Origin of the sequence: Streptomyces sp. NPDC052079, from assembly GCF_040680275.1 — a bacterium.
In the GTDB taxonomy this organism is placed as follows: Bacteria; Actinomycetota; Actinomycetes; order Streptomycetales; family Streptomycetaceae; genus Streptomyces.
The window spans coordinates 225209-280432 of sequence record NZ_JBFAWL010000005.1 but is presented as its reverse complement, the minus strand read 5'-3'; the positions used below and the strand labels follow the sequence as shown (position 1 = coordinate 280432).

Here is a 55224-nt window from a genome sequence, read left to right as displayed (position 1 = left end):
GACACAGCGCGAGATCGCCCTGCGCGCCTTCGACCTGGGCATCACCCACCACGACCTGGCCAACAACTACGGCCCGCCCTACGGTGCGGCGGAGATCAACTTCGGCCGGCTGATGAAGCAGGACCTCGCACCGTACCGGGACGAACTGGTGATCTCCACCAAGGCCGGCTGGGACATGTGGCCCGGTCCCTACGGCCAGGGCGGCGGCTCCCGCAAGTACATGCTGGCCTCGCTCGACCAGTCCCTGACGCGCATGGGACTGGAGTACGTCGACATCTTCTACTCGCACCGGCTGGACACCACCACGCCGCTCGAGGAGACCATGGGCGCCCTGGACACCGCCGTCCGCCAGGGCAAGGCGCTCTACGTCGGCATCTCCTCCTACGACGCCGAGCGCACCCGTCAGGCCGTGGCCATCCTGCGTGACCTCGGCACTCCGCTGCTGATCCACCAGCCCTCGTACAACATGCTGAACCGCTGGATCGAGACGGACGGCCTGCTGGACGTGGCCCAGGAGGAGGGCTTCGGGATCATCGGGTTCACGGCCCTCGCGCAGGGGCTGCTGACCGGGCGCTATCTGAACGGCGTACCGCAGGACTCGCGCGCGGCGGCGGGGAAGTCGTTCGACCCGGCCTGGCTCACCGACGAGATGCGGGAGCGGCTGCGGGCCCTGAACGACATCGCGGCACGGCGCGGGCAGAGCCTCGCGCAGATGGCGCTCGCCTGGGCCCTGCGGGACCCGCGGGTCACCTCGCTGGTCATCGGCGCCTCGCGCACCGAGCAGCTGGAGCAGAATGTGGCGGCGCTGGAGAACCTCGACTTCACCGCCGAGGAGCTGGCCGAGATCGACAAGTACGCCACGGAGGGCGGCGTCGACCTGTGGCGCGAGGCGCGGACGGGGATGATGGGCTGAGCCCGGGGCCGCCGCCGCGAGGTGTGGGCGGCCGTGGAAGGGGAACTGCGGTGCGGTGAGCCGCGCCGCGAGGCGCGGAGGTCCCCGGTCCTTCGGACGGTCGTATGCAGACCTTTATGCCGTACCCCGACTTCCGCGAGTCGGCGCTCGTGCTCGATCGGCGCCGGCTCGGGAAGCAGCGGGTGGAGGCGCTTCAGGTGCTGCGCGGGCTGATCGTGCCGGGCTATGGATGGCGCCGCCATCCGGCGGTGCGGATGTGGACGGGCTATGAGGAGGCGCTGGTGCGGTACGGCCTCGAGGTCTGCCGGGTCTGGCGCGACCGGGGCCATCCGGACAGTTGTGCGGCCTCGCTCGTCTCCGACCTTGCCGGCGTCCGGCCCGGTGCGCCGGTGCGCGAGCAGGGGGCGCTGGCCGAGGCGGGGGAGCTGCCGCCCTGGCTGGGGGATGAGGCGCTGCATCGCAGTCACCGCTCGGCGCTCGTCCGTAAGGAGCCGGGTGTCTACGCGGAGCTCTTTCCCGGGGAGCCGGACGATCTGCCGTACGTGTGGCCGTCGTCCGATCGGGATCCGGAGGCCGTCGCCGGGTGACGGCCGGCGCGGTGCTCACGATGCTGAGCAGCGCCGCGAGCGCCGGTGCTGCCCGCAGCTGCGGGTGGGACGGTTGCGGACGCGGCTGCGCGCGGGTGGGGCTGGGCGGGGGTGGGTGCGCTTTCCGGCGCCGGCAGGGTGCCGCTGCGCCCACCCGTGCCGCCCTGGGGGTACCTCCCAGGCCTTTAAGGCACTGGGGGAGGCACGACTGCCCGCAGCTACGGGTGCGGCGCGGCGCATGGTGGAGGGGAGTGGGGGTACACGGGTAGGGACGGTCACCGTCGGAGTCGGCGCCGACGGTGGCCGGCGGGAACGTCAGGCCGCGTCGTAGATGTGGGCCCGGCCGCCTACCCACTTCACCCAGGCGGGATCGTCCAGGAGGTGTTCGCCCTCCGGGAGCCCCGCGCGCCGCAGGAACTCCACCACGTCACGGTCCGAGTAGGCGAGGCCGACGATCTCGCCGCGCACGGTCACCCGGCGTCCGCCCGAGCCGAGCGGCGGGTGTACCACGATCGGCGCCTTCCTCATCCTTCCAGCATCCGGCCGCCGCCGCAGATATGCATCCCGGCACCGCATGTCACCCGACTGGCCCGCCGGACGAGCCGTCCGGGGGTGTGCCGTGCTCGTATGGAAGCGGCCTCCACGCCTACCCGGAGGGAGCTGGGAATGCACGAGATGTGGTGCGGTGCAGACACTTCGGGGGAGCCGGTGTGGCATGTCCTCACCCCGGACAAGACAGCGACGCTGTGCGGAGTGGAGAAGGAGGAGGACTCACCGCGGCGTCACACGACGGACCGGCACTGCTTCTCCTGCATGCAGGCGTTCCAGGCCGTTGTGGCGTCCCGCTGACGGTCGCGAGGGCCGCGCAGTCCGGTCCCGCTTCGTTCCGCGCCGGCCGCCCCTGTCGCCGGGCTCAGTGACAGGGGTGGCCGGTGCCTGAGTGCTCCGGGTGGTGCGTCTCCAGGCGGCAGAAGCAGGACGCGTCGATCGGGACGTCGGCCAGCGCGGCCGCCAGCTGGAGCTGCCGGGCGATGATCGCGGCCTCGCCCGTCTTCCCGGTGCGCAGCAGGCACTCGTGGAACCCGTGCAGCGCCCAGACGTTGTTGGGGTGCTGCTGGGGCCTCGGCAGGGTGTCGTCCAGGCCCAGGTCCGCGCGGTAGACGGCTTCGGCCTCGGCGACGCGGCCCTGTTCCAGGAGCAGCGCCCCGTAGGCGTGCCGGGTGGGCTGCATCCAGCCCCAGGGCTCGTCGTAGGGCAGGTTGTCGTCGAGCTCGATGGACCGTTCCAGCGCGGCGAAGGCGGTGTCGTACTCGCCCTTGCGGTAGGCGAGCTCGCCGTCCAGCATCGCGGAGGCGATGGCGAGGATGTCCTGGCAGGTGTTGTTGAACAGCATCCGGCTCGCGGGGACGCGGTCGACCGCCGCGCGGAAGCTGCGCCGTTCCGCCTCCGCGGCGTCGGTGGCGCCGGTCGCGGACAGGGCGACACCGCGGGCGTAGTGGAGCAGGGCGGTGGTCACGCAGTACAGGTCCTGGTCGTCGGGGAACGGCAGCGCGAGGATGTCGTCCCAGCGGCCGAAGCGGATGAGGACGTGGACGCGCATCCCGAGGAACCCCTCGAGCCAGTCGGCCATGGGTGGGCTCTGCACCCGGATCAGCTTCTCGGGGACGGTGGCCTCGAGCTGTGCGGCGGCGTCCAGGGCGATCTTCGACTGTCCGGCGAACATGGCGCCGTAGATCTTGAAGTGGATGTTGTGGACGCGGTACAGCGTGTAGAAGTTCATCGCGCCGGCGCGCTGGAGGTACTTCTCGTCGGCCGCGATGGCGGCGGTGTTGTCCGAGACGACCCGCCGGTAGTCGCCGCACAGCACCTCCAGGTGCGAGGGCATGTGGTGCAGGTGCCCGGCGTCGGGCACGGCGCCGCGCAGCCGGTCGGCGACCGTGAGGGCGGCTTCCGGGGTGGGGGACATCTCCATCAGGTGGATGTACAGGTGGAGGATGCCGGGGTGCCGGGCGCCGGCCTCGGTGGCGAGCGCGCCGTCGAGGACCGCCTTGGCCTCGAGGGTGCGGGCGCCGTCGGCGGGGCGGCCGGTCCTGAGGTCCCACAGTTGCCAGGGGGTGACGTTCATCAGGGCGTCGGCACAGAGCGTGGCCACGTCGAGGTCCCCGGGGGCACTCTCGTACACGGCGAGCATCCGGTCCGCGTACGGCTCGTTCCAGACGGAGCAGTCCTCCGCTGCCCGCGCCTGCGGGTAGCGGGCGCGCAGTGCCTCGATGAGGGCCTGCTCGACGGGAGTGGCGTGCGCTGCCTTCTCGTGGGCCCGCTCCACGGCCCGGTGGGCGCGCTCGACGGTGCTGACCAGTTCGTCGTCGTCGAAGGCTTCCCAGGGTTTGTTGTAGTTGGGGCCGAGGGCGTAGGCGATACCCCAGTGGGCCATGGCGCAGTCCGGGTCGGCTTCGGCGGCCTTCTCGAAGCAGAGGACCGCTTCCTCGTGGTTGAAGGCGTACGTCCACACCAGCCCGCGGTCGAACCAGAGTTGGGCCTCGGCGGAGGACGTCGTCACGGGCCGGCCGTGGGTGCCGAGGTCGTAGTAGTCGTCGTAGTCGTCCATCACTGCCTGCCTCCCCAGGGAGCGGACGGGCCGGCCGCCGCCGTGCCGGTGACGGCCGTCCCGTGGGGACGAAACCGACGATAGCGGGGCATGGGCGCTCGTGCAGGCGTGGGCGCGGGTCCGGCGCGCTGAGGGGGAGCCGCTTACGCGCTGACGAGGAGCTGCGGGGACAGCACCTTGATCATCGTGTTGGTCCAGCGCATCTGGCGGAGGGTCTGCGGATGGCAGGCGGAGACAAGGTCCAGCAGGTCCCGGTCCCGGGTGGCCTGCGCCGCCTGGCCGAGCATCTCCCAGTGGACCGAGTTCCGGGCGGCGGCCAGGTGCAGGTCGCGCAGGTCGTGCAGGAGGGACAGGCCGGTGTCCGGGCGGCCCCCGAGGGCCTCCGAGGCCTTCTCCCGGAGTGCGGCGAGCGCGCCGGGCGAGGGGTGGTCGCGGGGGCCGGGCAGATCGAGGCCGTGGTCGCGGCCGAGGGCGGCGAGCCGCGTGGCGTGCTCCCGGGACCAGCGGGCGACGTCGGTCGCGACGTGGTGGAACTCGTGCTCGGCGCGATGGCGTTCGGCGGCGGCGAGCAGGTCCTGTTCCAGGTCCCGTTCGTCGTTGTGCAGGGTGCGCAGGGTGCTGTCGATGCCGCTCATGCCGTGCTCCCCGCCGGGTCGGTGCCGTCCGCTCCCCCGCCCTGCCCCGTGTCGCGCCGGGCGACCAGGGTCATGCGCGCCGCGGCCGTCTTGAACAGGGGCTGTTTGGAGAGGGGATCCCAGTCGGTGATGACGCTCTCGTTGGCGGCGCGGCCGGGGGTGCCGTCGGGCGGCTTGTGGCCCTCCGGGGTGTCCCAGTAGCCGTAGTGGAACGGCACGAACACCACGCCGTCGCGGATCACGGTCGTCCGCAGCCGGGCCCGCAGGGCCCCGCGCGGGGTCGTGACCTGGACCAGGTCGCCGTCGGACAGTCCCTGCGCGGCGGCCTCCGCGGGTGAGATCTCCGCCCATACGTCCGGCGCGGCGGCGTTGAGCTCGGGTGCGCGGCCGGTCTTGGTGCGGGTGTGGAAGTGGTACACCGTACGGCCGGTGATCAGCTGGAGGGGGTACTCGGGTGAGGTCTCCTCGTGGGGCGGGAGGTACTCGGCGGCCCTGATCACCGCCTTGCCGTCCGGGTTGAGGGCGCGGTACTCGACCGGGGTGACGGTCGCGCCGGTCACCATGTCCTTGCCGTAGCTCTCGCACGCGTCGGGGTGGGCGTGGGTGATGCCGTCGGTGTAGCGGCGCGCGGTGCCGTCGGGGGCGTCCTCGGTGCAGGGCCACTGGATGCCGCCGTGCCGCAGCTTGTCGTAGCTGAGTCCGGTGTAGTCGCAGGGGCGCCCGGCACTGCACCGCTGCCAGGCCGCGAACGCGCCCTGCGGGTCGCGCCAGCCGATCAGCGGTCCGCCGTCCTTGTCGCGGAAGTCCATGCGGGCGGCGAAGTCGAGGAAGATGTCGAGGTCGGCGCGGGCCTCGCCGGGCGGTTCGACGGCCTTCTCCGACAGGTGCACGGTGCGGTCGGCGTTGGTGAAGGTGCCGGTCTTCTCGCCCCAGGTCGCGGCCGGCAGGACGACGTCGGCGAGCTGGGCGGTCTCGGTGAGGAAGAGGTCCTGCACCACCACGAACAGCCCTTCCTGGGCGAGGATCGAGCGGATCCTGGCGAGTTCGGGCAGGGAGACGGCCGGGTTGGTGCCGGTGATCCACAGCATGCCCAGGGAGCCCTGTTCGGCGTAGCGGAAGATCTGCATCGCGTGGGTGGGCGGGCCGTAGTGCGGGATGTCGTCCGGTTCGACGTTCCAGATCTCGGCGAGCTCCGCCACATGCCGGTCGTTCTGCCAGTTGCGGAAGCCGGGGAGGTCGCCGTTGGCGCCGCACTCGCGGGTGTTCTGGGCGGTGGGCTGGCCGTTCATCTGGAGCAGTCCGCAGCCGGGACGGCCCAGCATGCCCCGGATCAGGTGCAGGTTGTTGACCTGCACGGCGGCGGCGGAGGCCTGGTGGGACTGGTAGACGCCCTGCAGGACGGTGGAGAGCAGCCGTCGGGCGTCGCCGAGGAGTTCGGCGGCACGTTCGATCTGCGCGGCGGAGACGTCGCAGATCTCCGCGGCCCGTTTCGGGGTGTACTCCTCGACGCGGGAGGCAAGGTCGTCGAAGCCGACGGTGTAGGCGTCGAGGAAGGCCCGGTCGATCCGGCCGGTGCGGATGATCTCGTGCAGCAGGGCGTTGAGCAGGGCGACGTTGGTGCCCGGGCGGGGTGCCAGATGCAGTCGGCGCGCCGGGCGACGGGGGTGTACCGGGGGTCGACGCACAGCAGCCGGGGCGGCTCGGGGCCCTCCAGGCGGTCCAGGATCCGCATCCACAGCACCGTCTGGGTTTCGGCCACGTTGTGTCCGAACAGGGCGATGGTGTCGGCGTGGTCGACGTCCTCGTACGAGCCGGGCTGGCCGTCGGAGCCGAAGCTCTCCTTGAGGGCCTCGGCGGCCGTGGCGGTGCACAGCCGGGTGTTGCCGTCGAGGTGGTTGGTGCGGATGCCGACGTGGGCGAGGACCGCGAGGGTGTAGGACTCCTCCAGGAAGAGCTGCCCGGTGGTGTAGAAGCCGACGGATGAGGGGCCCCGTTCGTCCAGCAGGGTCCTGGTGCGGGAGGCGATCCGGTCCATGGCGGTGTCCCAGTCCGTCCGCACCAGCCGTCCGTTCTCCCGGACGAGGGGCCGGGTGAGGCGGTCCGGCGCGTGGTTGGCCTGCCAGCCGTAGAGGTCCTTGGGGCCGAGCCGGCCGCGGTTGACCCGGTCGGCGGCGCGGCCCCGGACGCCCACGATGCGTCCGTCGCGCACGGCGATGTCCATCGCGTCGCCGTTGGAGTGCAGGAGGGAGGCGGAGCCCACCCATCGCTCCACGTCCTCCTCCCGGACGCCCTCCGCCAGATGCATGTCGGTGCGGGCCGGCCACGGGGTGCCGGGCGCATACGGTGTGCGCGCGCCCCAGGGGTTGGCGATCGGGTTCGTCGAGCTGTCCAACGTTCGGCCTCCCATGGGAAATGGGCGTTGCGCGCCAAGTACCCCGCCCCCGACCTGCCATTCACTCACGCACCGCGCCAGCACGGGCACCCCCCGTGACCACAGGGAGATCGAACACCATTCCTTCGAGGCCTCCTTCGCCAACGGGCTGGCAGGGGCCGTATGGCGCTCCCTAGGATGTATTTCCCGTCCAGCCAGTCCAGTTGGCGCGGCATTCCGCAGGGGGAACGATGCACACCGGCAAGCAGCTGTCCACCGAGATCGACGCAACCGTGCCAACGGCCGCACGTATGTACGACTACTACCTGGGCGGCAAGGACAACTACGCGGCGGACCGCGCCGCGACGGAGGAACTCGACAAGGTGGTGCCCAGCACCCGTCGTCTGGCCCTGAACAACCGGCGCTTCCTCCAGCGCGTGGTCCGCACCCTGACCCAGGAGTACGGGATCCGGCAGTACCTGGACCACGGTTCCGGCCTGCCCACGCAGGACAACGTCCACCAGGTCGCGCAGCGCATCGACCCGAGCACCCACGTGGTGTACGTCGACAACGACCCGATGGTACTGGTCCACGGCCGGGCCCTGCTGGAGCAGGACGAGCGCACGGTGGTGATCCAGGCCGACATGCGCGAGACGGACGAGATCTTCGGCCACCCCGAGACCCAGCGGCTGATCGACTTCTCCGAGCCGGTCTGTGTGCTGTTCAACTCGGTCTTCCACTGCATCCCCGACAGCGACACCGACGGTCCGCTCGCGGTGGCCCGCCGGGTCCGCGAACGGCTCGCGCCGGGCAGCTTCATGGTGATGTGCCAGCTGGTCAGCGACGATCCCGAAGTCCGCGAGTTCGTCACCAACTTCATGGACCAGGCGACTCAGGGGCACTGGGGCCGAGTGCGTGAACCGAAGGACGTGGAGGGCTACTTCGAGGGGCTGGAGGTCCTGGAGCCGGGCCTGGTCGAGGTGTCCACCTGGCGTCCGGACACCGAGGTGGCGCCCCGTCAGCTCACGCACGAGTGGATCGAGTTCGGCGGGGTGGGCCGGCTCCCGCAGTAGGCCCCGGCCCGAAGCGATGCCGAGGCGGGCGCTGCGTCACCGGGAGGTGGCGTAGCGCTCCTTGATCGTGCTGCGCAGCATTTCGACGGAGTCGCGGGGCTTGAGGGCCTCGTCGGCGAGGCGGTCAAGGGCGATGCGGTACTCCTCCGTCTCGTCCCGGTCCTCCAGGAAGTTGGCGCTCCTGATGTGCTCCAGATAGACCACATCGGGCAGATCGAGGCCGCCGAAGCGCAGATAGGTCACCGGGATCGCGGGAGCCGATGCGTTGGTGACGTCGAGCGGCACGATCTGCACCGTCACATTGCTGTGCTCGGCCATCGTCACCAGGTGCTCGAGCTGTTCGCGCATCACCGCGCGGCTGCCCAGGACGCGCAGCAGCACCGACTCGTCGATGACGGCCCACAGTTGCGGCGGGGCCTCGCGCTGCAGCAGCTCGGCACGGCGCATCCGCAGTTCCACCCGGCGCTGCACCTCGCTCGCCGGGGCGTTGGGCAGCCCCCGTTCGACCACCGCGCGGGTGTAGGCGGCGGTCTGCAGCAGTCCGGGTACGTACTGGATCTCGAAGGTGCGGATGGTGGCGGCGGCCTCCTGGAGCCCGACCAGGCGGTCGAACCACTCGGGCATCAGCCGCTTGTCGTACCGCTGCCACCAGCCGGGCTCCCCGGCCCGCCGGAGGAGTTTGAGCAGCACCGAGGCCTCGTAGTCTTCGGTGCCGTACAGATTCAGCAGCGCGCGGACGTCGCTCTCGGTCGGCGGGCGCCGGCCCTTGCCGGACTCGATACGGGACAGCTTCGCCCCGCTGAAGCCGACGGAGCGGGCCGCCTGGTCCTGGGACAGCCCGGCATCCTCACGGAAGCCCGCCAACTGCACGCCGACCAGCATCTTCAGCAGGGTCGGCGCGGGCTCGGACCTGTCCAGATAGGGTTCCAGACGGGAGATGCGATGCGACGACGCGGCGGACATCCTGACTCCCAGCAGACCGGCACAAGGGCGATTAACACTATCGCATCTGACAGTGCCTGACCGCATCCGACCCGGAGAAGCCCCGCAGAAGTGAGTGGTTGAACTCCGTTTCGCCGGCGCCGCCCCGGGACGGGCGGCGCCGGCTGCCCGGGCGCTCAGAGGAGATGGTCGAACTCGCCGTCCTTCGCGCCGGCCAGGAAGGCGGCCAGCTCCGCGGACGTGTAGACGAGGGCGGGGCCGTCGGGATCACGGGAGTTGCGCATCGCTATCTCCCCGCCGGTCAGCGGCGCCACCTCGACACAGTTGCCCTCGGCATTGCTGTGCCGGCTCTTGATCCAGCGGGCGTCCAACTGACTGGCCCGCACTCCGTTCCGCACTCCTGGCACCGCTGTCTCCTTGCTGTTCTCGTTCCCCACCCGGCGCGGCTTCCGTCGCGCATGGCGAAAAATCTCGCGCAATTTCTCGTGCAATTGCACGCGAGCGCTGTCAGCGTGGATAATAGCTGCGGCGTCAACCCCCGTGTAGGCGCCCCGTCCTGACGTCGCATCGAGGAGATGCCGTGTCTTCACCTGCGTATCCGGAGCCGCGGCCGCCTGCCGTCGCCGTGATCCCGGCGGGTGGCCCCGGCACGGCCCCGGCTTCCCCCCACGCCCCGCTGCCCGCGGTGCCGTACGAGGAACCACATCCGGCGCCTGAGACGGCCGGCACCGCGTCCGCCTCGGTGGCGCTGCGCATCACCCGCAGCCGGGAGGGCCTCGCCCGTGCGCGGTCCTTCACCCGGGACACCTTGGACGTCTGGTCGCTCGGCCACCGCTGCGACGACGCCACCCTCGTGATGACCGAGCTCGCCGCCAACGCCGTGACCCACGCGGCACCGCGGTGCGCGGGTGTGCCGGACGTCCGGCTCGAGTTCCACCGGATACCGGCGCATCTGCTGCTCGCCGTCTCCGACCCCGACGACCACCCGCCCGTTCGCACTCCCGGCGCCGGCCTGGAGGAGCACGGCCGGGGGCTGCACATCGTCGACGCCCTGTCCGAGGCGTGGGGCTGGACCCCCGCGGCCCCGGCCGGCAAGACGGTGTGGGCCCGGTTGTCCACCCGACCGCCCATCTGACACGACTGCCGCGGAAAGGCACCCACGCCATGCGCAGCGCTTCGACGCAACAGCCGAGCAGCGAGCGCCCTGTGCGCCACACGCCCCCCACCGGAGTGGCACGGACCACGCCCCTCACGGCACTGTCCCGTGTGCCGTGGGCCGATATGCAGGACTCCACCGGATCGGCGGCGGCCATCCCCCTGCTGCTCAACGGCATCGCCTGGGGGGACTCCGACACGGCCCTCGCCGCCCTGGAGGATCTGCGGAAACGCATCTGCCAGTACGGGTTCGTCACGGAGCAGGCCACCGCCGCCACGGTCCCCTTCCTCTGGGAGCTGGCCCAGCTGCCACATGTCACCTGCCGGGCCCGCATCATCCAGCTGCTCAAGGCCATCGCGGACGCCCGGCAGTGGGAGAGCACCGCCGCCGCGTATCCCAAGCTGCTCAACCGCCGCGAGAACCCGGTGGTGTGGGAGCGGGCCGCCCGGCAGGCGGTGCGCGCCCGGCGCGGCGAGCTGAACCGGCTGCTCTCCGAGCCGGACTCCGAGATCTCCCGCGCCACCACGGAACTGGCCCGGGCCCTGGCCGACTGAGGCCGGGACGGACACGTCCGGGGGTGGCCCGGGCACCGGACGCGCGCGACCTTCGGGGGACGAGTCGCGCGCAGGGGGAGGGGCGCGCGCGGCCGAGGGGGGAAGGCCGCGCGCGCCCCGCGGCACCGTAAGCGGGACGGGTGGGAACCCGCCGGTCAGGTGGGTGCCCGTCCCTCGCCTCGCGTGGCGCGGCGGTGTAGACAGGGCACATGGTCCGACTCATGGGTCGATCCAAGACCCGGTCGCCCCTGCGGCCCGGTGCCGCGGCGTCCGCGCGGCGCCGACAGGAGGGGGGCGGCCCCTCCCGCTGGCATCCCCTGACGGCACTGCGGTCGGCACTGCGCGGGCGCAGCGTCGCCGGACAGGTGTTCGTACTGCATCTGGTGATCGTGCTGCTGCTGGTCGTGGCCGCCGTCGTCGCCCTGGTGCTCCAGGTCCGGCGGGACAGCACCCAGGAGGCCCGCAACCGTTCGCTCGCCGTGGCGGAGACCTTCGCCAACGCGCCCGGCACCGTGGCGGCCCTCGACTCCCCCGATCCCACGGCCGTACTGCAGCCGCGTGCCGAGGCGGCGCGCCGGGACTCGGACGTCGACTTCATCGTCGTCATGAACACCGACGGCATCCGCTACACCCACCCCCGGCCGGACCGCATCGGGAAGCAGTTCGTCGGCACCATCGAGCCCGCGCTGGCCGGGGAGCCGGTCGTGGAGGAGATCGACGGGACCATAGGAGAGCTGGTCCAGGCCGTGGCGCCGGTCGAGGACGGCGACGGCACGGTGGTGGGCCTGGTGTCGGCGGGCATCACCATCGAGAACGTCGGCGGAGCCACGGAGGCCCAGCTGCCGCTGGTGCTGAGCGCCGCGCTCGCCGCGCTGGCGCTGGCCACCGGGGGCGCGGCCCTGGTCAGCAGACGACTGCTGCGCCAGACCCACGGCCTGGGCCCGCACGAGATGACACGAATGTATGAACACCACAACGCCGTGCTCCACGCGGTGCGCGAAGGGGTGCTCATCGTCGACGGCGACGGCACCCTCATGCTCGCCAACGACGAGGCGCGCCGGCTGTTCGGCCTGCCCCCGGACGCCGAGGGAAAGCATGTGCGGGACATCGGCCTGGATCCCGGCACCGCCGAGCTGCTGGCCTCGGGGCGGGTGGCCACGGACGAGGTGCACCGGGTGGGCGACCGGCTGCTGGCGGTCAACCAGCGGCCCACGGACCGCTCGGGCGGCCCGCCCGGCAGTGTCGTCACGGTCCGCGACTCCACCGAGCTGAGTGCCCTGTCCGGCCGTGCCGAGGCGTCACGGGAGCGGCTCAACATGCTCTACGACGCCGGGGTGGCCATCGGCACGAGTCTGGACGTCACCCGCACCGCCGAGGAGCTCACCGAGCTGGCCGTGCCCCGGTTCGCCGACTTCGCCGCGGTGGACCTGTTCGAGTATGTGCTGGCCGGCGGGCATCCGGACCCCGCGGGCGCTCTGCGCCGCACCGCGATCACGGGAATCGCCGACGACCCTCCGCTCTATCCCAAGGGCGAGAAGATCCGTTTCGTGGCGTCGTCCCCGCAGGGCCGGAGCCTCACCAGCGGCCGGCCGGTCCTGGAGCCCCGGCTCGCCGAGGCCCCGGGCTGGCAGGCACAGGACGTCGAGCGCTCCGCACAGGTCATGGAGTACGGGATCCACTCGCTGATCACCGTGCCGCTGCGGGCCGGTGCCCTGGTGCTGGGCGTGGTCAGCTTCTGGCGTTCCCGGAAGTCGGCGCCCTTCGACACCGAAGAGCTGGCCCTGGCGGAGGAGCTGGTGGCCCGGGCCGCGGTCGCCATCGACAACGCCCGCCGCTACACGCGCGAGCACAACATGGCGGTGACGCTCCAGCAGAGTCTGCTGCCGCGCAGCCTGCCCGAGCAGAGCGCCCTGGAGATCGCCTACCGTTACCTTCCGGCGCAGGCCGGGGTGGGCGGGGACTGGTTCGACGTCCTGCCGCTGTCCGGCGCGCGGGTGGCCCTGGTGGTCGGCGACGTCGTCGGGCACGGTCTGCACGCGGCGGCCACGATGGGGCGGCTGCGCACCGCGGTGCACAACTTCTCGGCGCTGGACCTCCCGCCCGACGAGCTCCTCGGTCTGCTCGACGAGTTGGTCGCCCGCATCGACCAGGACGAGGCACAGGACGAGCACAGTGCCCTGGTGACCGGTGCGACCTGTCTGTACGCCGTGTACGACCCCGTCTCGGGGCACTGCACCGTGGCCCGTGCGGGCCATCTCCCGCCGGCCCTGGTGTGGCCGGACGGCAGTGCCGAGTTCCCGGACGTGCCCGCCGGTCCCCCGCTGGGACTCGGCGGTCTGCCGTACGAGTCGGCCGATCTGGAGCTGCCCGAGGGCAGCCGACTGGTCCTCTACACCGACGGTCTGGTCGAGGAACGGGGGCGCGACATCGACGTAGGCCTGGAGCGGCTGCGCGAGGCGCTGTCCCGGGCCGGGGACTCCCCCGAGGACACCTGCAGGGCCGTACTGGACTCCCGGCGGCCGGTGCGGGCCGGGGACGACATCGCCCTCATCGTGGCGCGGACCCGGGTGCTGCCCGCCGACCGGATCGCCGAGTGGCCGGTGCCGTCGGATCCGGCGGCCGTGGGCGAGGTGCGGGCCGCGGTCACCCGCAAGCTGGCCGAGTGGGGGCTGGAGGAGCTGACCTTCCCCACGGAGCTGATCCTGAGCGAGCTGGTCACCAACGCGCTCCGCTACGGCGGCAGCCCGATCCAGGTGCGCCTGCTGCGCGACCGCAGTCTGATCTGCGAGGTCTACGACGCCAGCAGCACCTCGCCGCATCTGCGGTACGCGACCATGACGGACGAGGGCGGGCGCGGGCTGTTCCTGGTCGCCCAGCTCGCCGAACGCTGGGGCACCCGCTATCTGCCCACCGGCAAGGTCATCTGGGCGGAGCTGCCCCTCCCTGAGTCATAAGCCGGGCCTGGGACCGCTCATAAGGGCTGCTTATGAGGTCATAGAACAGACCCCTGTACCAGGTAAGGCATGCCTTAGTTTAGGCTTCCCCATGAGTCGTCCGTCATCGCTCGAAGGGAACCGCACATGCCCCGCCCCCTGCGGGTAGCCATCGTCGGATCCGGCCCCGCCGGGATCTACGCCGCCGACGCCCTGCTCAAGTCCGACGTCGCCGCCGAACCGGGCGTGTCCATCGACATCTTCGAGCGCATGCCGGCGCCGTTCGGACTGATCCGTTACGGCGTCGCCCCCGACCACCCGCGGATCAAGGGCATCATCACCGCCCTGCACCAGGTGCTCGACAAGCCGCAGATCCGTCTGTTCGGCAACGTCGACTACGGCACGGACCTCCACCTCGACGATCTGCGCATGTTCTACGACGGCGTGATTTTCGCCACCGGCGCCATGGCCGACCGCGCCCTGGACGTCCCCGGCATCGGCCTCGACGGTTCCTACGGCGCCGCGGACTTCGTCTCCTGGTACGACGGCCACCCGGACGTGCCGCGCACCTGGCCCCTCGAGGCCGAGAAGGTCGCCGTGCTGGGCGTCGGTAACGTCGCCCTCGACGTCGCCCGCATCCTCGCCAAGACGGCCGACGAACTGCTGCCGACGGAGATCCCGCCGAACGTGTACGAGGGCCTGAAGGCCAACAAGGCCATCGAGGTGCACGTGTTCGGGCGCCGTGGCCCGGCACAGGCGAAGTTCAGCCCGATGGAGCTGCGCGAGCTCGACCACTCCCCCAACATCGAGGTCATCGTCGACCCCGAGGACATCGACTACGACGAGGGCTCGATCGCCACCCGGCGCGGCAACAAGCAGGCCGACATGGTCGCCAAGACCCTGGAGAACTGGGCGATCCGCGACACCGGCGACCGCCCGCACAAGCTGTTCCTGCACTTCTTCGAATCGCCCGTGGAGATCCTCGGCGAGGACGGCAGGGTCACCGGGCTGCGCACCGAGCGCACCGCGCTCGACGGCACCGGCAACGTCAAGGGCACCGGCGAGTTCAAGGACTGGGAGGTCGGCGCGGTCTACCGGGCCGTGGGCTACCTGTCCGACAAGCTGCCCAAGCTGCCCTGGGACCTCGGCTCCGGCACCGTCCCGGACCGGGGCGGCCGGGTCGTCCAGGAGACCGGCGAGCACCTGCCGTCCACGTACGTCACCGGCTGGATCCGGCGCGGCCCGGTGGGCCTGATCGGCCACACCAAGGGCGACGCCAACGAGACCGTGGCGAACCTGCTGGAGGACTACGCGGGCGGGCGGCTGCTGACGCCCGAGTCGCCCGCACCCGAGGCGGTGGACGCGTTCCTGGCCGAGCGCGGCATCCGCTTCACCACCTGGGACGGCTGGTACCGGCTGGACGCCGCGGAGAAGGCGCTGGGCGAGCCGCAGGGCCGCGAGCGCGTGAAGATCGTCGAGCGTGAGGACATGCTGCGGGAGAGCGGCGCGTAGGACGGCGAAACCCGCTCCCGGGCGCCCCGTCCGGTCCGTTCGCGGACCGGACGGGCGCTCGGCGCGTTCAGTCCGGGAGGGCCAGCCGGCCCGTCTCGCCCGGCTCGATGCGGACCGAGCGGTGGTGCGGGAGGTGCACGTCGATCGGGGAGTGGCCGGACTCGGGCACGGTGATCTCCAGCAGGCCTCGTTCCAGCCGCAGCCGCACCCCCCAGTGGCCGTGGTAGCGCAGGGTGAAGCCGTAGGAGGACAGCTCCGGCAGGGGCACGGGATCGAGCCAGAGGGCACCCCCGCGGGTCTCGAGGCCGGTCAGTCCGCGCTGGACCAGATCCAGGGTGCCGCCCATGGCGCCGAGGTGGATGCCCTCACCGGTGGTGCCGCCCTGAATATCGGCGATGTCCGCCTGAAGGGCCTCCTGGCAGAACTGCCAGGCGTCCGCGCGGCGGGCCCGGGCCAGGACCCAGCCGTGGACCAGTCCGCTGAGGGTGGAGCCGTGGCTGGTGCGGTGCAGATAGTGGTCCACCGTGCGCCGCCAGGTCCGCTCGTCGAGGCTCAGCCCCAGCCGGTGGAAGACACCCTGGAGTTCGGCGGGCGAGAAGAGGTAACCCAGCATCAGGACGTCCGCCTGCTTGGAGGCCTGGTAGCGGTTGACGCTGTCGCCCTCGGCCTCCAGGATCCGGTCCAGGCGCCGGATGTCGCCGTACCGGCGCCGGTAGCCCCGCCAGTCGAGTTCGGCGAGTTCCCCGTAGCCCTCGAACTGGCTGATGACACCGTCGTGGAAAGGAACATGGAGCATGCGGGAGATCTCCTCCCACTCCTCCAGTTCACCCGCGTCCAGTCCGGTCCGCTCGGTGAGTTCACGGTGCCGGGGCTCGGGGAGACCGTCCAGCACCTCCACGGTGCGGGCGAGGACCCAGGCAGCCGTGACATTGGTGTACGCGTTGTCGTCGAGGCCCGGTTCGGCGGCGTCCGGGTAGGCGTCGTGGTACTCGTCGGGGCCGACGACACCCTTGATGCGGTAGCGGCCGAGACGTTCGTCGAAGCCGGCCGAGTCCGCCCAGAAGCGGGAGATCTGCAGCAGCAACTCGGCGCCCTTGGTGTGCAGGAACTCCTCGTCGCCGCTGGCCTCGCAGTACTGCCACACGTTGTACGCGATGGCCGAGCCCACATGGTGCTGCAGGTGGGACTGGTCGGGCAGCCAGCGGCCGGAGCGGGGATTGAGGTGCAGCTGCTGGGTCTCCTCCCGTCCGTCGCTGCCGCTCTGCCACGGGAACATCGCGCCACGGCGCCCCGCGTCCTGCGCGGCGAGGCGGGCCCGTTCCAGGCGCCGGTACCGGTAGTGCAGCAGTGCGCGCGACACTTCCGGGAAGTGCAGGTCGAGGTACGGCAGGACGAACAGCTCGTCCCAGAAGACATGGCCCCGGTAGGCCTCGCCGTGAAGTCCCCTGGCCGGAACCCCGACGTCCAGGTCCGCGGTGTGCGGGGAGAGGGTCTGCAGGACGTGGAAGAGATGCAGCCGCAGGATGGTCCCCGCCTCGCCGGGCACGTCCAGCTCGGCCCGGCGCCACATCTGCTTCCACACCGTCACATGGGGCGCCAGCAGTGCGTCGAAGTCGCCCGCCCGGCTCACCCGGTCGACGGCGGCGTGCAGCGGGTCGCTGATCGCGGCGTCGCGGGAGGTGTGCAGGGCGACGATCTTGTCGACGGTAGCGGTGCGCCCGGCGTGAAGTTCCAGCCGGGTCGTCTGGAGGGCACGCGGCCGGTCGTGCCGGATCGTGACGGACGCGGGGGACGTCAGCCGGGCGGCGAGGGCGATCCGCACGTCCGAGGTGCGGGTGCGGCAGCGCAGCCACACCGTGTCCGCCGAGGTCGTACCGGTGAGCACATGGGTCAGATGGCGGCCGTCCAGATCCCGGTAGCGCGGCACCCCGGAGTTGGTGACGCCGCCGTCGAGCGCCGCCTCCGTCTCCAGGGTGCCGGAGAAGCCCTCGGCGGTGAACTCGGTGCGCAGGCCCGCCAGATGAGGGTCGGCCATGTGCACGAACCGGAGCTGGTGCACTTCAAGCGCCCGCTGTGCGCCGAGGCCGTACCGTGTCCTGCGCTCCAGCAGCCCGGAGGACAGGTGCAGCGTCACGGCGTGGTCCAGCACGGTCGCCGTGTCGGGGGTGAGCCAGGGCTCTCCGGGCAGGCGGAAGCGCAGCGGGAGCCAGTTGGGCAGGTTGACCATGTCCTCGTTCTCGACCTGCCGCCCGGCGACCTGGGAGGTGAGCCGGTTGTAGAGGCCGGCCGCGTAGGTGCCCGGGTAGTGCACCTCGTCCGCCGAACACTCCGCGAAGGCACCCCGGGTGGCGAAGTATCCGTTCCCCAGGGTGCACAGCGACTCGCGGACGCGCGCGTCGGCGGGGTCGTACCCGTCGTACTCCCAGGTCCAGCCCGTCATCGACGCTCCTCCCGCCGAGGCGCACCCGTGCCGGCCGTGCACCTCGCGGCTGCTGGGGCCGCAGCCCGCCCACGGGTACCCGCGCCGGGTGACGGCCACACCCGGGCCGACGGGCGCGCCTACCGCTCGCCCAGCGGGACCCGCCACACGAGCGTGGTGCCCCCGCCGGGGGAGCCGGTGATGTCGAAGGTGCCGCCGAGCTGCCCGGCGCGCTCGGCCATGTTGCGCAGCCCGCTGCGGCGGCCCCCGGCCGGGATGCCCACGCCGTTGTCCGCCACCGTCAGCCGGACGTCGCGCCCGTCGGTCTCCAGGACCACGTCGGCGCGGTCGGCGTGGGCGTGCCGGGCGATGTTGGTCAGCGCCTCGGAGAGCACCGCCACCAGGTGGTCCGCGGTCTCCTTGGGCACCTCGGTGTCGATCAGGCCCTCCATGCGCACGCTGGGGGCGAAGCCCAGCACGGGGGCGGCCTCGCCGACCACCCGTACGGCGCGGGCGCGCAGGCCGGGGCCGCCGGCGCCCGCGGCGGAGCGGGAGCGCAGGCCGAAGATGGTCGAGCGGATGATCTTGATGGTTTCGTCGAGGTCGTCCACGGCCCGCAGCACCCGCTCCGAGGCCTCCTTGTGCTCGATGAACCGGCCGGCGCTCTGCAGGGTCATGCCGGTCGCGAACAGCCGCTGGATGGCCAGATCGTGGAGATCGCGGGCGATGCGGTCGCGGTCCTCCAGGACGGCGATCTGCTCGGCGTCCTGACGGCGTTCCGCCAGCTCCATCGCGACGGCCGCCTGGGCCGCGAAGCCCTGGAGCGGTTCGGTCTCCTTGTCCGAGAACGGCGTGTGGCCGGCGGCCCGCACCAGCAGGACGATGCCGCGCACGCTGTCGCCCGATCCCATCGGCACGGCCACGGCCGGGCCGAGGTCCTCGAGCCGCTGAGGGCCCGGGAAGACCCGCTCGTCGCTGGTGATGTCCGGGCTGGTGACGGGGGCTGCCGTGGTGAACGCCTCGCCCAGCAGACTGCCGTGGACGGGCACGACCAGCCCGCGGTGGCTTTCGGCGCCCTGGCCGACGGCCAGTTCCAGGGTCAGCGAGTCGGTCCCGGCCACGGGCACCGCGACGACGGCCAGGGCGGCGCCGGTGATCTCGCGGGCGCGCTCCGCGATGAGCATCAGGGCCGTGCCGCGTTCGCTGCCGGACATCAGTTCGTGGGTGATCTCGGCGTTCGCCTGCAGCCAGCGTTCCCGCTGCCGGGACTCCTCGTACAGGCGCGCGTTGTCGATGGCGACGCCGGCGGCGACCGCGAGGGTGGACAGGACCGACTCGTCCTCCTCGTCGAACTGCGCCCCGCCCCGCTTCTCGGTCAGATACAGATTGCCGAAGACCTGGTCGCGGACCCGGATGGGGACACCGAGGAAGGTGTTCATCGGCGGGTGGTGGGGCGGGAATCCGTAGGAGGCGGGGTGGTCGGAGAGCTTCGCGACCCGCAGCGGCTCGGGGTGACGGATCAGTTCGCCCAGGATGCCGTGGCCCTCGGGGTAGTGGCCGATGCGGGCGATCTCCTCCTCGCTGACACCGACGGTGTGGAACGCGGACAGCCGCCTGCCGTCCGGGCCGATCACGCCCAGTGCCGCGTACCGGGCCTCCACCACGGCGGCGGCGGCCTCGACGATGCTGTGCAGCACCTGCTCCAGCTCCAGTTCCCGGCCGACCGAGAGCACGGCCTCCAGCAGGCTGCGCACCCGGTCACGGGTACCGCGGGCCGCGTCGATACGGGCCTGGAGCTCCTCCAGCAACTCGTCGAGGCGCAGCTGCGGCAGCCGTACGCGGGCATCCCCGTCCCGCTCGGAGCCTTCCACCCGTGTGCCTCCTGTCCCCTCGCCTCCACACCGCCCCCGGCAGTCTCCCGACCCTGCGTCCGGTAACGGTCCAGTAAAGGCGACGGTACGGCATCGGCGGGACGACAGTTCCGGCGGGGAGCCCGACCGGTCCCACCGGGGCCGCTGGGGTCTGTCCGGCGGAACAAGTCGGGGGAAAGGGGCGGCGCCGTGCAATCCAGGTGAGCCGGGTCTGGTGCGTCCACCCAGGGCGGGCAGGCCGTGTCGGCGCAGGATGCGGTGGGCGGTGGAGGCGGCGATGTTGGTGCGGGCGGCCGGCCGCAGTGGGCCGATGCGGTGCTCGCGCCGCAGCCGCAGAACGTGTGCCTCCACCTCGGCCGGTGTGCGGTGGGGCTGGCGATACGGGCGGCTGGGGCGGTCCTGCATCCCGGCCTCGCCCTGCTGCCTGCAGCGGCCGGCCCAGCGTGCGGCGGTCGTATGGCTGACCTGGAAACGTTCCGCGGCCCGCGGCAGCAGCCATCCGTCGTCCACGACACACCGGGCCAGACGCAGCCTGCCGGTCGGAGTCAGCGGGGCGGCATTACGGGTGGGACAGGAAGGCCTCCTGCGGTCGGGTGTAGATGTCGCAATCCACACCGAACCCAGAAGGCCCTCACCTGTTCAAGCACCCAGCACGCGTGTCACCAAGTGCCGGGACAGCACACCTGGGCCGGTCGGCCCTCTGCGGCGGCCGTCCGGCTGGGCCGGTGGTCCCGTTCGCGCGGGACGACGGTCCCGCGTCGCCGGTGGGGACGGTGTTACCCGCGGATACCGGCATTGCTGATTGCTATACAGGTTCTGCCGCCGGTCCGGACCCGCGGTCCAACCCCCTTGTTCGGTCCCGTCCTTGGGAGACCTCATGCTGTCCGAAGAATCCGCCGCAGTGCTGCGGGCCACCCTGCCCGCCGTGGCCGGGGCGCTCGACGAGATCACGACGCGTTTCTACGGCTCGATGTTCCGCGACCGGCCGGAGCTTCTGGACGGCCTGTTCAACCGGGGCAACCAGGCCAGCGGCGCCCAGCGGCGGGCGCTCGCCGGGTCCATAGCCGGTTTCGCCCAGGCGCTGCTCGACGACCCGGACAGCCGGCCGGACGCCCTGCTGGCCCGGATCGCCCACAAGCACGTCGCGGTCGGGATCACCGACGACCAGTACACGATCGTCCACAAGTACCTGTTCGGCGCGATCGCCGACGTACTGGGAGACGCGGTGACCCCGGAGGTCGCGGCCGCCTGGGACGAGGTGTACTGGCTGATGGCGGGTGCCCTCATCGCGCGGGAGGCGCGTCTGTACCACGACGCCGGTGTCGATCCCGGCGACATCTGGCGCCCGTGGACGGTCGTGGAGCGGCATGAGGAGACGGACGACGTGGTGTCGTTCGTGCTGCGCCCCGCCGACGGCAGGCCCGCGCCGCGGGCCCGGGCCGGTCAGTACGTCAGCGTGAAGCTGCCCATGCCCGACGGGGTGCGGCAGGTGCGCCAGTACAGCCTGTCCTCCGACCCCGGCGAGGAGCTGCGCCGTATCACCGTCAAACGGGTCGCGGGCGATGAGGGCGCCCCGGACGGTGAGGTGTCCAACCTGCTGTTCGAACGGATCGGCACCGGGGACGAGCTCACCCTGTCCGTGCCCGCCGGCGATGTCGCGCTGGACGAGGCCGGCACCCCGCTGGTCCTGGTCTCGGCCGGGATCGGTTGCACCCCGATGCTGGGCATGCTCGCCCGGCTGGTCGCCACGGGTTCCACCCGGCGGGTGCTCGTGCTGCACGCCGACGGCTCCCCCGCCGGGCACGCTTTGCGAGCGGAGACCCGCGAGGCGGTGAACGGGCTGCCCGACGCGGAGGCGGTGTTCTGGTACGAGCGCCCCGGTCCCGAGGAGCCCGGCGCCCGCACGGGGCTGATGGATCTGGAGGGGGTCGACGTCCCGGCGGACGCGACGGTGTACCTCTGCGGCCCGCTGCCGTTCATGCGCGCCGTGCGCGGCGCACTGCTCGGCCGCGGGGTCCCCGCCCGGTCCATCCATTACGAGGTCTTCGGCCCCGACCTCTGGCTGCCCGAGGCGGCCTGACGCGCGGCGGCCGGGGCCGTGCGCGCCCGAACGGCGCGCGCGGCCCCGGGGCCCGGCTCAGACCTCCAGCTCGGCCTCGATCCGGCGCAACTGGTGGCGCGCCATGGCGAGGTTGGCCCGGCCCGCCTCGAGCACCAGGTAGAGGAAGAGACCGTTCCCGCCGCGTCCCTTGAGCAGGCGGATCATGTGGTACTGGCTGCTCAGGGTGATCAGGATGTCCTCGATCTCGTCGTTGAGCCCCAGGTGTTCCATGGTCCGCAGCTTGGAGCGGACGACATCGGTGTTGCCGGCGGCGGCGACCTCCAGGTTGAAGTCCTTTCCGCCGCCCATGGTGCCGAGGGCCATGCCGCTGGTGTAGTCGACAAGTGCGGCGGCCGTGGCGCCGTCGATGGAGCTGAGGCATTCCTTGAGCGAGGTCTCGGTGTTGGCCATGAGTGGTGTCCTTTCCGTCGGGATGGGTGGTTCGGGCCGGCCGCCGGGTCGTGCGGAGGCGTCCGGCCGGGACGAAAGCCTGTGTTCAGCCGCCGGGCTGGGTCCGGGGGCGGTGTGCGGGCAGTTGCGGGGTCCGCACCGGGAGGGTGCCGATGGGCCGGGCCGGATCGGTGTCCTGGGCCCGCGCGGGGAGCGCGCGGGGGGCGAGCCGGTCGGCGTGCCGGCCCCCGCCCGGGCCGACGTGGGTGTCCACCAGTTCCGCGATCCGGGCGCCGCTGCGCCGGCCCTCCAGGTGCAGCCGGCCCACGTTGACCCGGTCGTCGGCGAGCAGGGTCAGGACGGCGGTGGGACCGGCCGCGTAGGTGGCGATGTAGCCCCGGCTGCCGCGCACGAGGAGTTCGCGGAACTCGCCGCGGGCGGCCGCGTCGGTCAGGCGGTAGGCGACGCCGAGTGCGGCGGCGGTGAGCGCGGCCAGCCCTTCCGGTTCGGTGTCGGGGACGTCGTGGGCCAGGACCAGTCCGTCGACGGTGGCCGCGAGGGCTCCCGCCAGCCGGGGTATGCGGGTGCGGAGCCGACGCAGTTCGTCCAGCACGTCGGTCTCGACGGCCATGAGCAGTCTCCTTTCGGCACGCTGCCGGCGCGCGCGGATCACAGTGCCTCCAAGGCGTCCAGGAGCCGTCGCAGCAGCGCTGTGTCGGGCTCGTCCCACGCCGTGCCGCCCGCGTCGGGGACGGGGTGCGGGGGCGTGCCGGGCGGGGGTGGTGGCGCGGGCGTGACCAGCCCGTCGGCGGCCAGACGGCGCAGTTCGACGAGGGTGTGGAAGGTGCGGTGGGCGAGGGCCGAGGCGATCTGCGCGGCGGTGCGGCCGCCGTCGACCAGGGCGAGGGTGCGGCCGCGGCGGGGCGGCAGCCCGGCGGGATCGGCGCCGGCCGCGCGGGTGAGCGGTGCGGTGTCGACGGCCGGGTCGGGCCAGATGCGGTGCAGCAGGTCGCCGCGGCGTCGGGACTCGCGCAGCACCGTGGCCACCGGTACGGGGCGCACCGCGCCGAACCAGTGCGCGACGCCCGGGCGGAAGCGGAGCGCGGCCCCGTCGTGGGCGAGCGCGAAGTACGCGGCGTCGAACAGCGCGCCCAGATGGCACAGTTCCAGGGCGCCGGCGGTCAGGCGCCCGCTGTCCACAAGCCGGCGGCCCACCTGGTGGGCGGCGCCCGCCCGTTCGACCGCCTCCCACCAGCCGGCCGGCGCGACGGCACCGCTGCGGGTGAGCAGGTCGCCGAGGTCGGGGCTGTGGGCGGACTCGACATGGACGACATGTCCCGCCGCGAGGTAGAAGATCCCGGACTCCGTGGAGAGCGCCCCGGTGGCGTGGTCGGCGGCGAGGGTGCCGAGCAGCTCGGGTGCGGATCCGTGCGTGCGTTGCGCCGTGGTCATCCGAGCACCAGCCGGTCCGCCATCTCGGCCAGCCGGATGCGGGCCAGGGCGAGGTTGCCGTCGGCGCGGTCCAGCCAGAGGTACAGGAACACGGTGCTGTCGAAGGTCGTGACGACGAAACGCAGCAGGTGGTACGCGTCCGCGCCGGTGAGGATCAGGTCCTCGACGGGCGGTTCGCGGCCGGCCGTCCCCGTCCGGCCGGTGCCGGCCGAGGCGAGTGTGCCGCTCTCCATGGCCTGGCGGGCGAGCTCGGCGGTCTCCGCGGCCGTGGCCTCCGCGTCGCCGCCGGGTGCGTCACCCACCGCGCCCAGGGCGAGCCCGCTGACCCAGTCGGCCACCAGGGCACCGCGGGCCCCGGGCAGTCGCATGGCTTCCAGCAGACTCTCGTCGATTCCGGGCACGCCGGATCCCCCTCCTCGCACGGCTGTACCGCGAACGTGACGTCGACGCTACTGTGTGTGCTCCATCGAGGTGAGAGCTTTGGTGTTTTCCGGGGGAATATGCGACAGACGTGATCCGCCCCTGATAAGGTCCGGGCTTTTGCCTCGCGACGGCGTCGGCGGTCCGGTGCCGGTGCGGGCAGGGCCGGCCCCGATGCGGATGGTGGGCCGGCCCTGCTCAGGGGACCATTGTGGTGATGTCCGTACTGCCGGGACATGGGTGAACGGACGTCACCAGGTGTGCGCCGCGCACACCCCGCGCGCGACACGCCGCGCGCTCGTCCCACATGAGGGCCGTACAGGGCGGGTAGGGGCAGGGCGGAGCAGCCGTCGCGGCGGGGCCCCCCGTCATTTCACCGGCCGTCGGCGACGATACTGGCAGGAGCACGTGCCCCCGCTCACCCCTGGACCCATGCCGAACTCCCCCACAGCCCGCCCCCCGATCCCTTCCACGGTCTGGCTGGCCCGTGGCCGCCACACCGGCAGCGGGGCCGACGAGGCCCTCCGGCGCGGTCTGCGCCGGCTGAAGGACGGCGGGGACATCGACGACTTCCTGGAACTCCCCGCCGACGGGACCGCACCCGACCTGGTATTCGAATCCCGGATGCGGGTCGCCGGGGAGGTCACCGTGCGCGCCCGGCTGAGCCTCGCGCCCGGCACGGACCGGGGCCGGGACTGGACCCTGGTCGCGGAGGCGGAGCGGCCCTGGGAGCAGTCCTGGCCGTCCCCGGCCGGGATGTTCTGGGAGCAGGAGGCGGACGCCGACTGGAACCACGACGCGGCGACGGGACTGCGCATCGGGGAGATCAATCCGCTCCCGTCGGACGACAAGGCCGTACGACGGCTGCTGCGCGACTGCGCACGTGACGCGTGGCACATCCATGTCGTCGTCCATGAGGCGATGACCACGGACGAGCGCGGCCGGGTGCCGCTGGCGCGCTGGCTGCCGCCGGGCCTGCGGCACCGGGTCGTGGAGCACCGGGCCACGCCCCAGCAGTCGCGGGTGGCGAACTGGGCGCTGCGGGAGTTCGGTGTGCGGGTCCCGCGCGGAGGTGCCGTGGTGCTGCCGGGTGCTCCGGTCCCGGAGGGGTACGACGCCGACGCGTTCGCCGTGCGGGCGGTGTTCCTGGACGGTACCGAACCGGCGGGCCTCGTCGGGGCGGTGGCCCGCTTCGACGCCCTGCCGCGAGCGCTGCCGGACGGTGCGCGGGAGGCGCTGAGGGCGCTGCGGGAGGACTGGCACCTGCTGACCCTGGAGGAGGAACTCGCGCGGGAGCGGGCGCTGGTGGCCATGTACGCCGAGGCCCTGAAGGCGATGACGGAGTCCCGGGACCTGTACCGGGAGGCCGCCGAACGGGCCCATGAGGCGCTGGCCGCGTACCAGGAGTCGTCCGGCACCCCGCCCACCGTGCGCCCGCCCGCGCCCAGGACGGCCTCCAGCCCCTTCCAGCACCTGACCCGCACCCTGGAACGCCTGAGGCCCGCCGGCACCAAAACCCGCCCCGCCACGCCCGGGGAGCCCGAGGAACCGGCCCCGGAACGCCGGTCGACGACATCCGACCACTGAGCCAGCCTGCTGCCGGGAAGTAGACACCTCCCGCCGCGCGGCGGAACACCGGGCGAACGGCCGTTACGCCGCCCGGTGCCTCGGTCCCTCCCCCACTTCGGCCATGCGGTGGGCCTCCGGGGGCGGCGAGGGTGCCAGTCCTCCCGCAGCCTGCGGGCAGCCGTGCCTCCCCCAGTGCCTTAAGGGCCTGGGAGGTACCCCCAGGGCGGCACGGGTGGGCGCTGGGGGTACCCCCCTCTGGGGGAGGCACCTCGTAGCGCCGAGGTGCGCAGGCACCCCCGCAGTTGTCGGCGGCCGGGAAGGAGACACGTCCCGCCGCGAACGGCCGTCGCGCCGCCCGGTGTCTGCGCTCACTCCCCCACGTCGGCCACGCGGTGGGCTTCCGGGGGCGGCCAGGGTCTCCAGCGGCCGAAGGGGAAGGCAACGCGGACGACCAGGGCCGTCAGCGCCAGAAGCGCCGCCGCGAAGGCGGCCGACGTGGTGAGCCAGGCGGGCGCGACCGCGAGGGCCACCGCGCGGGGCAGCGCGGCCGACGGGAGGGTGCCGCCGTAGGCGTGGGCCGCGGCCAGGGCGGTCGGCACCACGACAGCCACCGCCAGCATCACCGCACCGGGACGCACCACCAGGATCAGCGCCACCAGCGTGCAGAGGACCGACAGGCCGACGGCAAGGGCGAGCAGCCCCAGGGGGACGCCGTCCTGTCGCAGCGGGAAGTGGGTCGCCCCGCACACGGCGAGGGCCACCGCGACGAGCCAACTGGACCAGATCAGGGGCCGGGCGGCCGTGCCCGGGCGACGGCGCGGGCGCCGCGTCCATCGTGCGCCGTCGCGCCCCGCGGGCCGCCGGCGGAAGACGCGGAATCCGGCGCGCGGGGCGGGAGCGGGTACGCCGTCGGACCGGCGGCCGCCCCGCGGGCTCTCGTCGTTCCCGTCCGCGAGCCGGGGCGCCTCCGTCGCAAGCCGAAGCAGGTGCTCGGGCGGCCGGTGCACGGCCAGCCGGTCGACCAGTTCGACCAGTTCACCGACGGAGCGGCCCGTCGCGGCCGCGCGCAGCGCCTCCTCACGGCAGTGGGGCGCCAGCGGCTCCTTGTGGAGCAGCGCCACCAGCAGGGTGACGTCCTCGACGGAGCGGTGCGCCGCCGCCGCGCGGATCATCTCGTCCGCGCTGCCGACGTCGCGGGGTGCCCGGGTCAGCAGCGCGACCAGCCGGATGACGTCCTCCACGGACCGGTCGATCCCCGCGGCGCGCAGGGCGTCGGCGACCGCCCCCGTGTGCTCGGGCGCCCCTTCCAGCGCGGTGATCAGGTCGACGACCTCCTCGAGGGGCCGATCCGCGACGGCCGCCTGCACGAGGTCGCCCGCCGGGTCGCCGTACGGCCGTGCGGGCGCCGGGGCGTCGGGGCGCGCGGGGCCCGGCGGATCCAAGGGCCCCGTGTGTTCGACGGGGTCCACGAGGCCGACGGTGGCGCCCGGGCCTTCGGTGGGCGGGGCCCCAGCCGCCCCGGAGGGTATGACCGCTCCGTTCGAGCGCGCTGACGAAGGCAAAGTGGTCATGATCGGCTCCCTGAGGAATGCTGATGACCATTACTAGGCTTCACCCCACCTCGCTGCCACTCGACTACTCCACCCGGATGACCTGCGGCGATCCGGCGTTTCACGGGGATACGGCAGGGCATGGGACGCGTGCGTGCATGGCCGGTCCCCGCCGCCATACCGGGGCCGTCAGCGGGAATCCAACCGGAGAGGGCTGTGTCGCGGCCGGCGGGGCCGCGATGCTCCGGTCGTCGGAAGGAGGGCAGCGACGTTGGAGTCGACCACCACGGTGCTGACCGTCGCCGTGATCCTCGCGGCCGCGGTGCTGGCCGGAGCCGTCGCCGTCCTGGTCCGTCTGGTCCGTACGCGGCGGGAGTTGCGACGGGCGGGGCTGCCCACGGGACCGCGCTGGGTCTTCTGGGGTGCCGTCCTGTATCTGGTGCTGCCGGCCGACCTGCTGCCCGATCCGGTCTACCTGGACGACATCGGCGTACTTCTGCTCGCTCTGCGCACCCTGCGTGGCTCCCTCGGCGCGGGACCGCCCGGAGCGCCTTGGCGGCGGTCGGGGCGGCAACCCGCCGATGATTACGCACCGTAAGGAAACCAACCACCCGTTCGATTCGTATAAGTCTCTGGAAGCCGAAAAAAGTCGGCGGACCAAGCGGCGGACCACAGCGGGCCGTTGTCTGGTCGGCGCAGCACCGACGAGGGAGACACGATGCAACCGTTCGCGCTCAACTACGCACGCCCGGCAGTTGAGTTGGCTGTTGCCACTCCGTATGCGTACGACTCCGGACTGCAGTTGAACGTACTCGGGGACGGACGGATCGCCGCCTGCGATCACGCACTGTTGCGTGAGGTGGGGACCACGACGTCCACCGCGGGCTCCAAGACCCACTTCGACGACTGAACGCGGACCGTAGACGATGACGGTGCTGATCCTCACCTGTGAGGAGGACGTGACCGCCGACATGGTGGTCGTCCACCTGAACGGCTCCGGAGTGCCCGTGGTGCGCCTCGACCCCGCCGATCTGACCGACGGCGTCTCGCTGTCCGGGGAATACGTCCACGGCCGGTTCCGGGGCCATCTGTCCGTCGGGGGGCGGCTGGTGAGCATCGGCGGGCTGCGGTCCGTCTGGGTGCGCCGGCCGGGAACCCCGGCCGGGCGCGCGCCGCAGCCGTCCGCGTGGCTGACCGAGGAGGCCTCGCAGGCGCTCTATGGCATGCTGCGCGGCTGCGACGCGCGCTGGATGAACCATCCGGACGCGGCCCGGCGGGCCCGCCACAAGCCGTGGCAGCTGCGTCTGGCCCAGCGCTGCGGCCTGCCGGTGCCGGCCACGCTGATCACCACGTTCCCGCGTGCGGCGCGGGAGTTCGCCGAGCGTTTCCCCGACCTGGTGGTCAAGCCGGTGTCGGGCGCGCATCCGCAGGATCCGCCTCGGGCCGTGCCGACCAGCCGGGTGGCGCCGGACACGGACTTCTCGGCGGTCGCGTTCGGGCCGACGCTGCTTCAGCGGCGGGTCGCCAAGCGGGCCGACATCCGGCTGACCGTGGTGGGCGAGCGGTTGCTGGCGGCCCGTAAGGCGACGGCGCCGGACGCGGATCCGGAGGAGGTGGATGTACGTTTCGCCGCCCCCGGGTCGCCCTGGGAGCCGGTCGAGGTCCCGGCACGCACCGCCGACGCCGTTCGCACCTATCTGAGCCATGCCGAACTGGCGTACGGGGCATTCGACTTCGCCGAGGACGCCGACGGGATGTGGTGGTTCCTGGAGTGCAATCAGTCGGGGCAGTTCGGGTTCGTGGAGGTGGAGACGGAACAGCCGATCGCGCGGACCATCGCGGAGTGGCTGTCCCGTCCCATTCCCGACGAGCCCGCGGAGCTCAACGGCGCGAGCACCACGGTGCGGTGAGCGGCCGTCACACGGGGGTCATTGCGGACGCGGTCCGGGCAGCAGGCCGGCGCGCTGCCAGCCGTTGCCGGGAGACTGCGGCCCGCCGGGGCCCGGAGCGAAGCCGCCGGACCGCAGGGGCCGCATGACCGACTCCAGTTCCCTGCTCACGCGTTCGGCCTCGCTGCGGACCTGTGCGGGCACGTCGCCGCACTCCGCGATGAGTCGGTCGTAGATGGGGGAATCCTGGAACACCCGTCAACGTGCCTTTCTGCTCGGCGGCCCCGGTGCGGGGACGCGACTGCCGAGTGTAGGCGTCCGTCCGGTGCGACGTGGGACTTCCCCGGTACGCAGTGACACGGAACGGTCACACGGGATCTGCCGCGCATTGCGGTGAGGGCGGGCGGATCCGGGCGGTCAGGCGCCCGTCGTCGAGCCGGGGCGGACGATCATCAGGATGGTGACGGTCGCCCAGAGGAGATTGAAGACCCCCGTGAACATCGCCAGTTGAACGGTGCTCCGGCGGTCGACCGGCCCGTCTCCGGTGAGCTGCTCGACGAGTTCGTCCTGACGGGGCAGCACGAAGGCGAGGAGAATCCCTGCCGCCGCCGCGGTCAGGGTGATCGAGGCGATGAGCCAGCCGTCGCCCAGCACGCCCATCGCGAGGGCGGTGGCGAGGCCGAGGACGGGGACGAGGACCCCTATCCGGGCATAGACCCGGCAGATGCGGTGGAGCAGTGCGACGGTCGTGAGCCCTGTGGCGGCGGGCCTGTCGCCCTCTTCGGGAGCGGCACGGCGTACGGCCGGCGGGAACATACTGGCGGCGACGGTCACGGGGCCGACGGCGATGATGGCTGCCAGGACGTGGAGGGACAGCAGGAGCTTGGTCACCGGGACTCTTTCCTTGGTGTGATCAGCGGTGCCGGGCTCACGTTAGGGGCCTCGCGGATGATCACCCAGAGGCTGAAACGACAGCTTCCAACGGGTTCTCGCCAACCACTTACGCCGAAGTTCTGAAACGTCATCACCCGGAGGCCCTGCTCAGGGGCATGGCGGGAATCCGTCTATCGTGGCGGTCATGCACCTCGTGGCGATTCTGGTTCTCGATGGCGTCGTGCCGTTCGACATGGCGGCGCCCATGCAGGTGTTCGACTGGACGCAGCTGCCCGACGGCCGGCAGCCCTACCGGGTCCGGCTGTGCGCCGAGCGGCCCGAGGTGACCGCGGACGGCGGCTTCGGCCTGCGCGTCGACCGAGGCCTGGAGGCGCTGGCCGACGCCGACACGATCATCGTCCCCGGCCGCGCTGAAGGCGCACCGCCGCCCTCCCCCGCCGTGCTCGCCGCGCTGCGGCGGGCGGCCGCGGCCGGCACCCGGATCGCCTCGGTGTGCGTGGGCGCCTTCGTGCTGGCAGAGGCCGGGCTGCTGGACGGCCGGCGTGCCACCACGCACTGGGTGGCCGCCGGGGCGCTCGCCCGGGACTTCCCCCGCGTCGACGTGCAGCCGGACGTGCTCTATGTCGACAACGGGCAGATCCTCACCTCGGCCGGCGCCGCCGCCGCGCTGGACATGTGCCTGCACATGATCCGCCGGGACCTGGGCTCGGCCGTGGCCGCGAACGCCGCCCGGATGTCGGTGATGCCGCTCGAACGGGAGGGCGGCCAGGCCCAGTTCATCGTGCACGAGCACCCGCCCGTGCCCCGCGGGTCCGCTCTGGAGCCGCTGCTGGACTGGATCGAGGACAACCTGGCCCACGAGGTGACGCTGAGCGCGATGGCGGCCCGCGCAGGGATGAGCGAGCGCACCTTCAGCCGGCGGTTCCGCGAGCAGACGGGCACCACGCCGTTGCAGTGGCTGCTGCGGGCCCGGGTGCGGCGCGCCCAGTATCTGCTGGAGAACAGCGACTACACGGTCGAACGGGTCGCGCAGCAGGCCGGTTTCGGATCGCCCACGGCGTTCCGCGAGCGCTTCCGCAAGGTGGTGGGCACGACGCCGTACGCCTACCGCTCGTCGTTCAAGGGGCGGCGCGCGGTCACCGCGAGCTAGACGGCCAGGGACAGGCCGTTCCCGCCGTCCGTCCGCCCGGCAGGGCCGGGCGCGGACCGGGTGCGCACGAGCAGCGCGTCGGCCTGCGCTATGGCGTCGTGGATACCGGACGCCCCCATCATCACGCAGAGCGTGTGGCTGACGTCGTTCAGCTCGCGCGCCGCCGCGGGCGTGTACCGCTCCGCCTGAGCGATCTGCAGCGTCGCGTACCGCGTCAGCAACTGTCTGACGACCTTCGGGTCCGGTCCGAGCACGAATGCGCCCCTCTCTGGTTGTTTTCGCTGCGTATGCCCGAACCAGGCGGAAGCACGCATCCCATGTGCTCAAGTGACCGCAATTGACCGAAAACAGCCGCACCCTCTCCGGGGCGGTCAGGCCACCTGCCCGCTGTGCAGCGCCGGATACGCCCGGCCCCCGGCGCAGTAGTTCCTTGGGCGTCCCGATCTCCTGGATGCGGCCGTCCGCCATCAACACGATCCGGTCGGTGCTGCGCACCGTGGACAGCTTGGCGCGCCGCGACGAACGTGGTGCGCCCGCGCCGAGGCCTCCTGCACCAGTGCCTTCGAGTGCGTGTCCAGCGCCGAGGTCGCCTCGTCCGGCACCAGCACCCTCGGGTCGCGGGTCAGGGCGCGGGCGATGGGCAGGCGCTCCCGCCGACCGCCGGAAAGCCGGGCGCCGCACTCCCCGGCCAGAGCGCCGAGTCCCTGGCGCAGTCGGTCGACGAACTTCAGCGCGTTGGCGTCGCGCAGCGCGGCCCGTACGGTCTCCGTGGGCGCCTCGGGAGCGGGCAAGTCCACTGTGCTCAGCCATCGGCTTCATCCGGCCGACCTCGGGGAGGCTGCTGCTCGACGGCACCGACATGAGCAGAGGGCGATGGTTTCGCCGGGGGGCGACATCCGAGGGGTGAAGTCCTGCACGGCGGGCCGCCCGCCGGTCTCGTAGGCGTGGCCGACGTCCTCGGAGGTGACCCCGCCGCGCAGCGCGCCGAGCCCCGCCTTGCCCTCGTCGCCATCGGTGATGCCCAGACGTCGTCGTACGAGATGAGCGCGGCGCCGGTCGGCACGCCACGCCGACCATCTTGAGGACGACCCACGCCGGCGAGCCGAAGCGGCCGTCGGCCAGGTCGGGGCGCGTCCCGGTGGTCAGCAGCCGGGCGAGGGTGCCGTTCATCCGGCGCAGCGGCTTGCCCTCCAGGCCGTAGGCGTGGGTGACCGGGATGAGCCGGGTCATCTCGCGGCGCTCCCGGCGGCGCCGCCGCGCGGGCGTGGGTGCTCGGCGCTACGCTGCGCGCAGTCGACCCTATGCACCGTTTCGGGAGGTACGTATGGCCTTGCTCCTCAACCCGTACCTGAGTTTCGACGGGAACGCGCGGCAGGCGATGGAGTTCTACAAGGAGGTCTTCGGCGGCGAGCTGCGTCTCAACACCTTCGGCGACGTCGGGCAGCCCGGGGCCGAGGGGTCCGACAAGATCATGCACGGCATGCTGAAGAGCGCCGAGGGCTTCACCCTGATGGGCGCCGACATGCCACCGGGCATGCAGTACAACCCGGGCAACAACTTCGCCGTGAGCCTCAGCGGCGAGGAGGAGGGAACGCTGCGCGGTTACTGGGACAAGCTGTCCGGGAGCGGCTCGGTGTCCGTGCCGCTGGAGAAGCAGATGTGGGGTGACGTGTTCGGGATGTGCACGGACCGCTTCGGCATTCCCTGGATGGTCAACATCAACCAGCCCGGGAACTGAACCCGCCGCCCCGCCTCTCCCGGCAGCTCACTGTTGACATGGCATTTCGGCAGGGATCATCGTTCTGACCCGAGCACGAGCAGCGCTCGGGTCCGGCGGACGCCGGCCCGCGGGAGAGGCGGCGGCATGCGGATCGGACTGCTGGGCACCGGGCCCTGGGCGCGGGTGGCACACGCCCCCGCTCTGAGCGGGCACCCGGACCTCGACTTCATCGGAGTGTGGGGCCGCCGTCCGGACGCCGCCGCGGAGCTGGCCAGGCTGCACGGCACCCGGGCCTACGACGACCTCGACACGCTCCTCGCCGACGTGGACGCTGTCGCCGTAGCGCTGCCGCCGGCGGTGCAGGCGGAGCTGGCCGTGCGCGCGGCGCGGGCGGGATGCCATCTGCTCCTCGACAAGCCGCTCGCACCGACGGTCGCCGAGGGCCGGGCGGTGGTCGAGGCCGCCGAGCGGGCCGGGGTCGCCTCGGTGGTCTTCTTCACCACCCGTTTCCAGCCCGGTCCTGAGGCGTGGATCGGCGAACAGGCCCGCGCCGGTGGCTGGTTCACCGGGCGGGCGCAGTGGCTCGGGGCGGTGTTCACCGCCGCGGACAGTCCCTTCGGCGCCTCGCCGTGGCGGCGGGAGAAGGGCGCCCTGTGGGACGTCGGCCCGCACGCCCTGTCCATACTGCTTCCGGTGCTCGGGGAACCGCGCAGGGTGACGGCGGCGGCATACGGCCCCGGTGACACCATCCATCTGGTCCTCGACCACGAGAGCGGCGCGTCCAGCAGCCTGACCTTGAGCCTGACCGCGCCCCCGGCCGCGGCCGGCGCCACAGTCGAACTGCACGGCGAGGCGGGGGTCACCCTGCTCCCGGAGTCCTCGGACGGAGCCGTCCCCGCCGTCACCCGGGCCGTGGACGCCCTGCTCACCGCTGCCCGGACCGGCATACCGCACCCCTGTGACGCGGCGTTCGCCCTGCGGATCACGCGGATCCTGGCCACGGCCGAGTCACTGCTGGACGGCGGGGCGCCCTGAGCGCGGCCCGCGCGGCCGTGTCCGCCGACTGCGGAACGGAGCGGTCCCGGCGCACTCCGTGTCGCCCGGGCCCGCCCGGCTTAAGAGCCCCTTAAACGCCGGTTAAGCAATCGGGGACGCTTCGTCGTTCGTTCAAGTAACCGCAGGTCAGGGCAGGTTGAGGACAAGTCGGACCGCTGGCGGGGGTCCGCCGGTGTCCCTACCATCGACCCCGCGCGCCCACCCCGACGCACTTCTGAGAGCGCTCTCTTAGATGCCTCCCCATGTCGGCCGGCGCCGTCAGGAACCCGCATGAGCCCTACAGGAGACCCCCCACATGACTCCTCGTCATCAGCGCAACCTCGGCCGCCGCAAGGTCCTCTTCGCTCTGGGCGGAGCCGCCGTGGCCCTCCCCGCGGCGGCGATGATCGCCCCGCACGCGCTGGCGGACCAGTCCGGAAAGCCGAAGGCGGGCACGGCAGCGGCCGGATCCCTGCCGCTGACGATCGTCAACAACAGCGGTTCCTTCGACAACGCCAACGTGCACCTCTACGTCGTCGGCAACGCGGACGGGCGCCAGGTGCGGCTCACCCCCGAGGGCACCGTCGTCCCCGTCGCCGCCTCCGACAACGGCCCCGACGGCTTCACCGACTACGCCATCAGCCTGTCCGGCAGCGGCGAGACCAAGCTCTCCCTGCCGTACATGTCCGGCCGGATCTACGTCTCCCTCGGCGCGAAGCTCAAGTTCAAGGCGGTCACCGACGGCAACGGCAACGCCGCGCTGCAGTACCCGGCCGGCTGGGTCACCTCCGACCCGAACTACGGCGTGCTGCACGACTGTGCGGAGTTCACCTACAACTCCTCGGGCATGTTCTGCAACACGACGATGGTCGACATGCTCAGCGTGCCGCTGAGCATCAGGCTCACCGGCTCCCAGGACCAGACGACCGGCACGATTCGCGAGGGCGGGCGCGCGGCGGCGTTCGCCGCCGTCAAGGAGGTCGAGGCGTTCTCCCCGCTGGTGGTGGACGACACGCGGATCATCGCCCCCGGCCACGGACTGGACGCCGGTCTGTTCGCCAAGGACTACCTCGCCCCGTACATCGACGAGGTATGGAGCACCTACACCGGCCGCGACCTCAAGATCACCACCAACGCGGGCACCTTCACCGGCCGGGTTCGCGGTGACCGGTTCACCTTCGACGGGCCCGCCCAGGTCTCCTTCGGCAAGCCGTCCACGCGCGACGTCCTCTTCTGCGACGGCGCCCTCGCCGCCCCCAACGACGGCACCACCGGTCCGGTCGCCGCGGTGCTCGGCGCCGGCTTCAACCGGTCGACGCTGCTCAGCCACCCCGACCAGCCGACGACCGACGCCTCGGACTTCTACCGGACCGAGATCACCAACCACTACTCCAAGGCCATGCACGCGGCGACGGAGGACGGCCGGGCGTACGGCTTCGCCTTCGACGACGTGGCCGACTTCGCCTCGTACATCCAGGACACCGCGCCGACGGGCCTGCGGCTGACGCTGACGGAGTTCTGAGGCAGTTCCAGGGCCGGAGCCGGGGCAGGTTTCCGGTGGGGCCGGGAAGGTACCCCGGGAGCCAGGAGGCGGCCCTTCACCGCGGTGCCGTGAGCGTTCCGGATGCACGGCGGTCTCCCGCGTTGAATGGTGGAGTATCGGACCCGATGACAGCACCGGGGCCGCAACAGCAGACCCGAGGAGCCAAAGATGTCGACGTCCCAGCCCGACGCGTCCGAGCAGTCCGAGGACCGTGCCACCCCGGACAGCCTGCTCCGCGCCCGCACCGGCACCGATGTGTCGCCGGAGGACCTGGTTCTTGCCTCCGGCAAGGACCTCACCCCCGAGAACCTCGCATGGGCCGAGCGCAAGCTCGCCGAAGAGGGGCCCGTCGCCCTGGAGAAGATGCTTCCCTGAATCCGCGCCCGCCCCTGGGCAGGACGGCGCCGCCGGCTCCCGTGCGTGCACGGACGTCGGCGCGCCGTATCCGGTGCCCGGTCAGGTGGTGTCCCGGTCCTCCGGGAGCGCCGTCTCGTCGACGACGTGCACCGCGGCCTCCTCCGCGCCCGCGGCTCCGCCGTCGATGCCCACGTCGTCGGCGACGGTCTCCTTGGTGGTGTCCGGCAGGACACCCTTGTCGGGGGCGACCAGGCGTCCGGCGCGGCTGGTGCCGGCCTCCGCGTCGACCGTTTCGTCCTCGCCGGTCACGTCGCCCGCCTCGTCCGCGGCGGACGCGGGGTCCGGCACCTCCTGGGCCAGTCGCTCGTCGAGGGTCTCGCGGTCGTGCTGCTCGGCGGCCGTGGTGCCGTGCTTGGTGACGCCGAGCGGCTTCTCCGGCGGGGAGTAGCCCTCCTCGAGGGTGTCGTCGTAGGTACGTTCGTCGACAGCGTCCTGCATGTCGAGCGGCGCGGCGTCTTCCTGCTCTTCGTAGGTGGGCTGGTAGGCGTCGTCGGCCATCGGGTTGGTTCCCATGGCGTCCTCCCTGGTCGCGCTGCGTCGGCTCGTTTCGGCTCGGGTATCCGGTCCGCGTTTCCCCTCACGCGCTCCCTAATCCCATGCGCCATCCCGTGCGCCATCCCGTGCGCCGGACGGCCGGGAGGGCTCCGGTGAGGTCAAAAACCACCCCGGGCCGACGTCACCGGGGCGTGCCGGAACCCGGGGCCGGGGCGATGCGGACGTCGAAGTCGCCGATCCGGTGGGCGGGCCAGGGCCGGGCGTAGCCGGGCGGGGTGCCGCCGGGGGCGGTGAGCGTGGCGACCGGGATGCGGTCGGCGGTGCGCAGGATCTCGGCGGCCGTGGTGTTCTCGTTGTTGCCGGAGGTGGCCCCGGAGGAGCAGCCGGTGTAGTAGCCGACGGGGATGGCCTCGCGGCCGGTGATCAGACAGGGCGGGCGGACTCCCAGCCGGTGCAGTGCGTCGGCCGTACGGGCCCAGTCGCGGCGGCTGTCGATGTTGCGGTCCACGGTGTACACCAGGACGGTCAGCTGGACGGTGAGATGGCCCGCGAGCGCGAGCGCGACCAGGGTCCTCGCGGTCGTCCGCCACCTCCCGCGCGGTGCCGTGACCAGGTGCCACAGGGCGTCGGCGACCGGGATCGCGAGCAGGGCGTAGGCGGGCTGCAGGAAGCGGGGTGCCGCGTACTCGATCATGAAGAGGTACGGGAACGCGGCGGTGGTGGCACAGGCCAGCGGAAGCAGGGTGCGCAGGGTGCGGCGGGCCCGCACGGCGAGGACCAGGCCGAGGATGGCGAGCAGCGGCAGGACGAACCACCACAGGGTGATCACCGGGTGGGGCATCGCCCCGGTGCACGGCCGGCACAGGGCGCGGCCGCCCAGGCTGCGCAGCTGGTCGTCCACGGCGATGTGCCGGCCGAGCCCGCCCTGGATGCGGGAGGCCTCGGCCAGCCGCTCCCCGAGGCCTCCGAAGGCCGTGTACGCCTCGATCACCCAGGGGGCCCCGCCCGCGGCCAGGCCGCCGGCGAGGGCGAGCAGTGACCGCCGGTGCCGGCCGGCGAGGGCGACGACGAGCAGCGGGACGGCCACCCAGAGGGCGTCCGTGGGCCGCATCAACGCCATGAGCGCGGTCCCCGCCGCGACGGCCCACAGCGGGCCGCCGGACGCGGGGGCCTGGGGCGAAGGTCCCGTCGTCCGCCCGGCAGACGGGACTTTCGCCACAGGCCCCAGGTCCGCGCGATGGCGCAGGAAGCCGCCCACGGCGATCAGCGCGCCGACGGCGACCCAGTAGTTGGGCATGGCCTGAGGGCCGTAGAAGAGGGTCACCCACAGGGAGGCGAAGACGGCGCCCGCGGTGACCAGGACCCGGGTCGGGAAGAGACCGCGCCAGGCGTGGAAGGCCAGGTGGAGGCCGACGCCGGAGAGCAGGGCGAGGTAGACGCGCAGCAGCACGGTGGACTCGGACCAGGACGCCACGGGTGCCACCAGAAGGGAGACGCCCCGGGAGCGCGGTGCGCTGAAGAAGGCGGCCGGATGGTGGGAGGTGACCTGGCTGATGTAGACGATCTCGTCCCAGCCGAGGCCCAGCACGGGGCGGACCAGGGCGAGTTGGGTGAGGGTGAAGACGGCGGCGAGCACCGCTAGCGGTCGGCCGGCGCGTGCGTTCCCGGAGGCGTCCCGCCCGGACCGCTGCTCGCGTCGTCGTGCCGCGGCGAGCAGGGCGCCGGCGCCGTCGGTCATCGTCCGTCCTTCGTTCGCGCACGTCAGGGGCGCCGGGTCGCAGAGCCGTGCGGTGTGAGGGCCGCATGACCGGGCGTCCGAAGATCATGGCCAACCTAACCCGCAGGGAACGGGCACGCAGGGCGATATACAGCCAACCGTCTCATCCCACCCGGAAGGCCCCCGCTCGCTCACCGATCACCCAGGAGTTCGGCCACATCCGTGACGACCACGTCGGCGCCGTGCGCGTACAGGGCGTCGGCCCGGCCCGCCCGGTCGACGCCGACGACGTATCCGAAGCCTCCGGCGCGGCCCGCGTCCATGCCGGCGAGCGCGTCCTCGAACACCGCGGCGCGGGACGGTTCCACACCGAGGTCCCGGGCGGCGGCGAGGAAGGTGTCGGGCCGCGGTTTCCCCGGCAGGCCGCGCTCGGCGGCGACCACCCCGTCGATCCGGACGTCGAAGAGGTGCTCGGCGTGGATCGACCGCAGTACCTCACGGCAGTTGGCGCTGGAGGAGACAATCGCCGTGCGCAGTCCCCGGGCGCGGACCGCCTCGATGTAGCGCAGGGTTCCGTCGTAGGCCGTCACGCCGCCGGCGCGGATCCTCTCCAGCAGCAGTTCGTTCTTGCGGTTGCCGAGGCCGTGCACGGTGTCGGCGTCGGGCGGGTCGTCCGGTGCGCCCTCGGGCAGTGTGATGTCACGGGAGGCGAGGAAGGTGCGTACGCCGTCGGCGCGCGGGAGGCCGTCGACGTACGCGTCGTAGTCGGCGTCGGTGAAGGGCCGGAAGGCGTCGCCTTCCCGCGCCCGGAGGAAGTCGTCGAACGTCTGCTTCCAGGCGGCCGCGTGCACATCGGCCGTCCTCGTGACGACGCCGTCGAGATCGAAGAGGCAGGCGAGGATGTCATCGGGCAGACCCAGATCCGTCATACCGGACACGGTTCCCCCTGCGGCGCCGGTCTGCGGGCGGCGCGGGCCACTCGGCGGAGGACCGCCCGCTTCCCAGGTGACACACTCTCCCGTGTGGCGCTGACCTTCGACGACCTCCTCCGCCGTGCCCGTGATCTCCCCCGGGAGGGGCGGCGCGCGATCCTCGGCATCGCCGGCAGCCCGGGCGCGGGCAAATCCACACTCGCCGCGCGGCTGGTGCGGGAGCTGAACGGCACCGGGGAGCCGTGGGTGGCGCATGTGCCGATGGACGGCTTCCACCTCGCCGACGCCGAACTCGACCGTCTCGGCCGCCGTGACCGCAAGGGCGCCCCGGACACCTTCGACGCGGCAGGCTACGCGGCGCTGCTGCGGCGGCTGCGCGAGGAGGAGTACGGCGATGTCGTGTACGCCCCCGGCTTCGAGCGGGTGCTGGAGCAGCCGCTCGCGGGAGCGGTCCCGGTGGAACCGGCCGTCCGGCTGGTGGTGACGGAGGGCAACTACCTGCTGCTGGGCTGCGGTGTCTGGGAGCGGGTGCGGGCGCAGCTGGACGAGGTCTGGTTCTGCGAACTGGACGAGACGGAGCGGCTGCGCCGGCTGGTCGCGCGGCACGAGGAGTTCGGCAAGAGTCACGAGGAGGCGGTGGCCTGGGTGGAGCGCTCGGACCGCCGCAACGCCGAACTGATCGCCCCGACCCGCGAGCGCGCCGACCTCGTGGTGCCGCAGTCCGCGCTGCCGGGCGCGTCCCGCCAGTCAGAACGGATTGGACGTGGTACGGCCCGCTGACGCAGGCTCTGGCCCATGATCAGAGCAGCCACCGTGGCCGACGTCCCCGAGATCCGTTCCATGATCCGCGAACTCGCCGCGTACGAACGGGCCGCGGAGCAGGCCCGCGCCACCGAGGAACAGCTCCGTACCGCCCTGTTCGGTGAGCACCCCGCCGCCCGCGTCCTGATCGCGGAGGACGACGACACCGGCGCGATCGCGGGCTTCGCCCTGTGGTTCCCGCGCTTCTCGACCTGGACCGGTACCCGGGGGATGCACCTGGAGGACCTCTACGTACGCCCGCACACACGGGGTGCCGGTCACGGCAGGGACCTGCTGGCGGCTCTCGCGCAGATCTGCCGGGAGAGCGGTTTCGAACGCTTCGAGTGGGTGGTTTTGGACTGGAACGAGCCGGCGATCGCGTTCTACGAGTCGCTCGGGGCGGAACTCCTGGAGGAGTGGAGGGTGTGCCGGCTGACCGGTGGCCCGCTGGAGGAGCTCGCCGCGCGGGCGCCGGTGGCCGGTAGCCGGGCGTTGTGACCCCGCGCGTACGGGCGGGGGTGCCACAGTAGGGGCCCATGAGGGGTCTGGTGGCGGCGCGCTTACGGAAGCCTGTCCTCGACGAGGGTGCGGGAGGCGCCGCCCCCGGGGGCCGCGGCCGGCGGTGGCCGGTGCTCGTGGTGGTGGTGCTGCTGCTCGGGCAGATGGCCGTGGCGATGGTGACGACCGCGGTGCGCCAGACGCCGACGATCGACGAGCCCGTGTACGTGGGCACGGCCGCCGTGTATCTGGAGGAGCACAGTCTGCGGTTCAACCCCGAGCATCCGCCGCTCGGGAAACTGCTGATCGCCGCCGGGGTGGCGGTCGCCGGTCCGCACCTGGAACCGGGATTCGACGGCGACCAGAGCGCGTTGGGACGGCGGCTGCTGTACGAGTCGGGCAACGACCCGTGGCGGGTCATGTTCTGGGCGCGCCTGCCGGTGATCGTCCTGACGCTGCTGTTCGGGCTGGTCGTCTTCGCCTTCGCGCGGGAACTGGTGGGCATGGCGGGGGCGTTGGTGGCGCTCGCGCTGTACTGCCTCTCCCCCGACGTGATCGCGCACGGTTCGCTGGCCACACTCGATGTGCCGGCCGCCGGGTTCGTGCTGACCTCGGTGTGGCTGTTGTGGCGGGCACGACGGCGACCGCGGGTCCATCTGCCGCTCGCCGCGGCCGCGTTCGGGGCGGCGCTGGCCGTCAAGATGAGCGTGCTGCCCGCCGCGCCGGTGCTGGTGCTGACGGCGGCCGTGGCGGTGTGGTGCGCCTCCACCGGCGACCGGTGGCGCCGGCTGGGGCGGGCTGCCGCGGCCGCCGCGGTGTTCGCCCTGATCGCGGTCGCCGTGGTCTGGGCCGTGTACCTGACCGTGGATCCCCGGCTGCGCTGGGATCCGCAGCAGCCGGTGCCCGTGGTGCGGGGACTGCGGGGGCTGTTCGTGGAACTGCTGCCGTTCCCGGAGGCCTACCGGGACGGCCTGCGCGTCCAGTTCAACCTCGAGTACTGGGCGTGGGAGGGCTTTCTGTTCGGGCGGGTGTACACCGGCTCGCTCTGGTACTACCTGCCGGCCGCGCTGCTGGTGAAGACGCCGCTCGGCATGCTCGTGCTGTGGGCCGCGGGCGCCGTCGTACTGCTGGCGGTGCGGCGGCTGCGGCCCGCGGCGGCGCATCTGCTGCCGGTACCCGCGGTCCTGCTGGCCGCCGCGATGTACGGGTCACGGGACTTCGGCACCCGGTACGCCGTGTTCCTGCCGATGTTCCTGGCGGTGGCGGCGGGGTGCGTGCCGGGGGTGCGGTGGCGGTGGGCTCCCCCGGTGACGGCGCTGCTCGTCGCGTTCGTCGCGGTGAGCTCGCTGCGGGCCTTTCCCTACTATCTCCCGTACTCCAACGAGGCGTTCGGCGGTCCGTCGAAGACCCGGCTGCGGCTGCACGACTCCAACGTGGACTGGGGCCAGGACCTCGGCCGGCTCGCCGACCGGCTGCGGGACCGGTACCGGGGCGAGCGGATCTGGCTGGTCTACAAGGGCAGCGGGGTGCCCTCGTACTACGGCATCGACGCGGACGATCCGCTCCGGGTGCCGCCCGAGGAGGTGCACGGGATCCTGGCGGTGTCGGACTCCGCCGCGGCCAAGGCGGCGGGGCGGCTGGCCGAGCTGATCGGAAGCAGCCGCCCGGTGGACGACGTCGGGCACTCGATCACGGTCTACCGGCGTTGAGCGCGGGGCGTCAGCCCTGCCCCGGCGCCCCGGCCCGCTGGAAGCCGTCCGCGCTGACATGCGGCATCACGCTGCTCGCCACACGGTACCGGCCGTTGGGCACGTCGGCGGACCGGTGGACGTGCACGGCGAGCGGGCCCGCCCATTCGTAGCCCTGACGTGCCGCGTGCCGGGCCAGCCGGTCGGTGAGCACCTGCCCGACGCGGCCGCCCCGGCGCGTCAGTTCCTCGTGCACGGGGCCGGCCAGTTCCACGTCGTAGGCGTTGGGGACCATGACCCGGCCCGCCCGGCACACCACGGCCTTGCTGTCGCACTCGCGGCGCAGGGCGTCGACGAGTTCGACCGGGTCCCGGCCGGACATGCGCGCCCACAGCGCCTGCCATCGGTTTTCCAGTGCCTCTTCCAGCGCGCTCAGGGCGCTCATGGTGTCACCTGCCCAATCGTCGTCGCGTCGAGGTCGGGATGGGATGGGGTGTTCCTGGTCCGGTCAGCGCTCGTCGTAGTCGTCGGGGCTGATCTCGGCCTCCTCCAGTGCTTCGCGCATCGTGCGGCCGGTGGCGCCCTGCGCACGCGTCTCGTTGTCCTCACGCTGCTCGATCGTGTCGTCGGTGTCCCGGGTCTTCGGCCGGTTCTCCTCGGGGACGGTCATGTCCGGTGGCTCCTCGTGCTCCCTGGGGTGTGCTTCGTTGCGCTCTGGGGTTTCATTCGTCGCGCTGTGCCGCGAGTTCCCCGAAGAGGCGTGGGTATCCCCGGGAAAGCGGGCCGGTGCGCTCCGGCGAGCGGGCTGGTCACCACGGTGCGTCGGCTATGTTGAATCCTCGTGGGAGACGAAGGAGGCACACCGGTGCCATCGCCGCAGCAGGCACGCGCACAGGCATCCGCGATCACCTCGGGGAAAGCGGGCCAGGACACGGAGATGTCCCCGACTGCCCAGCTCCACGCGCTGTTCGACCGCCCCCGGCTCTCCCCCGGCCAGCGACGCATCGCCCAGTATCTGATCGAGCACATCGCGGAGGCGGCGTTCCTGTCGATCACGGACCTCGCGGACCGGGTCGGGGTGAGCCAGCCCTCGGTGACCCGGTTCGCCTCGGCGGTCGGCCTCAGCGGCTACCCCGCGCTGCGGGAGAAGCTCCAGTCGATCACCCTCGGCACCCGTACCGGCGCTCCCGCCGAGGAGATCCGGGGGAACGAACTCCAGGCGGCGGTCGACGCCGAGATCGAGAACCTGGAGAACCTGCGGCGGGACTTCGCCGACGCCGACCGGGTCATCGAGGCGGGACGTGCGCTGTCCGCGTCCACGCCGCTCACCGTCCTCGGTCTTCGCATCTCCGTCTCCCTGGCCGAGTACTTCGCCTACGCCGCCCGGCGTATCCACCCGGACGTACGGCTTGTGACGCGGGGCGGCAGTGTCGCCTACGACGCCCTGCTGCAGTCGCGGGAAGCGGGCGGCACCTGGGTGCTGGCCTTCTCCATGCCGCGGCACGCCCAGGAGACCCTGACAGCGGTGCGGGTGGCGCGCAGCGCCGGGCTGAAGGTCGCGCTGATCACCGATCTGGCGCTGGGTCCGCTGGTGGACGAGGCCGACATCACCTTCGCCACCGGCACCGGTTCCCGGCTGGTCTTCGACTCCTATGCGGCTCCGGGCGTGATGTGCGCGGCGCTGCTCCAGGCGATGACGGACGCGGATCCGGAGCGGACGCAGGCCCGGCTCGACGAGTACGAGCACGTGGCCTATGAGCACCAGTTCTTCCTGAAGGACTGATCCGCCGCCTGCCCGCCCGCGGCATCTCCGGATCAAAGCACGCATGAATGTTTTCATGCGTCTTGCCAACCAGGTGGCATATATAAATACTGCTCGCGGATGACACCGGTTCCGACCGGGCTCCTGCGCGAACACCCGAAGCCGCCGGGTCCTACCCGCTCCGGCGGCCAGGGTGTTCGGCCGGGCATCCCCTGCCCGGCCACCCGTGGCGGCCCCGGTCATCCCCTAGGCCGGGGCCGCCCCAGCCCGTCGTCCACGCCGACGACGCCGCACACCCGGAAGCGATGATCATGCCCCTGATGTCCACGCGCCTCGGTCCCGACTGGCCCGGCCAGGTCAAGGCCCCCGGCAGCTACGACTGGGAACGCTCGGCGGCCAAGTGGCTGCGCGAGCTGGTGCCTGCGCGCTACGCGAGCTACCCGGCGTTCATCCGGCACCCCGTCCTGCTGGCCCGGCACGCCCAGCTGCAGATCGAGCACGAGATCCGGGTAGCCCGCACCGCCCTGCAGACCGCCCGGGCCGATCTGCCCCGGCTGGGGCTGCACGAGGGGGTCATCGAGCATTCCATCAAGCTCTACGCGGCCGAGGTCATGCAGCTCCAGCACCTCGCCCGCAGCGTACGGGCGGTCACCCGGGCCCTGGCCGAAAACGGCCGCTGACCGGGCTCCGGCCCCGCCCGGAAGCCCGACGGGCCGGCCCTTCCGGGAATCCGGCGGAACGAGCCGGTCAACGAACCGGGACTGGTGTGCGATGCTCGTCGCGTGAAGCGCGAGCCCATAGTCCCGAAGGAGTCCGGAACCGTACCGGACCTGGTGGAACTGGCCAGGGTCGTCGCCCAGCAGCGCGCCGAACTGGACCGGCTGCGCGAGCAGGCCGCGACCTCGGCGGTCGTGGAGCGCGCCAAGGGTGTCGTGATCGCCCTGACCGGCTGCTCCGCCGAGACCGCGGGCGAGACCCTGCTCCAGCGCGCCAAGGCGGCCCGTCGCACCCTGCTCGAGGAGTGCTGGATCACCCTCGGCGAACTGGCCCCCGCCCGGTTCGGCAACGGCACGGCCCGGAGGCGACCCGGGAACCGGCAGGACGGTATGGCGGACGGTCTCCCCGCCGTCGATCCGCCGGCATCCGCCTCCGCGCCCGACGACGTCGCCGACGCGCTGGGCTGTCTCGGCCGGGCCCTCGTCCACGTGGAGACGCACCAGCACCTGGCCCGCTGTCTGCTCGACCACCTCGGTCCGGACCTGGGCGCCGACTCGGTTCTGATCTACGTCCGCCGAACCGGAGGCGGCGTCGAACTGCTCGGGCACGCGGGTGTCGACGAGCAGCTCGCAGCGCAGTGGCGTCAGGTGCCCCCGTTCAGCGGGGTCGCGGTGCTGGACGCCCTGGACGCCGGGGAACCCCGCTGGCTGGAGGACTTCGCCGAGGACAGCGCGCGCTACCTGCTGATCGGTGAACCGCCCGAGCGGTGGCGGTCCCGGGCCTGGCTGCCGCTGTCCGCCGGGGACGGCTCCGAGATCTGCATCGGTGTGCTGCGTGGCCGCCCCGGCCGCTTCACCCCGCGCGACCGCGCCCATCTGCGGGGAGCCGTACGGCTGTGCGCCGGACGGCTGCGTACCCTCACCTCCGCCGCGGAGCCGACGCCCGCGGCCTCCGCGGACGCCGTCCAGGCGCTGTTCGCCGCGCTGCCGGTGCCGGCGATGCTGCTGACCCCGCTGCGCGACCCCTCCGGCGACCCCCAGGACTTCCGTGTCGACGCCGCCACGCCCCAGGTGGCCGACCTGCTGGGCGGCACGGGCGACGACCCGACCGGGTGCCGGCTGCTGGAGGTCTGGCCCGGACTGGCGGACGCGCCGGTGTGGCAGGGCTGCCTGGACACCATGGCGGGCGGGGAGACGTACGAGAGCGAGCCGTTCGCCCACCAGGAGATGGTGGACGGCGCCGCCGAGCTCACCACCTACTCGGTACGGGTGACCCGGCTGGAGGACGCGCTGGTCGTGACCTGGGTCCGGCACGCCTCCTCCGACCGGCAGGAGCAGCGGCTCGCGGAACTCCAGCGGCTGGGCAATCTCGGCTGGGCGAACTGGAACCTGGCGACGGGCGAGGCGTCCTGGTCGTCGCAGGTCTTCCAGATCCTCGGCCGGGACCCCGCCGAGGGCCCGGTCCCGCTGAACGGCCTGCCCGCACTCGCGCTGCCGGACGACCGGGCCTCGCTGCGCCGTGCCGTCGGGGCCCTGGCCCGTGAGGGGGAGCCGTTCGACGTCCCGTTCCGGGTCCGGGGCCCGCGCGGCGTCCGGCATCTGCGGCTCGTGGTCGAAGTGGTCGCCGACGGGCGCGGCACACCGGTCGAGGCGCACGGCATCGTGCAGGACCTGACCGCGCGGCGGCGGGCCGAGCTCGCCCTGAGGGAGAGCGAGCGGGCGATGCTCACCCAGCACGACGTGCTGCAGTCCGAACGCGTCCTGGTCGCGCGTTTGCAGAACGCGCTGCTGCCTCTGCCCGAGCGGAAGGTGGACCTCGCCGGGCTGCGCGTCGAGGTCGCCTACCTCCCGGCGCAGGCGGACATCCATGTCGGAGGCGACTGGTTCAGCGCCATCGAACTGCCCGACGGCGACGCGCTGTTCGTCGTCGGTGATGTGGCCGGGCACGGGGTGGACGCCGTCGCCACCATGGCCCAACTGCGGTTCACCACCAAGGGCATGGTCATCACCGGCTCCTCGCTGACCGGCGCGCTCACCCGGCTCAACACCCTGCTGCTGCACTCCCGCGACTCCCACGGCACCGCGACCATGGTCCTGGCCCGCTACCGGCCCGCGGAGCGGCGGCTGTCGTGGACCCAGGCGGGGCACACCCCGCCCCTGCTGGTGCGCGGCGGCGAGGTCAGCTATCTGCGCCGGCCCCCGGGCATGCTGCTCGGCGCGACCGCCACGCCGCGTTTCGAGGAGGCCGAGTGCCTGCTCGAACCGGGCGACCGGGTGCTGTTCTACACGGACGGTCTGGTGGAGCGCCCCCCGGAGAACATCGACGTGGGACTCGCACGGCTCGCGGAGGCCGTCACCGCCCACCCGGACGACGAACTCGGGTCCCTGGGCACGCTGCTGGACGCGATGCTGGAGGACGAACGGCGCGACGACGTGTGCGTGCTGGACATCCGTGTGCCAGAGGAACGGTAGCCGTGCGGTAGCCGCCGTCCGGGGTCAGTACGCCGGGTCGCCCGTGCGGGACTCCAGTGCCAGCCGGGTGTCGTCGCCGTAGACGCCGGTCTCGTCGCCCTGGATGCCGTACCAGAGCTGGAAGCGGGCGACGGCGGCCGAGAGGGTGGCGTCGTAGCGGCCGTCGGTGGCTCCCGCCCGGTAGACGTCCGGGATGCGCAGCAGCCGCTGCTGCAGTTCGGTCACCTCGGGGCCGGAGTCGCCCTCACGGAGAAAGCCGGGGTCGGCGGGGGCGGACGGCACCGGGGGCTGGCCGGTGGGAGAGGACGGTGCCGGTGGCGGGCCGGTGGACGGCACGGGGGCCGGTGCCGCGCGGTCCTCGGTGTTCCGGTCGGTGAGCAGCAGGGCGCTGCCGAAGCCGATCAGCGCGGCGGCGGCCACGGCGAGGACCAGCGCGGTGCCGCGCTGGATGGAGGGGTGCCCGACCGTCGGCGGCGGGCCGGCGGGAACGGGCGGCATTTCCTGGGTCCGGTCCTCGGATCCGGCAGGGGGCTGGGGACGCGGCACCGGCTCGTCGCCGCCCCGCTGTTCCCGCTCGAACTCCCGGAACAGCTCCGCGAGCGCGTCGGTGCGGCGCGGGCGCAGGACGCGGACGGGTTCGAGGGGCGGTCCGTCGTGCGGCCGCCCGGGCTCGGACGGTGTCGTCACATCGCTCTCCTTCCGTACCGAGCGGGGAGTTGAGCCGCCTGTGGGGAGAGATACGGGACGCGGAGCCTCCGGGTTCAGCCGCCCGTCCCGGCGGTGTCGCGGAGGAAGCGGCGCAGGGACGTCACCATCGCCGACACGAACGCCTCCCGGCCGGCGTCGTCGAGGGCGTCGAGGGAGAGGTAGGGGTTGAGGTCCTCCAGTTCGACCAGCAACAGGCCGCCGTCCGGCGCGCGGCAGGCGTCGACGCGCTGGATGCCGTGGCCGAGGGTGTTCCACTCGATGAAGCGGCGGGCGAAGTCCAGGTCGCCCGGGGCGGGTTCGTAGCGCTCCAGCTGCCAGCGCCGCTCGGGGTCGGGGGCGTACAGGGCGTACTGGAAGGAGTGGTCGACGTAGTAGAAGGACACCTCGTAGGCGAAGTCGATGTGCGGCTGCACCAGCACGTCGCCGTCGACGAGGCCGGGCAGCTCGTCGGCGGGGACGACGCGCAGTCCGATGGAGTCGGCGCCGAGCCTGGGCTTGACGACGTACCGTTCCGCCTTCGGCAGCCGGTGCAGGTCCCCGGGCCGGTCGACGGTGGGGATCACGGGCAGGCCGGCGGCGGTCAGGTCGATCAGGTACTGCTTGCCGGCCATGTCGCCCCGGCCGGTGAGCGGGTTGTAGACCGGTGTGCCGGTCGCGGTGGCGTGCTCACGGAACGCGTCGTAGGCGTCCCGGTACTCCAGCACCGGACCGCTGTTGCGGACCACGACGGCCTCGAAGCCGTCCATCAGGGCGACGGCGTCCCGCGGGTGGCACAGGGCGAGGTCGAAGTGCTCGCGCAGCCGGGAGGTCAGGAAGATGTCCTCGTCGCAGTAGCGGCGCCCGCGGGCCGGGTAGGCCAGGTCGGTGACATAGAGGACGCGGGGACGGGCGGGCGGCATGCGGGCTCCTGGGGACGACGGTGGCTCGATCATAGGGACGACCTGCGTGGGAGCGTCCGGGGATACTGAGTTCCGTGTGGGGCGGGCACTGAGTGCCATCGCCTGCCTCCCGGTGCTACGTTCCGTGCATGAGCTCCAGCGGTGCGGCTCCCGGCCGCGGTGAGAAGGCCGAGCAGCCGACGATGCGGGACGCCCTGGTGGCGGCGGCCTTCCGGCTGTTCTGGAACGGGGCTACGAAGAGACCACGGTCGACGACATCGTGGCGCTCGCCGGGGTGGGGCGGCGGTCCTTCTTCCGCTACTTCCCCTCCAAGGAGGACGTGGTCTTCCCCGACCACGAGCGGTGTCTGGCCGACATGACGGCGTTCCTGGCCACGGGCCCCGACGACGATCCGGTGCGCAAGGTCTGTGACGCCGCCCGGCTGGTCCTCCTGATGTACGCCGAGAACCCGGCGTTCTCCGTGCAGCGCTACCGTCTCACCCGGCAGGTGCCGGGATTGCGGGCGTATGAGTTGTCCGTGGTCTGGCGCTACGAGCGGGCCCTGGCCGGGTATCTGCGGTCCCGTTACGCGGGTCTGCGCGACGGCATCCTGCGGGCCGATGTGATCGCCGCGGCCGTGGTCGCGGCCCACAACAACGCGCTGCGCTCCTGGCTGCGTTCGGACGGCAAGGGGGACGCCGAGGCGGCGGTGGACCACGCGCTGGAGCATATGCGTGCGGCGTTCGCCGATGGGATGGCCCCTCCGGTCCCTGCGGTGACCGGAGGGCCCGAGGACGTGGTGGTGATCGTCGCGCGGCGCGGGGCGCCGCTCTGGCGGGTGGTGCGGGAACTCGAGTCCGCGCTCGGGCGCGGCTGACCCCCGACCGCGATTGAGGGTACGGAGTGCCTTTACGCGTGGCACTGAGTGCCATACGCTGTGGCCGTGCACGGTGGCGCCGAAGACCGGGCACACGCGTGCCCGGACGGCCGGGCACGCCGGATCACGGCCGGATGCAGGGAGTTGACAGCGTGTACCACCACTCAGGAAGCGTCGCTCAGCAGGCAGCCGGCTCCGCGACGGGCGTCCTCGAGCCCCGGGGCGCCGACCGCGCGGAGGCCATGCTTTACCAGCGCTGCACCTGGTGCGGCACCGCCATGTACCACCGGCTGCTGTGCCCGGTCTGCCAGGGCAGCGAACTGCGTACGGAGCGCAGCGAGGGCGTCGGGACGGTCCGCCATTCCACGGTGCTGCACCGGAACACCCCCGCGGCACGCAATGTGTCCCTGATCGAGATGGCCGAGGGGTTCGTGGTGCGCGGCAGGGTCATGGGCCCGCCCATCGGCATCCACAGCGGTGACCGGGTCCGGCTGTCGACGGCCAAGGACCCGGTGCGGGGCGAACCGGTCTTCCAGCTGGTCGACGAGCCGTTGCGGGCCTGGACCTGACACACCGGCAGCCGTGTCACAGGGTGATGCGGATCCCGACCGTGCCCTTCGTACCCCGGCGCAGGCGGCTGCCCAGCAGGGTGAGCCGGCCCAGGAGGCCGTACTTGCGGGCCAGCAGCTCCCGATAGCGGGCGGTGGTGGCGGGGTCGCAGATCTCCGCGGTAGCCGGGGCCTGCTCCCCGGTCGGATTGCCGCGCATGTCGCAGGGGCCGACGAGGACGTCGCCGTGGGCGCGGATCCGCTTCACCTTCCAGGAGTCGGCGGCGGTCCAGACCCCGAGCGCGTCACCGTCACGCACCACCCACACGGGCGTGGCCACGGGCGTGCCGTTCTTCCGGTAGCTGGTGAGCAACAGATACTTCCCCGCCCCGAGCCGGGCCGCCAACGCGTCGTCCATGGGGGAAGTCTAGGGGGCGTCGTCCGGGCGGCGGGCGACGAAGACAAGCTCGCGGCCCGGGCGGTCGGGTGCGTCCCGTATCTCCTCCAGCTGGAATCCGTGGCCGGCGAGGTCGGCCTCGATCTCCTGCCGTCCCCGGGCCGCAGCGCCGCGCGGGCGCCCCGCAGGGTGCGGTGCCAGAGGTCGGGATCGGCGATCGGCTGGGCAACGCTTGCCGTCATGGTGGCCGAGCGGGGGGTTGCGCAGCCCGGCGTTGGCGGGGTGCCGCTGTGCCCACCCTCCCCCACTCTCGGCTTCGCTCGAGCGGGGGGACCCCCATCGCCCTGGGGGTACCTCCCAGGCCCTCAAGGCACTGGGGGAGGCACGACTGCCCGCAGCTGGGGCGAACAGCAGCCACTGCGATCGGGGTCAAGGGGGTCGTAGAGGGCCGCGAGGCGTGGGTCACCGAAGCACTCGTCAGCCGTGGGCGTCCGCCGCCCGCTCAACGGCGACCGCCATCCGCCGCACCGCCTCCGTCAGCAGCTCGGGGGAGGTGGCGAGGTTCAGGCGGGCGTGGCCCTTGCCGCCCGTGCCGAAGGGGAGGCCCGAGGTGAGGGCCACCCGGCCGTGCTCCAGGAAGACCTGGGCCGGGTCGTCCCCGAGCCCGAGGGCGCGGCAGTCCAGCCAGGCGAGGTAGGTGGCGTCCCCTGGCCGGTGGCGGATCTGCGGCAACCGGTCGGCCAGGAGGTCGCCGAGCAGCCGTCGGTTGGCGTCGAGTCCGGCGAGCAGGGCGTCCAGCCAGGCGGTGCCGTCGCGCAGGGCGGCGGTGTGGGCGAGGACGCCGACATGGCTCGGACCGTGGCCGACCTCTTCAGGCATCCGCGCCAGGTCGCCGGCCGCGCCGGGCCCGGCGACGGCGAGGGCCGCCTTGAGTCCGGCCAGATTCCACGCCTTCGACGCCGACATGAGGGACAGGCCGCGCTCGGCGCCCGGCACGCTCAGATACGGCACGAAGGCCGTGTCGCCGACGACCAGCGGCGCGTGGATCTCGTCGGCGACGACCCGTACACGGTAGCGCTCGGCGAGGGCGGCCACGGTCGTCAGTTCCTCGGCGGTGTGCACGGTGCCGGTGGGGTTGTGCGGGCTGCACAGCAGATAGGCGGCCCGCCCCCGCCCGGCCGTCTCCCGCCGGAAGGTGTCTTCCAGGACGGCGAGGTCGATCCGCCCGTCCGCGCCCAGCGGAGCCTCGACGACCCGGCGGTCCATGTGCCGCACGAAGTCGAAGAAGGGCGGGTACACCGGCGGGTTCACCACGACCGGATCGCCGTGGTCCGTGACCAGTTTGAGCATCTCGACCACGCCCAGCATGACGTCCGGCACGATCGCGGTCCGCTCGACGGCGAGCCCGCCCCAGTTCCACCGCTTCTCGGCGAAGGCGGCCAGCGCCTCGGCGTAGGCGCTGCCGGCGGGGTAGCCCGTGTCGCCGAGTTCCATGGCCTCGGTGACGGTGCGCACGACCGGTTCGGCGACGGGGACGTCCATCTCGGCCACCCACAGGGGCAGCACGTCCTCGGGATAGGTGCGCCACTTCATGCTGGTGCGGAATCGCAGGCGGTCGAGGGTGAGGGCGTGCAGGGGATTCGGTTCACCGGACGTTTCGTGCGGGATCCTGGTCATGTGCACACGATAGGGGCCGCGGTGTGATCGGACATCGGGAGAACGAGGCAGGTGACCGTACCGCCGGCACGCTGCTGGAGATCGCCTGCGACGAGTCGGGGTCGGACGGCGAGAACCTGACCGGCGGAAACACCGACGTGTTCGCGCACGCCGGGGTGTGCGTGTCCGCCGCGGCCGCGGCCGGCGCCGTGCGGGAGATCCGGGACCGTATCCGTTCACCCGCCTCGGAGTACAAGGCGACGCATCTGCTGCGGGAGAAGCACCGGTCGGTGCTGGAGTGGCTGCCGGCCCCCGGCGGGCCGCTGCACGGCCGGGCCCATGTGCATCTGACGGAGAAGGCGTTCTTCGTGGTGGACCGCGTGGTCGACCTGCTCCTCGAGGACCCCGTCGCAGCCGTCGTCCTGTTCCGCGCCGGGCGGCGGGACCTCGGGGTCGACGGTTGGGCGCGGTTCCTGCGGGCGGCCAACGAGCTACTGCGCGTACGCGGCGGGGAACCGGGAGCGTCCGTCGCGGGGTTCTTCGGCACGGTCGACCAACTGCGCGGCGCGCACGCCGGTACGCCGGCCGCGCGGGTGCTGGGGCGGCTGGCGGCGCGGCGGGACCGTGCCGAGGCGTACCGGACGGAACGGCCGGACGGGCCGGACGTGCGGATACCGGTGCTCAATCCCCTGCTCCCGGCGATCGTCTCCACGGCCGCGTACTGGAGCGCGGGCGGACGGCGGCCCGTACGGCTGGTGCACGACCGGCAGAACCTGCTGACGCCCGAACGCATCGCGTGGATCGAGGAGACCGCGCGGCGCGGCGGCATCTGTCTTGAGGAGGTGCGGCTGGTCGTCGCGCGGGAGGATCCCCGGGTGCAGCTCGCGGACTTCCTCGCCGGCATCGCGCGGAAGGTGGCCTCGGACGAGCTGAATGGCTGCGGGGATCCGGCTCTGGCCGTGCTGTTGCGCCCCTACGTGGACCGGGCGTCGGTGTGGGGCGACCCGCGCAGCGCGGTCGCGCTCGGCCTGGACACCGCCAACCCGCCGCTAGACACCGACCGTTGACCAGGTTCGCGCAGACCGGATCGCGTCCGGGGTGAACACGCGGGGTCCGGGGTCCGTATGGGAAGGGGGCACACCACTCAGCGGAGGCCCCGCGGTGTTCGCACCGCACTGCAGAGGTTCGGGAGCCATGCATGAGGCACGCACGACGACGGGTCGTCCGGCGAGTGACACGGCTGGCGGCCGTCGGCGGACTCCTCCTGGGGGCCACGATGGTCACACGCGCCGTGGCCAGTGAACCGCAGGTGCCCGAGGCGGTTCCGTTCTCCGCCGCCGAGGACACGGCGACGGGTCCGGGCGCCGGTCTCGTGTCGAAGCTCGGCACATCCCGTACGGCGGGCAGCTGGATCAACGCCGAGGGGAGGACGGTGGTCGCGGTCACGGACGAGGAGGCGGCCGCCGAGGTGCGCGAGGCGGGCGCCGAGCCGAAGATGGTGCGCCACAGCATGGACGACTTCAAGTCCGCGACGAAGACGCTGAGTTCGGCGCCGCGCGTGCCCGGCACGGCGTGGGTGATGGACTACCGGTCCAACGAGGTGGTCGTCCGGGGCGACAGCACGGTGTCGGCGGACGACTGGTCGGAGCTGACGGACGTGGCGGACGGCATCGGCGGCTTCGTGCGCATGGAGCGGACCGAGGGCACCTTCACCACCCGCCTCAACGGCGCCCAGCCCATTCTGTCCACGGCCGGCCGCTGTTCGGCGGGCTTCAACGTGACGGACGGGGAACGGGAGTTCATCCTGACGGCCGGGCACTGCGGGCCCGACGGGTCGGTGTGGTTCGCCGACGAGCGGGCCAGGCAGAAGGTCGGCACCACGGTCGGCAGCAGCTTTCCCGGGGACGACTACTCGCTCATCGAGTACGACGGCGGGCGGGCCGGCGAGGGCGCGGGCGTGGTAGCCATCGGCGGCGGCAAGGGCATACGGATCACGGGGGTCGCCGATCCGAAGGTCGGGCAGCGGATCTTCCGCAGCGGCAGCACCAGCGGACTGCGCGACGGAGAGGTGACCGCGCTCAATGCGACGGTGAACTATCCCGAGGGGACGGTCAGCGGTCTCATCGAGTCCAATGTGTGCGCGGAGCCCGGTGACAGCGGCGGTCCGATGTTCTCGGAGGGCATCGCGCTCGGCGTCACCTCCGGCGGCAGCGGTGACTGCCGGACCGGCGGTACGACGTACTTCCAGCCGCTGACGAAGGCGCTGGCGCAGCTCGACGTGCGGCTCATCGTGGCGCCCGGCGCCGACGGCGGTGCGGCGGCGCCGTCCCCGGCCCCGTCGGACGCCGGGGGCGCGGCGGCGCCGGACTCCGCCTCTCCGGGATCGTCGGCCCCGGTGCGGGGCATCGTCCCGGACCCCTCGACGCTGCTGTCCCGGCTGGCCGACCCGCAGAACGTCGGGCCCGGTCTGCTGGTGATCGGCGGCAGCCTGGTCGCACTGGTGGCCTCGCGGTGGATCCGCGCGGAGCAGGAGCGCAAGGCGTACCGGCGGCACTACTCGGCGACGTGGGGCTGAGCGGGCCATGGCCCCGGGCCGGTCAGCCGACTGTGAGGAGCACCGTCGCCAGGGCGGCTCCCAGCAGGCCGGCGGTCTGCCGTGGGGAGACGTGTTCGTGCAGCACGACGAGTCCGAGCACGACGGGCAGAGCCGGGTAGAGGGAGGCGAGGACCACCGCGACGGCGAGCATCTGCCGCTGGGCGGCGAGCAGATAGAGGACGAGACCGAGGGCCGCTCCGGCCCCGATCAGCAGTGCCTGGGCGGTCGGCCCCGCCGGCAGCCGCAGCAGCCCGGGGACGAGGACGGCGGCGACGCGGCCCGCGGCGACGGGCCACAGCCCGCTGACGGGATCGGCCTGGCCGAGGGCGACGTACTGCACGGCGACGCCGACGCCGGCCAGGAGCCCGTCCGTCGCCTCTCTGCCCAGACGGGTGCCGCCGCCGGACACCCACCACAGCGCGGGCCCGGTGACGGCGATCCCCGCCCAGGCCAGGGCGCCGGGCCGGTCGCCGAGCAGGAGGACGCCGCACAGGACGGACAGGGCGACGCCCGTGACGGCGCTCACGGGCACCACCACGCTCATCGCACCGTGACTGAGGCCACGGTTGAGGAAGCGCATAGCGGTGGCGCTGCCGACGCCGGACAGGGCGCCCCACAGCAGATCGGTGCCCGCGACGGCGTCGGCGGGCAGGAGGAGGGCGGCCCCTGCGGCGAGCAGCAGCCCGCCGATCTGGCCGAGGAGGGTGACGGCGGCGTGCGGGACACGGCGGGACAGCAGTCCGCCCGCGAAGTCGACGATGCCGTAGGTGAGGGCCGAG

Annotated in this window: 52 protein-coding genes and 5 pseudogenes (2 of these 57 only partly in view); 28 read left to right on the top strand and 29 right to left on the bottom strand. The window is 72.6% G+C overall.

The genetic code is table 11. The features are described from left to right. Together mgrA and AB0L56_RS12180 are read left to right on the top strand one after the other, a co-directional pair. On the top strand, window positions 1–913 hold the 3' portion of the coding sequence (gene mgrA, locus AB0L56_RS12185; RefSeq protein WP_365421984.1) for an L-glyceraldehyde 3-phosphate reductase. Its footprint begins 131 nt before the window's first position; only the last 913 of its 1044 coding nucleotides appear in the window; its start codon lies off the left edge, out of view; the stop codon is at window positions 911–913. A 104-nt stretch (window positions 914–1017) separates the two neighbouring features. Next, on the top strand, window positions 1018–1500 hold the full coding sequence (locus AB0L56_RS12180) for an MSMEG_6728 family protein (protein ID WP_361025452.1): 483 nt from the start codon (window positions 1018–1020) through the stop codon (window positions 1498–1500). Window positions 1501–1815: 315 nt separating this feature from the next. Here the strand turns inward: AB0L56_RS12180 and AB0L56_RS12175 are convergent, their stop codons facing one another. Beyond that, window positions 1816–2028 (bottom strand): hypothetical protein, encoded by a 213-nt coding sequence (locus tag AB0L56_RS12175; protein WP_361025449.1) that lies wholly within the window; start codon window positions 2026–2028, stop codon window positions 1816–1818. 138 nt (window positions 2029–2166) lie between these two features. Here AB0L56_RS12175 and AB0L56_RS12170 point away from each other — a divergent pair, with 138 nt between their 5' ends. Then, window positions 2167–2349: a hypothetical protein gene (locus AB0L56_RS12170; RefSeq protein ID WP_365421980.1), complete on the top strand. Its 183-nt coding sequence runs from the start codon at window positions 2167–2169 to the stop codon at window positions 2347–2349. A gap of 64 nt (window positions 2350–2413) precedes the next feature. On the opposite strand, the gene AB0L56_RS12165 is transcribed toward AB0L56_RS12170, so the two are convergent. From AB0L56_RS12165 to AB0L56_RS12155, 3 genes and pseudogenes are all read right to left on the bottom strand, one after another. Then, window positions 2414–4108: a hypothetical protein gene (locus AB0L56_RS12165; RefSeq protein ID WP_365421977.1), complete on the bottom strand. Its 1695-nt coding sequence runs from the start codon at window positions 4106–4108 to the stop codon at window positions 2414–2416. A 143-nt stretch (window positions 4109–4251) separates the two neighbouring features. After that, the gene (locus AB0L56_RS12160) at window positions 4252–4743 is read right to left on the bottom strand and encodes a hypothetical protein (RefSeq protein WP_365421974.1); all 492 of its coding nucleotides are present in this window, start codon (window positions 4741–4743) and stop codon (window positions 4252–4254) included. After that, window positions 4740–7135 (bottom strand): annotated as a pseudogene (locus tag AB0L56_RS12155) (nitrate reductase). Before AB0L56_RS12155 ends, AB0L56_RS12160 begins: the two are co-directional and overlap by 4 nt. A gap of 230 nt (window positions 7136–7365) precedes the next feature. On the opposite strand from AB0L56_RS12155, the gene AB0L56_RS12150 reads away from it, so the two are divergent. After that, entirely contained in the window at window positions 7366–8187 is an 822-nt protein-coding gene (locus AB0L56_RS12150) for an SAM-dependent methyltransferase (protein WP_361025435.1), read from the top strand. A 36-nt stretch (window positions 8188–8223) separates the two neighbouring features. Here the strand turns inward: AB0L56_RS12150 and AB0L56_RS12145 are convergent, their stop codons facing one another. Together AB0L56_RS12145 and AB0L56_RS12140 are read right to left on the bottom strand one after the other, a co-directional pair. Continuing rightward, complete coding sequence (locus AB0L56_RS12145) at window positions 8224–9150, bottom strand: helix-turn-helix transcriptional regulator (protein ID WP_365421971.1); 927 nt, start codon at window positions 9148–9150, stop codon at window positions 8224–8226. Window positions 9151–9305: 155 nt separating this feature from the next. Further along, window positions 9306–9536 carry a DUF397 domain-containing protein gene (locus tag AB0L56_RS12140; RefSeq protein WP_190162552.1) on the bottom strand — a complete coding sequence of 77 codons (231 nt, stop codon included), beginning with the start codon at window positions 9534–9536 and terminating at the stop codon, window positions 9306–9308. Between the two features lie 173 nt (window positions 9537–9709). Between AB0L56_RS12140 and AB0L56_RS12135 the strand changes: the two genes are divergently transcribed. The 4 genes from AB0L56_RS12135 (at window position 9710) to AB0L56_RS12120 (ending at window position 15284) form a co-directional block, all read left to right on the top strand. After that, window positions 9710–10264, top strand: coding sequence for an ATP-binding protein (locus AB0L56_RS12135; protein WP_365421967.1), 555 nt, complete (start codon window positions 9710–9712; stop codon window positions 10262–10264). A gap of 29 nt (window positions 10265–10293) precedes the next feature. Continuing rightward, window positions 10294–10839 carry a hypothetical protein gene (locus AB0L56_RS12130; RefSeq protein WP_361025425.1) on the top strand — a complete coding sequence of 182 codons (546 nt, stop codon included), beginning with the start codon at window positions 10294–10296 and terminating at the stop codon, window positions 10837–10839. A 221-nt stretch (window positions 10840–11060) separates the two neighbouring features. Then, entirely contained in the window at window positions 11061–13793 is a 2733-nt protein-coding gene (locus AB0L56_RS12125; RefSeq protein WP_365421963.1) for a SpoIIE family protein phosphatase, read from the top strand. A 126-nt stretch (window positions 13794–13919) separates the two neighbouring features. Continuing rightward, window positions 13920–15284 carry an FAD-dependent oxidoreductase gene (locus AB0L56_RS12120; protein WP_365421960.1) on the top strand — a complete coding sequence of 455 codons (1365 nt, stop codon included), beginning with the start codon at window positions 13920–13922 and terminating at the stop codon, window positions 15282–15284. A 67-nt stretch (window positions 15285–15351) separates the two neighbouring features. On the opposite strand, the gene AB0L56_RS12115 is transcribed toward AB0L56_RS12120, so the two are convergent. The 3 genes and pseudogenes from AB0L56_RS12115 to AB0L56_RS12105 form a co-directional block, all read right to left on the bottom strand. Continuing rightward, the gene (locus AB0L56_RS12115) at window positions 15352–17724 is read right to left on the bottom strand and encodes a glycosyl hydrolase family 65 protein (protein ID WP_365421957.1); all 2373 of its coding nucleotides are present in this window, start codon (window positions 17722–17724) and stop codon (window positions 15352–15354) included. 119 nt (window positions 17725–17843) lie between these two features. Continuing rightward, window positions 17844–19574, bottom strand: coding sequence for a GAF domain-containing sensor histidine kinase (locus tag AB0L56_RS12110; protein WP_365422104.1), 1731 nt, complete (start codon window positions 19572–19574; stop codon window positions 17844–17846). Between the two features lie 324 nt (window positions 19575–19898). After that, window positions 19899–20183: pseudogene (locus AB0L56_RS12105) on the bottom strand (leucine zipper domain-containing protein); the annotation flags it as partial. A 268-nt stretch (window positions 20184–20451) separates the two neighbouring features. On the opposite strand from AB0L56_RS12105, the gene AB0L56_RS12100 reads away from it, so the two are divergent. Further along, window positions 20452–21654, top strand: a complete 1203-nt coding sequence (locus AB0L56_RS12100) for a globin domain-containing protein (protein WP_365421954.1) — start codon at window positions 20452–20454, stop codon at window positions 21652–21654. A 57-nt stretch (window positions 21655–21711) separates the two neighbouring features. On the opposite strand, the gene AB0L56_RS12095 is transcribed toward AB0L56_RS12100, so the two are convergent. The 4 genes from AB0L56_RS12095 to AB0L56_RS12080 form a co-directional block, all read right to left on the bottom strand. Beyond that, the gene (locus AB0L56_RS12095) at window positions 21712–22086 is read right to left on the bottom strand and encodes a hypothetical protein (protein ID WP_365421951.1); all 375 of its coding nucleotides are present in this window, start codon (window positions 22084–22086) and stop codon (window positions 21712–21714) included. Window positions 22087–22171: 85 nt separating this feature from the next. Beyond that, window positions 22172–22696, bottom strand: a complete 525-nt coding sequence (locus AB0L56_RS12090; RefSeq protein ID WP_365421948.1) for a roadblock/LC7 domain-containing protein — start codon at window positions 22694–22696, stop codon at window positions 22172–22174. Between the two features lie 38 nt (window positions 22697–22734). Beyond that, on the bottom strand, window positions 22735–23517 hold the full coding sequence (locus AB0L56_RS12085) for a hypothetical protein (protein ID WP_361025401.1): 783 nt from the start codon (window positions 23515–23517) through the stop codon (window positions 22735–22737). Then, window positions 23514–23918, bottom strand: a complete 405-nt coding sequence (locus AB0L56_RS12080) for a hypothetical protein (protein WP_361025398.1) — start codon at window positions 23916–23918, stop codon at window positions 23514–23516. Before AB0L56_RS12080 ends, AB0L56_RS12085 begins: the two co-directional genes overlap by 4 nt. A gap of 451 nt (window positions 23919–24369) precedes the next feature. Between AB0L56_RS12080 and AB0L56_RS12075 the strand changes: the two genes are divergently transcribed. Further along, window positions 24370–25524 carry a hypothetical protein gene (locus AB0L56_RS12075; protein WP_365421944.1) on the top strand — a complete coding sequence of 385 codons (1155 nt, stop codon included), beginning with the start codon at window positions 24370–24372 and terminating at the stop codon, window positions 25522–25524. A gap of 350 nt (window positions 25525–25874) precedes the next feature. Here AB0L56_RS12075 and AB0L56_RS12070 read toward each other — a convergent pair whose 3' ends face one another. Beyond that, complete coding sequence (locus tag AB0L56_RS12070) at window positions 25875–26975, bottom strand: hypothetical protein (protein WP_365421941.1); 1101 nt, start codon at window positions 26973–26975, stop codon at window positions 25875–25877. Window positions 26976–27327: 352 nt separating this feature from the next. Here AB0L56_RS12070 and AB0L56_RS12065 point away from each other — a divergent pair, with 352 nt between their 5' ends. From AB0L56_RS12065 to tgmB, 3 genes are all read left to right on the top strand, one after another. Next, window positions 27328–27654: a YkvA family protein gene (locus tag AB0L56_RS12065; RefSeq protein ID WP_365421938.1), complete on the top strand. Its 327-nt coding sequence runs from the start codon at window positions 27328–27330 to the stop codon at window positions 27652–27654. Window positions 27655–27774: 120 nt separating this feature from the next. Beyond that, window positions 27775–27966: a putative ATP-grasp-modified RiPP gene (tgmA, locus tag AB0L56_RS12060; protein ID WP_004935783.1), complete on the top strand. Its 192-nt coding sequence runs from the start codon at window positions 27775–27777 to the stop codon at window positions 27964–27966. Between the two features lie 16 nt (window positions 27967–27982). Beyond that, window positions 27983–28966 carry an ATP-grasp ribosomal peptide maturase gene (gene tgmB, locus AB0L56_RS12055; protein ID WP_365421934.1) on the top strand — a complete coding sequence of 328 codons (984 nt, stop codon included), beginning with the start codon at window positions 27983–27985 and terminating at the stop codon, window positions 28964–28966. Between the two features lie 18 nt (window positions 28967–28984). On the opposite strand, the gene AB0L56_RS12050 is transcribed toward tgmB, so the two are convergent. Then, on the bottom strand, window positions 28985–29200 hold the full coding sequence (locus AB0L56_RS12050) for a hypothetical protein (protein ID WP_361025382.1): 216 nt from the start codon (window positions 29198–29200) through the stop codon (window positions 28985–28987). Between the two features lie 162 nt (window positions 29201–29362). Beyond that, window positions 29363–29836: a hypothetical protein gene (locus AB0L56_RS12045; RefSeq protein WP_365421931.1), complete on the bottom strand. Its 474-nt coding sequence runs from the start codon at window positions 29834–29836 to the stop codon at window positions 29363–29365. Window positions 29837–30023: 187 nt separating this feature from the next. On the opposite strand from AB0L56_RS12045, the gene AB0L56_RS12040 reads away from it, so the two are divergent. Further along, the gene (locus AB0L56_RS12040) at window positions 30024–30989 is read left to right on the top strand and encodes a helix-turn-helix domain-containing protein (RefSeq protein ID WP_361025376.1); all 966 of its coding nucleotides are present in this window, start codon (window positions 30024–30026) and stop codon (window positions 30987–30989) included. Here the strand turns inward: AB0L56_RS12040 and AB0L56_RS12035 are convergent. Both AB0L56_RS12035 and AB0L56_RS12030 read right to left on the bottom strand, forming a co-directional pair. Beyond that, window positions 30986–31243, bottom strand: a complete 258-nt coding sequence (locus tag AB0L56_RS12035; RefSeq protein ID WP_365421927.1) for a DUF5133 domain-containing protein — start codon at window positions 31241–31243, stop codon at window positions 30986–30988. The genes AB0L56_RS12040 and AB0L56_RS12035 overlap by 4 nt on opposite strands. A gap of 117 nt (window positions 31244–31360) precedes the next feature. Further along, window positions 31361–32222 (bottom strand): annotated as a pseudogene (locus tag AB0L56_RS12030) (ATP-binding cassette domain-containing protein); the annotation flags it as partial. A 91-nt stretch (window positions 32223–32313) separates the two neighbouring features. On the opposite strand from AB0L56_RS12030, the gene AB0L56_RS12025 reads away from it, so the two are divergent. The 4 genes from AB0L56_RS12025 (at window position 32314) to AB0L56_RS12010 (ending at window position 35662) form a co-directional block, all read left to right on the top strand. Then, the gene (locus tag AB0L56_RS12025; RefSeq protein ID WP_361025367.1) at window positions 32314–32727 is read left to right on the top strand and encodes a VOC family protein; all 414 of its coding nucleotides are present in this window, start codon (window positions 32314–32316) and stop codon (window positions 32725–32727) included. Window positions 32728–32853: 126 nt separating this feature from the next. Further along, window positions 32854–33744 (top strand): Gfo/Idh/MocA family oxidoreductase, encoded by an 891-nt coding sequence (locus AB0L56_RS12020; RefSeq protein WP_365421924.1) that lies wholly within the window; start codon window positions 32854–32856, stop codon window positions 33742–33744. Window positions 33745–34060: 316 nt separating this feature from the next. After that, on the top strand, window positions 34061–35266 hold the full coding sequence (locus AB0L56_RS12015; protein WP_365421921.1) for a glycoside hydrolase family 64 protein: 1206 nt from the start codon (window positions 34061–34063) through the stop codon (window positions 35264–35266). Window positions 35267–35455: 189 nt separating this feature from the next. Next, window positions 35456–35662 (top strand): hypothetical protein, encoded by a 207-nt coding sequence (locus AB0L56_RS12010; protein ID WP_361025358.1) that lies wholly within the window; start codon window positions 35456–35458, stop codon window positions 35660–35662. Between the two features lie 81 nt (window positions 35663–35743). On the opposite strand, the gene AB0L56_RS12005 is transcribed toward AB0L56_RS12010, so the two are convergent. The 3 genes from AB0L56_RS12005 to AB0L56_RS11995 all read right to left on the bottom strand — a co-directional run bounded on the left by AB0L56_RS12005 (window position 35744) and on the right by AB0L56_RS11995 (window position 38845). Continuing rightward, complete coding sequence (locus AB0L56_RS12005) at window positions 35744–36217, bottom strand: DUF5709 domain-containing protein (RefSeq protein WP_361025355.1); 474 nt, start codon at window positions 36215–36217, stop codon at window positions 35744–35746. 163 nt (window positions 36218–36380) lie between these two features. Further along, window positions 36381–37937 carry a hypothetical protein gene (locus AB0L56_RS12000; RefSeq protein WP_365421916.1) on the bottom strand — a complete coding sequence of 519 codons (1557 nt, stop codon included), beginning with the start codon at window positions 37935–37937 and terminating at the stop codon, window positions 36381–36383. A 170-nt stretch (window positions 37938–38107) separates the two neighbouring features. Continuing rightward, window positions 38108–38845 (bottom strand): beta-phosphoglucomutase family hydrolase, encoded by a 738-nt coding sequence (locus AB0L56_RS11995; protein ID WP_365421914.1) that lies wholly within the window; start codon window positions 38843–38845, stop codon window positions 38108–38110. 93 nt (window positions 38846–38938) lie between these two features. Between AB0L56_RS11995 and AB0L56_RS11990 the strand changes: the two genes are divergently transcribed. The 3 genes from AB0L56_RS11990 (at window position 38939) to AB0L56_RS11980 (ending at window position 41856) form a co-directional block, all read left to right on the top strand. Next, window positions 38939–39628: a nucleoside/nucleotide kinase family protein gene (locus AB0L56_RS11990; protein ID WP_365421911.1), complete on the top strand. Its 690-nt coding sequence runs from the start codon at window positions 38939–38941 to the stop codon at window positions 39626–39628. Window positions 39629–39643: 15 nt separating this feature from the next. Further along, complete coding sequence (locus AB0L56_RS11985; RefSeq protein WP_365421908.1) at window positions 39644–40147, top strand: GNAT family N-acetyltransferase; 504 nt, start codon at window positions 39644–39646, stop codon at window positions 40145–40147. A 164-nt stretch (window positions 40148–40311) separates the two neighbouring features. After that, window positions 40312–41856 carry a phospholipid carrier-dependent glycosyltransferase gene (locus AB0L56_RS11980; protein WP_365422101.1) on the top strand — a complete coding sequence of 515 codons (1545 nt, stop codon included), beginning with the start codon at window positions 40312–40314 and terminating at the stop codon, window positions 41854–41856. Window positions 41857–41866: 10 nt separating this feature from the next. Here the strand turns inward: AB0L56_RS11980 and AB0L56_RS11975 are convergent, their stop codons facing one another. Both AB0L56_RS11975 and AB0L56_RS11970 read right to left on the bottom strand, forming a co-directional pair. Further along, a complete protein-coding gene (locus tag AB0L56_RS11975) occupies window positions 41867–42280 on the bottom strand; it encodes a DUF3662 domain-containing protein (RefSeq protein ID WP_365421906.1) in 414 nt (137 codons plus the stop codon). A gap of 63 nt (window positions 42281–42343) precedes the next feature. Continuing rightward, the gene (locus tag AB0L56_RS11970; RefSeq protein ID WP_365421903.1) at window positions 42344–42505 is read right to left on the bottom strand and encodes a hypothetical protein; all 162 of its coding nucleotides are present in this window, start codon (window positions 42503–42505) and stop codon (window positions 42344–42346) included. Between the two features lie 195 nt (window positions 42506–42700). On the opposite strand from AB0L56_RS11970, the gene AB0L56_RS11965 reads away from it, so the two are divergent. From AB0L56_RS11965 to AB0L56_RS11955, 3 genes are all read left to right on the top strand, one after another. Further along, window positions 42701–43618 (top strand): MurR/RpiR family transcriptional regulator, encoded by a 918-nt coding sequence (locus AB0L56_RS11965; RefSeq protein ID WP_361025334.1) that lies wholly within the window; start codon window positions 42701–42703, stop codon window positions 43616–43618. 284 nt (window positions 43619–43902) lie between these two features. Further along, complete coding sequence (locus tag AB0L56_RS11960; RefSeq protein ID WP_361025331.1) at window positions 43903–44277, top strand: hypothetical protein; 375 nt, start codon at window positions 43903–43905, stop codon at window positions 44275–44277. A 102-nt stretch (window positions 44278–44379) separates the two neighbouring features. Continuing rightward, window positions 44380–46785: a SpoIIE family protein phosphatase gene (locus AB0L56_RS11955; protein ID WP_365421899.1), complete on the top strand. Its 2406-nt coding sequence runs from the start codon at window positions 44380–44382 to the stop codon at window positions 46783–46785. Between the two features lie 24 nt (window positions 46786–46809). Here the strand turns inward: AB0L56_RS11955 and AB0L56_RS11950 are convergent, their stop codons facing one another. Both AB0L56_RS11950 and AB0L56_RS11945 read right to left on the bottom strand, forming a co-directional pair. Then, complete coding sequence (locus AB0L56_RS11950; protein ID WP_365421897.1) at window positions 46810–47472, bottom strand: peptidoglycan-binding domain-containing protein; 663 nt, start codon at window positions 47470–47472, stop codon at window positions 46810–46812. Window positions 47473–47546: 74 nt separating this feature from the next. Next, window positions 47547–48392: a hypothetical protein gene (locus AB0L56_RS11945; RefSeq protein ID WP_361025325.1), complete on the bottom strand. Its 846-nt coding sequence runs from the start codon at window positions 48390–48392 to the stop codon at window positions 47547–47549. Window positions 48393–48520: 128 nt separating this feature from the next. Between AB0L56_RS11945 and AB0L56_RS11940 the strand changes: the two are divergent. Beyond that, window positions 48521–49248, top strand: a pseudogene (locus AB0L56_RS11940) (TetR family transcriptional regulator). 152 nt (window positions 49249–49400) lie between these two features. After that, window positions 49401–49817: a zinc ribbon domain-containing protein gene (locus AB0L56_RS11935; protein WP_365421895.1), complete on the top strand. Its 417-nt coding sequence runs from the start codon at window positions 49401–49403 to the stop codon at window positions 49815–49817. A 16-nt stretch (window positions 49818–49833) separates the two neighbouring features. On the opposite strand, the gene AB0L56_RS11930 is transcribed toward AB0L56_RS11935, so the two are convergent. The 3 genes and pseudogenes from AB0L56_RS11930 to AB0L56_RS11920 form a co-directional block, all read right to left on the bottom strand. Further along, window positions 49834–50214 carry a PPOX class F420-dependent oxidoreductase gene (locus AB0L56_RS11930; protein WP_365421892.1) on the bottom strand — a complete coding sequence of 127 codons (381 nt, stop codon included), beginning with the start codon at window positions 50212–50214 and terminating at the stop codon, window positions 49834–49836. 9 nt (window positions 50215–50223) lie between these two features. Next, window positions 50224–50699, bottom strand: a pseudogene (locus AB0L56_RS11925) (hypothetical protein). Beyond that, window positions 50671–51870: an aminotransferase class I/II-fold pyridoxal phosphate-dependent enzyme gene (locus AB0L56_RS11920; protein WP_361025314.1), complete on the bottom strand. Its 1200-nt coding sequence runs from the start codon at window positions 51868–51870 to the stop codon at window positions 50671–50673. Before AB0L56_RS11920 ends, AB0L56_RS11925 begins: the two are co-directional and overlap by 29 nt. 23 nt (window positions 51871–51893) lie before the next feature. Here AB0L56_RS11920 and AB0L56_RS11915 point away from each other — a divergent pair, with 23 nt between their 5' ends. Both AB0L56_RS11915 and AB0L56_RS11910 read left to right on the top strand, forming a co-directional pair. After that, window positions 51894–52916 (top strand): hypothetical protein, encoded by a 1023-nt coding sequence (locus AB0L56_RS11915; protein WP_365421890.1) that lies wholly within the window; start codon window positions 51894–51896, stop codon window positions 52914–52916. 131 nt (window positions 52917–53047) lie between these two features. Beyond that, the gene (locus AB0L56_RS11910) at window positions 53048–54424 is read left to right on the top strand and encodes a S1 family peptidase (protein WP_365421887.1); all 1377 of its coding nucleotides are present in this window, start codon (window positions 53048–53050) and stop codon (window positions 54422–54424) included. Window positions 54425–54446: 22 nt separating this feature from the next. Here the strand turns inward: AB0L56_RS11910 and AB0L56_RS11905 are convergent, their stop codons facing one another. Then, window positions 54447–55224, bottom strand: partial view of an EamA family transporter gene (locus AB0L56_RS11905; protein ID WP_365421885.1) — the 3' portion only. It continues 23 nt past the right edge of the window; only the last 778 of its 801 coding nucleotides appear in the window; the start codon falls outside the window, past its right edge — the gene reads right to left on this strand; its stop codon occupies window positions 54447–54449.

Excerpts from the sequence above, each read along its gene's own strand:
- AB0L56_RS12180 (WP_361025452.1), top strand. The coding sequence starts at position 1,018 with ATGCAGACCTTTATGCCGTACCCCGACTTCCGCGAGTCGGCGCTCGTG.
- AB0L56_RS12175 (WP_361025449.1), bottom strand. The coding sequence starts at position 2,028 with ATGAGGAAGGCGCCGATCGTGGTACACCCGCCGCTCGGCTCGGGCGGA.
- AB0L56_RS12170 (WP_365421980.1), top strand. The coding sequence starts at position 2,167 with ATGCACGAGATGTGGTGCGGTGCAGACACTTCGGGGGAGCCGGTGTGG.
- AB0L56_RS12165 (WP_365421977.1), bottom strand. The coding sequence starts at position 4,108 with ATGGACGACTACGACGACTACTACGACCTCGGCACCCACGGCCGGCCC.
- AB0L56_RS12160 (WP_365421974.1), bottom strand. The coding sequence starts at position 4,743 with ATGAGCGGCATCGACAGCACCCTGCGCACCCTGCACAACGACGAACGG.
- AB0L56_RS12150 (WP_361025435.1), top strand. The coding sequence starts at position 7,366 with ATGCACACCGGCAAGCAGCTGTCCACCGAGATCGACGCAACCGTGCCA.
- AB0L56_RS12145 (WP_365421971.1), bottom strand. The coding sequence starts at position 9,150 with ATGTCCGCCGCGTCGTCGCATCGCATCTCCCGTCTGGAACCCTATCTG.
- AB0L56_RS12130 (WP_361025425.1), top strand. The coding sequence starts at position 10,294 with ATGCGCAGCGCTTCGACGCAACAGCCGAGCAGCGAGCGCCCTGTGCGC.
- AB0L56_RS12125 (WP_365421963.1), top strand. The coding sequence starts at position 11,061 with ATGGGTCGATCCAAGACCCGGTCGCCCCTGCGGCCCGGTGCCGCGGCG.
- AB0L56_RS12120 (WP_365421960.1), top strand. The coding sequence starts at position 13,920 with ATGCCCCGCCCCCTGCGGGTAGCCATCGTCGGATCCGGCCCCGCCGGG.
- AB0L56_RS12115 (WP_365421957.1), bottom strand. The coding sequence starts at position 17,724 with ATGACGGGCTGGACCTGGGAGTACGACGGGTACGACCCCGCCGACGCG.
- AB0L56_RS12100 (WP_365421954.1), top strand. The coding sequence starts at position 20,452 with ATGCTGTCCGAAGAATCCGCCGCAGTGCTGCGGGCCACCCTGCCCGCC.
- AB0L56_RS12095 (WP_365421951.1), bottom strand. The coding sequence starts at position 22,086 with ATGGCCAACACCGAGACCTCGCTCAAGGAATGCCTCAGCTCCATCGAC.
- AB0L56_RS12090 (WP_365421948.1), bottom strand. The coding sequence starts at position 22,696 with ATGGCCGTCGAGACCGACGTGCTGGACGAACTGCGTCGGCTCCGCACC.
- AB0L56_RS12085 (WP_361025401.1), bottom strand. The coding sequence starts at position 23,517 with ATGACCACGGCGCAACGCACGCACGGATCCGCACCCGAGCTGCTCGGC.
- AB0L56_RS12075 (WP_365421944.1), top strand. The coding sequence starts at position 24,370 with ATGCCGAACTCCCCCACAGCCCGCCCCCCGATCCCTTCCACGGTCTGG.
- tgmA (WP_004935783.1), top strand. The coding sequence starts at position 27,775 with ATGCAACCGTTCGCGCTCAACTACGCACGCCCGGCAGTTGAGTTGGCT.
- tgmB (WP_365421934.1), top strand. The coding sequence starts at position 27,983 with ATGACGGTGCTGATCCTCACCTGTGAGGAGGACGTGACCGCCGACATG.
- AB0L56_RS12040 (WP_361025376.1), top strand. The coding sequence starts at position 30,024 with ATGCACCTCGTGGCGATTCTGGTTCTCGATGGCGTCGTGCCGTTCGAC.
- AB0L56_RS12025 (WP_361025367.1), top strand. The coding sequence starts at position 32,314 with ATGGCCTTGCTCCTCAACCCGTACCTGAGTTTCGACGGGAACGCGCGG.
- AB0L56_RS12020 (WP_365421924.1), top strand. The coding sequence starts at position 32,854 with ATGCGGATCGGACTGCTGGGCACCGGGCCCTGGGCGCGGGTGGCACAC.
- AB0L56_RS12015 (WP_365421921.1), top strand. The coding sequence starts at position 34,061 with ATGACTCCTCGTCATCAGCGCAACCTCGGCCGCCGCAAGGTCCTCTTC.
- AB0L56_RS12010 (WP_361025358.1), top strand. The coding sequence starts at position 35,456 with ATGTCGACGTCCCAGCCCGACGCGTCCGAGCAGTCCGAGGACCGTGCC.
- AB0L56_RS12005 (WP_361025355.1), bottom strand. The coding sequence starts at position 36,217 with ATGGGAACCAACCCGATGGCCGACGACGCCTACCAGCCCACCTACGAA.
- AB0L56_RS12000 (WP_365421916.1), bottom strand. The coding sequence starts at position 37,937 with ATGACCGACGGCGCCGGCGCCCTGCTCGCCGCGGCACGACGACGCGAG.
- AB0L56_RS11995 (WP_365421914.1), bottom strand. The coding sequence starts at position 38,845 with ATGACGGATCTGGGTCTGCCCGATGACATCCTCGCCTGCCTCTTCGAT.
- AB0L56_RS11985 (WP_365421908.1), top strand. The coding sequence starts at position 39,644 with ATGATCAGAGCAGCCACCGTGGCCGACGTCCCCGAGATCCGTTCCATG.
- AB0L56_RS11980 (WP_365422101.1), top strand. The coding sequence starts at position 40,312 with ATGGCCGTGGCGATGGTGACGACCGCGGTGCGCCAGACGCCGACGATC.
- AB0L56_RS11975 (WP_365421906.1), bottom strand. The coding sequence starts at position 42,280 with ATGAGCGCCCTGAGCGCGCTGGAAGAGGCACTGGAAAACCGATGGCAG.
- AB0L56_RS11970 (WP_365421903.1), bottom strand. The coding sequence starts at position 42,505 with ATGACCGTCCCCGAGGAGAACCGGCCGAAGACCCGGGACACCGACGAC.
- AB0L56_RS11960 (WP_361025331.1), top strand. The coding sequence starts at position 43,903 with ATGATCATGCCCCTGATGTCCACGCGCCTCGGTCCCGACTGGCCCGGC.
- AB0L56_RS11945 (WP_361025325.1), bottom strand. The coding sequence starts at position 48,392 with ATGCCGCCCGCCCGTCCCCGCGTCCTCTATGTCACCGACCTGGCCTAC.
- AB0L56_RS11930 (WP_365421892.1), bottom strand. The coding sequence starts at position 50,214 with ATGGACGACGCGTTGGCGGCCCGGCTCGGGGCGGGGAAGTATCTGTTG.
- AB0L56_RS11920 (WP_361025314.1), bottom strand. The coding sequence starts at position 51,870 with ATGACCAGGATCCCGCACGAAACGTCCGGTGAACCGAATCCCCTGCAC.
- AB0L56_RS11910 (WP_365421887.1), top strand. The coding sequence starts at position 53,048 with ATGAGGCACGCACGACGACGGGTCGTCCGGCGAGTGACACGGCTGGCG.